Raw genomic sequence first — 54541 nt, 5'->3', positions numbered from 1 at the left:
CCAGGCGCCGCGGCCCGGAAGGTTACGGGCGAGATCCGGAACGATGGCCCCGTCGGGCGCCACCACGTAGCGGATCATTTCGGAGACCGGCGTCACCTCGCGCGTCGCGAGGCACAGACGCGCCAGCGGCGCACGCACGGACGTCAGCCCGCGCGGCCCCCCATCGGTCTCGTCCTCGTTCAGCTCTGTCAGCACGCCGGGTCATCTCCCAGCTCTCAGGTCTGGTCTTCGGAAGGCTCGTCCTCGTCGCCGGCTTCCGCCGCGGCGAGGTCGCCCTCCGAAATCCAGCCGGCGACAACACGCGCCTGCATCACGAGCTGCTCGGCCGTGTCGCGGTCGATCTCAAACCCGTCCAGCGCGCCGGGATAGCGCACCGTCTCGCCGTCCTTACGCTCGGTCCAGCCGATGAGATCGTCCGTGGCGCAGCCGGCGAGGTCCTCGACGCTCTTGATGTCGTTCTTGCCGAACGCCACCAGCATCTTGGAGGTGACGCCGGGCACGTCCTTCAGCGCGTCCTCGACGCCGAGCTCCTTGCGCTCGTTGTCCAGGGCCTCTTCCACGTCCGCGAGGTGCTTGAGGGCGCGGGCCTGGAGTTCGGCCGCGGTGTCCTCATCGAAGCCCTCGATGGTGGCGAGCTCGTTCAGCGGCACGTAGGCGATTTCCTCCACCGACGCGAAGCCTTCGGAGGTGAGGAGCTGGCCCATCATCTCGTCGAGATCGAGGGCCTCGGCGAACATCTTGGTGCGCTCGGCGAATTCCTTCTGGCGCCGCTCGCTCTCCTCCTGCTCGGTCATGATGTCGATGTCCCAGCCGGTGAGCTGGGAGGCAAGGCGCACATTCTGGCCGCGGCGGCCGATGGCCAGCGACAGCTGCGCGTCGGGCACCACAACCTCGATGCGCTCGCGGTCCTCGTCGAGCACCACCTTGACCACTTCGGCCGGGGCGAGCGCGTTGACGATGAAGGTGGCGATGTCGGGGTTCCAGGGGATGATGTCGATCTTCTCGCCCTGCAGCTCGTTCACCACCGCCTGCACGCGCGAGCCGCGCATGCCGACGCAGGCGCCCACCGGGTCCACCGAGGAATCCCGGGAGATGACCGCGATCTTGGCGCGCGAGCCGGGGTCGCGGGCGACCGCCTTGATCTCGACGATGCCGTCGTAGATCTCAGGCACTTCCTGGAGGAAGAGCTTCGCCATGAACTGGGGATGGGTGCGCGACAGGAAGATCTGCGGGCCGCGGGGCTCGCGGCGCACGTCGTAGATATAGGCGCGGATGCGGTCGCCGACCTTCACGGTCTCGCGGGGCAGCAGCTCGTCGCGGCGCAGGATGGCTTCGCCGCGGCCGAGATCGACCACCACGTTGCCGTATTCCACGCGCTTGACCGCGCCGTTGATGATCTCGCCGATCCGGTCCTTGTACTCGTCATACTGACGGTCGCGCTCGGCCTCGCGCACCTTCTGCACGATCACCTGCTTGGCGCTCTGCGCGGCGATGCGGCCGAAATCGAAGGGGGGCAGGGTGTCGGCGATGATGTCGCCCACCTGCGCCGCCGGATTGTGGCGCCGGGCGCCGTCCAGATTGATCTCGGTGGCGAAATTGTCCACCTCGTCCACCACCAGCAGGTGGCGGGCCAGCCTCAGCTCGCCGGTGCGCGGGTTGATCTCCGCGTGGATGTCCGTCTCCTGGCCGTAGCGCGAGCGCGCGGCCTTGGCGATGGCATCCTCCATGGCAGCGATGACGATGCTGCGGTCGATGGTCTTCTCCCGCGCGACCGCATCGGCGATCTGCAGCAGTTCCAGCCGGTTTGCGCTGACGGCAACCATCAGTGCGTCTCCTTCGCTTTGCCCGCCCGCGCAGCGCGGGTGGCGACGTTCGTGGTTTCGAGATCAGCTTCTTCACTGGCGGAGCGGCGGAATTTTCCGCCCGCGCCCTTGGCGGGTGCCGCCATCTTCTCGGCCTTCGCTGCCTTGCGGGCGGCCCTGTCGGCCTTGGCCTGCGTCTTCTCGGCCGCTTTCTTCTTGCCGGCGCGCTCCGCATTGGCCGCGTCGCGTGCCGTCTTGTCGTCTTCCGCGCCGTCCTCGTCTTCGAGGTCGTCGTCCGCATCCTCAAGGCCGCGCAGCGCGGCTTTCGCCCGGCGCAGCGCCTCGGTGATGAGGGCGTCGGTGAGCACCAGTTTCGCCTCGCCGATATCGCCGACCGGCAGCGCCACCACGGGCTCCTCGCCAGCGGGCGCATCGAGGCGCTTCAGCAGCGCATCCGCGCCCTCGGCGCCGATGAGCACGCCCCGGAAACGCTTGCGCCCATCCAGGGGCACCGCCATCTCCACCTTCAATTCATACCCGGCCCAGCGCAGGAAATCGGTGAAGCGCACCAGCGGCCGGTCGATGCCGGGAGAGGACAATTCCAGGCGATAGGCACCCGAGACCGGGTCCTCCACGTCGAGCACCGGCGAAAGGGCGCGGGACGCGGCCTCGCAATCGTCGATGGACATGGAGCCGTCCGGCCGCTCGGCCATGATCTGCACGGTGCCGCCGTCGCGGCTGGACACCTTCACGCGCACCAGACGATATCCGAGATCCGCCAGAACGGGCTCGGCGATCGCGGCAACGCGGGCCGACACCCCGGTCTCGGTGATGAGACGGGGCTCGTTGGGATCGCTGTCCAATGTCTGGACCACGACCTGCGGGGCCGGCAGGCCCGCTTCCTTGCTGCCCTTGGCCTTCTTGGCCTTGGTGCCCTTTGCCTGGGCGTCGAACGGATCGCTCATGTCCCTCCGGGACTGAATGGGGCGCGGGATTGGACCGGGCGCCTTTTTGAAGCTCGTTTAGAACCCCATGTCGCGCCAAGTGAGGGCGCGGCAACCGCAGGGGCAAGGGCCGCGTAAGCGGAAAAGGAGCGGGTCCCGGGCGGGCCCCACTCTCATCACCTTCGACTGCGATGGCTCTGAGGTATCCCCTTTGAGGGACGGCGCTAATATAGCGGGATTGGGCCGGGACGCAAGGGTGGAGGCGTTCGGAGGATGCCGCGGCCGATCAGGCGACGCCCGATAGGGGTGAGGCGCGGGGGCTATGTCGGCTGAGGCCCCTCGTAACCCTCGACGATCACGATGTCCAAATCCGCCTTTCCCACGCGAAGCGCCATCGCCTTCTTGTATTCCGGAGAGTGGTAGCACTCGACCGCAGCGGCGTAGGACGGGAATTCGATGACCACCGTCCGTGATCTGGCGCGGCCCTCGGCGGTCTGCGACTGTCCGCCTCTCACCAGAAATCTTGCCTGATACTTCCGAAAGGCGTTCGCATTCTCCGCGACATAGGCCTTGTAGCCTTCGGGGTCGGTAACCTCGCCCATCGCCACCCAGTAAGCCTTGGTCATGTCAGCGTCTCCCCTGGCGATCGTTCCGATCTCTCACCCGCAGCCGCAAGGAGGAGGCGCTGCGGAAGAGGACGCCGAGGATACGACGTCCGCCCCGGCTTGTCAGATCGCAGCGGCGGGATGGGGGAGGGCGAGCGGCGCTGTTGCCGGCGCGAGCGGAGTCCCGGCGCTGCCGAATGTGTCCCACGCACGCTCGTGAAAATAATAGACGAACGGCCCGAGCACGAAGCCGAACGATGTCAGGAGCAGCGCTGTCCCGAGATCCTGCACGATGACGTAACTTGCGCTGAACTCCGCAAGTGTTGCCACCGTGCGGTAGGTGATTGTCTTGGCGAGGGTCGTGTTCACGGGACGGCCGAGGAGGATGACCCGATCGCCGGCGCCGCCCGGAGCCCGCGCCCGGTCGCCGAAATAGGTCCAGCCTGTTTCGTGCAGGAAATAGAAGACCGGGCCGGTGACGAGGGTGAAGGCCGAAAGCCCGGCTGCGGTCGTCAATGTGCCCAGCGCGAGATAATTGGTGCTGAAGTCGAGCGTCGTGACGACAACGCGGAAGGTGACGGTCTTCATCAAGGCGCGGCTCGGGCGCACGCGGCCCATGGCCGACAGATAGGACGGCAGCTTCACGCCGGAGGCCGGCGGCCTCGAACCCTCTTCGGAACTTGCGGGCGCTGCGGCCGCGCGCTTCTTGTTCGATCCTGGCCCGGTCACCGCCCGCGCGAGCCCCGGCGCCAGCACGGCGGCGGCGCCGATGGCGAGCGCGGGGATAAGCGCCACCTCGACCAGCGCCGCGCCGGCGACGATGGCGACGGCGGTGGTCACAGCGCCCCGTGACGCGCCCAGGCCGAACAAGGTTCTTGCTGTAGCGATCATCACCGCACTCCGGTCTGTCGTGCCTCTCGACGGCGCATTTCACGCTCTCGCACAAATCTCACGCGGTTTGATGACTGCGATAATGCGGGCGCGGAGCCCTCAAGCACGTATACACCGGGATCTTGATGGGACGGCACGATTTATGGCCGCTTGCGCTAGGCAGGATGACCGGGAAGCGGCGCGCCGCGCAGGCCTTAGGCGTCGATGCTCGCAAGGCAATCTCAGCTCGTTCCCGGCGCCCGTAGCAGGGATGGGATCGCGTAAGCGGAAAGGAGCGGATTCCGGGCGTGCCCTACTCTCATCACCTCAACAGCGATGGCTCTGAGGTATCCCCTTTGAGGGACGGCGCTAATAGAGCGGGAATGCGGGGATGCAAGAGTGGTGGGCGTTTGGGTCGTGGGTTGTTCTGCTTCGGATAGAGCCCGGCCGTTCATTCGCTCCGGTTTGGACGGTGAGCGCGCGCTGAGTCGAAACTTAGCAATCCAATGCGTCGGCTCTGGTCGCTAGAGCGACTTAATTAAGGCAAGTAGATGCCAGCCATAGCTGCGGCGGGCTTGATGATATCGTATGCTGCTTTCAGGTCTGGAACGAACTTAATCGTCTCGGCGATGCCCTTGATCGCGCTCACAGCCTTGACCTTGTTCGGTTTAGATTTTTTGACCTCGGCGAGCGCATCCTCGACAAGTTCCTTGATCTCGGCGGAATTGATCGGCGTCTCGACGGGTAGTACGGTCAGATGGTCGAGTGTTGTCTTCAGTGCATCCGCAAGAGCCGCGGCGGCCTTGCTGTCGATGCTTGTCCCGGCGTTGATTTGATTTCCATCGCCTGTAACGACGACATTGCCGTCGCCGTTGATCTCGATGCGTGATTGGGGTGTCAGGGGTTTCATGTTTTCCGACGCCGCGACAAGGAGTTGGACCTCGGCTTTCATCCGTGCGACCTCATGGTGAAGCGCCTGCTGGATGATGTCCATTCCGGCTTGCTTTGCATTGTTCGGGAGCCCGGATCGGAAGACGGCGCAGCTCTCGATGATCGCCTGGACGGTGATCGATGAATTCGTCGCCTGTGTGCCGAGCTCTGATAGGAAGACTGGACCTGTCGCTCGATTGATTTCTATGCCGTATGCCTTCATCGCCTTAAATAGAAGGCTCCATGCCATGCGAGATCGAACGGAAAGCGAATTTGCTCCAGCCTCGCAAGCGAGAAATATTGTATTACCCGATGAAATTAATCCAGCTGCCGCTGCCTGCCGCTCAATAACTTGAATCTGCCTTCTCAATTGCTTATCTAAGCTTTCATATTCAACCCGCGTAAGGTCATAGAATGTGTTAATCATTTCTGTTGGTAATGTATCTGCCATTGGTTCAAACCTCTGATTCAATGCGACTGCGAGATTTCTTTGAAGGAGAGGCCATTAATGCCGATCGAATTCACAGAAAATGAGATGGTACGACTTCCCGTAAGCTTCGACCTTCCCGATGGTCTGAAGATTAAAATCGCCGAAGCGATTACCATCTTTTCCCGTATCGAGAACATGCTTATCGAGATCCTCTGGTCAATCAACAATGCTGACCTGAAGGCTAAAAAGAAGATAGCACGTATCAACGCCAAAGATGGTCTCATGGCGCTGCGAAAATTCTTTAAGCCACCACAAAATTCCGAGATCGTAGAAGCAAAGATCTGGGATCTCGCAAATGAACTCGCAGACGAGCGTAACCTCATTGGGCATGGGACCTGGTTTGTTGACGCCAATGGTGCAGCGACAGTGGTTTGGCATTCCAAATTTCTTGAGAGCGACGATTTCGTTGGTGCAGAGTACTTCCCCAATTGGCGATTCGAGCGCTACATGAAGCGGGCCAATTTTATTCTTGAACAGCTCTCCTATACTCGGGGAATCCTTGATCCTATCTGACGTTTTTGTGCCTCGGTCGAGCCGTCGAACGCGTTAGTCCGCCTAGTTTGCTATCGCCAACGAGTTACGCCGGTATGGCTAGTAAGGATGCAGGCAACACCCGAGATGGGCAAGGCTGTGCCGCTAAGGCAAAGGGCCGGGATGGAAATTCAAATCAATTCCATCACCGACCACCACCACCCCTCACCCGTCACTCCCCCGCAAAATACCGCGACATCCGCCGCCCCGCCTTCTCTTGCCAGCCATCCGACTTCGACAAAAACCCATCCCACCGCGCGCTCGCAGCACCAGTCTTGGGCTTGCCCTTCTCCGCCGACACCTCGGCCTCCACCGCGCGGAAGCGGTAATGGTCGTAGACATCAAGCACGTGCACCGCATAGGCCTGGGCGAGGGCCTGGTGGCCGCGGACGATGACGAGGTTCTCGTCGTTGGAGTAGGAAGCCTTGTAGCCCATGTTGTGGCTGCCGAAGGCCACCACGCACTTCTCCCGGTCGTGCGGGTCGATCACCAGCACCTTGTCGTGGATGATGGCCGTGCCCGTGGTAAGCACCTCCTTCAGCGCGAAATCCCCCAATTCGCCCACGATGTTCCTGTCGGTGAGCGCGGTGGCGCGCACCACGGAGATGTTGTCCTGCTGGAAGGTGCGGGGCGCCCAGGCGGGGACCTTCTTTCCGTCCGCGGTCTCCTTGGCGGCCTCGTAGCCCCACATGGCCTGCGCGTCGGAAATGGCGCCGATCACCTCCAGAGAGGTGTCCTTCAGCCCCAGATTGATCGCCTCCGCCACGATGGAATTGAGCCCGCCGCGCGAGGGCAGGAAGACGCAGAAGAAGATGGCCCGCTCTGCCTTGCGCATGAGCGAGAACAGCCGGTCCATGTCCGGCGGCGGGGCGGCCGGCGTCTTGGCGGTCTTGGAGGGCGGCTGAGCCTTGCCGGGCATGTTGGGGGAGAACCACGCCTCCAGGCTCACGCCATTGCCGAGCGTGGCCTCCACGGGGGCGCGGTTCGCCTCCTTCAGGGCATTGCCCTGGTTGGCACCGGTGGCCTTCGCGCCGGTCTTGGGCACCTTCTGCTTGTCCGCCTTCAGCCGGTGCCAATAGGCGAGGAAGGCTTCGGCGGCCGCCTCGTCGTCGATGCGGATGCAATTGTTGCTCTGGCCGGCGAGCCCGGACCAGGTCCAGTTGGTGGAGCCGGTGAGCACCGAGCGCGCCTTGCCGGCATCGTCCACATGGACCACGAACTTGTTGTGGCCGATATGGCCCGAGCCCGAGAACATGCGGTCCTGCATCTCGAAGCCCGGCGTCGTCTTCGCCAGCGCGTGCAGCGTCTTGCGGGCGGGGGCGTTGCGGGCGTCGTAGGTGGTCACGGTCTTGCCGGCGACCTTCTTCTCGCTGCTGCCGGCGTCGGAGAGGATGAGGTCGAGCCGGGCCGCATGCGCCTTCAGGAGGTCGATCAGCTCCTCGTCCTCCAGCTCGTAGAGCGCCGCATGGAAGCGGCCGCCCGGCTGGGCGAAGAAATCGTGCATGAGGGGGATGACGTCGGCGGCGAGATAGTTGCGCAGCCAGTCCTTGGGCGTCTTCAGATGGTTGACGAGTTCATTGTCCTCCACCTTCCCGTCCTCGTTCAGCACCCGCACCAGGAACTGGGTGGAGAGGATGCCGTTGGTGAAGGTGGAGACGAACGGCGGGCGGTTGGCTGTGACCTCGATGATGTTGGTGAAGGCCGGCGCGGTGAGATAGCCCAGCGGCAGGGGCTTGCCCTCATAGGTGTTGGGGACCGTCTTCTTGGCCACCTTGTCGAAATGCGTCTCTTCAGCCACCAAGACGGGCTCCATCCCGTCCTTCAGCTTGCCCACGGCGCGGATGCGGTAGCGCACCCGCTCATTGGCGGGACGGAGCTTGGCCTCGTTGCGCCGGCGCCTCAGGGTGAGGTCGCGCCAGTTGAATTTCTGGATGGGCCACACGCCGGTATTCTGCGGATACCAGTCGGGATTGCGCTGGCCCTTGAAGGCCACATAGGCGGCGAGCGCGCGCTCCTCGGTGATGGTGTCCGCATCGTCGAGATATTCCCGGACGATGTGGAAGCCGAGGCAGCCGGGGATTTTCTCGCCGTCGATATCCCAGGCGAGATAGGCGACTTCATTGTTCGCGAAGGCGCGGGCGCGGACGATTTCAGGCATGCTTCCATCTCCACCTCACGAGAGGGTGGGTAAGGCCCGTGAACCTGATGTGACGCATGGCGCAGCACTCCTGACCTACTGCGCATTTGCTTTTCGCCCGGCGCATCCGGTCTTGCGGACGTCACCGCGCTGCTGGCACAAACGCGGCCAGCGAATACGCGACCTGATCGGGGATCCCCATGCCGCTCCAGCACATCACCCTTCCCACCCAGGACGGAACCTGCCCGGCGGCCCTCGCGAGCCCGGCCCAGCCGCGCGCCGCCCATCCCGGGGTGATCCTCTACATGGACGCCTTCGGCCCGCGCCCGGCCCTCTACGACATGGCCAAGCGGCTGGCGGACAACGGCTATTTCGTGCTGGTGCCGGACCTCTATTACCGCGTCGGCGACTACGGCACGTTCGATGCGAAGACCGCCTTCGCCGACGAGGAGACCGGCAAGCGACTGCGCGGCATCATGGCCGAGACCAAGCAGGCGCTGACCGAGCGCGACGGCGCGGGCTTCATCGCCGCGCTCACCGAGGCCGGAGCGGCGGGCAAGATCGGCACGGTGGGCTATTGCATGGGCGGCGCGCGCGCCCTCATCGCGGCGGCGGCCTATCCCGAGCGCATCGCGGCGGCCGCGAGCTTCCATGGCGGCAACCTCGCCTCCGATGCGCCCGACAGCCCCCATCTGCATGCCGCCACCATCAAGGCGCGGGTCTATGCGGGCAGCGCCGGGGTCGATGGCTCCTTCCCGCCTGAGCAGTCCGCCCGCCTCGCCTTGGCGCTGCGGGAGGCGGAGGTGGACCACACCCTGGAGAATTACGTGGGCATGGGCCATGGCTGGGCGGTGTCCGACCACCGCGTCTACGACCCGGCCGGCGCCGAGCGGCACTGGACGCGCCTGCTGACGCTGTTCGACGAGACGCTGTAAAGCGGGTCGTCCCGGACCGGGACGGCGAAGCTTGCCCCCGGTCAAGATCAAGGCGGCGTTTCCCCTGCGGCCTGCCGCAACGCCGTCCTGGCCTTAACCCAACGCCATGAAACTTTTCGGCTAAACACCTTTTCCGCGCCGACGAAGCTTTAACGACGTGGCGCCGTCTGGTAAGCGTCTGGTTCTCCGTTGGGGTTGGGAGGACATCATGAAGGGCATTCGAATTCTGCTGGCGGCTGCGCTGCTCGCAGGCTCGGCCGCGGCGGCCGGTGCACAGACCATCAGCTACGGCCAGGCCGGCGCCCTTTTGGCGAAGAGCTGCGGCAAGGACATCACCAAGCTCTGCCCGACCGTCAATCTCGGCGGCGGCGCGCTCAAGGCGTGCATGGACGCGAAGATCTCGCAGGTCAGCGCGCAGTGCCAGAGCGACTATGCCATGGCCACCGCCTCCATCGCCAAGCGCGATGCGGCGCAGGACGCCATCGTGCAGGTCTGCGGCACCGATGCCGCCCGCCTCTGCCCGGGCATGATCCCCCAGGACGGCAACCTTCTGTCCTGCCTGCTTCAGGCAACCAACGTGGTGAGCGCCGCCTGCAATCAGGCCATCACCGACGCCGGCTACCGGTGATCTCCCGCCACATCCGAAACGCTAAAGGAAGGACGACCGACATGCCGTCGCCTCTGATCCGCTTCGCGCTGGCGGCTTCGCTCGCGCTCGCCGGCACCCCCGTGCTGGCCCAGACCGCTCTCAACAACGCGCAGATCCTCCAGGGCCTCCAGGGCCTCACGGACAGCGCGCCGGTCATCACCGCCCAGCAGATGCGCAACCTCGTGCAGCAGCACATGGCGCAGTATCCGGGCGAGGCGCTGACCCGCCCGTCGCTGGCGCTCCACCTTGATTCGCTGCCGCAGATCAACGTGCAGATCCAGTTCCGCCTGAACTCGGCGATCATCGATCCCTCGTCCTATGGCACGCTGGGCTCCATCGCGGACGCGCTGCACAACCCGGTCCTGCACGGCTACAAGTTCATCGTGACGGGCAATACGGACGTGACCGGCACCCGCGCCATCAACCTGAAGCTCAGCCAGGCCCGTGCGGACGCCGTGGTGAACGCCCTGGAAACGACATTCAACGTGAGCCCGAACCGCCTCGAAGCGGTGGGCCTCGGCGAAGAAGTGCTGCTGGACCCGAAGAACCCCACCTCGGCCATCAACCGCCGGGTGCAGATCTTCACCGTCGGCCGGGTCGGCCCGACGCCGGCTCCGGTGCGCTGATCGCGCCATCGCACGCCCTTATCGGGCGTCCTCCCCGGGCCTGGCCCGGGGGTTTCCCATCTTTTGCCTGAGATGGCCGGACCCGGTCCGGCCATACAGCAGCCAGCGTCAGTTCATGGTCGAGCTGGGCTCGCTGGCGCCCGCGGTCTTCACCGCCTCCTCGCGCAGCAGGCCGAGCAGTTCGTTGAGAAGCTGGTTCCACAGCTCCAGCGTCACCGTCACATAGTCCTTGTCGACGCCGGTTCCGAGGGTGACATCCATCTCTATGTTGAGGAGGCCATCACGGGAGTGGAGGCGCGCGAAGCGCCGGGCCCGGTTCCAGTTGCCGCAGATCTCCTCCACCGGCAGACCTTCCAGGCGGAAGCTCGCGAAATACGTGAAGTCGTGATAGGCGCCGTCCGCGCCATTGCCGAACACCACGTTGAAGCCGACGCCGCCCGAAGCGCTGCGCAGCGCCTCGCGGCCGCCGACCCATTCGATCTTCTCGGCGCGAAATCCCTTGTCCTTCAAAACGGCGGCGATGTCCTCGATCGTCACCCGCTTGACCAGTTCCGTCATCCCAAGTCTCCTGACGCCTTCCCGGCCGGTGAGGCCGCCCCCCGCGGGCGCCGTGCTCTGCGGCTGGCGCGGCGCAACCTACAAGTGGTCAGGAAGGGTGTAAACCGGAGCGGATAGGGCTGTTTTCCTGACGTAAATTAAGCCCTTCGCCGGGCTTGAAACCAAACCGCCTTCCCCGGTTTATGCCTGTCTCAGCGGCCGACCATGGAGTGCACTCATGCTGCCCGAACTTCGCGTCCTCTATTTCGAGGATCTCACGGTCGGCCTCGCCGAGGAGCTGCGCAAGACCATCGCCTCTTCCGACGTGGTGGGCTTTGCCGAAGTGACGGGCGACCGCAATCCCATCCATCTGTCCGAGCATTTCGCCGCGAAGACGCCGTTCGGCCACCGCATCGCCCATGGCCTATACACGGCGAGCCTGATCTCCGCCGTGCTGGGAACGCGCCTGCCCGGACCCGGCGCCATCTACATCTCCCAGACCCTGAATTTCCGCGCGCCGGTGAAGATCGGCGACGAGGTGGTGGTGCGCGTGGAAGTGGCGGAGCTCATTGCGGAGCGCCGCCGCGCCCGTCTCGCCTGCACCTGCTCGGTGGCAGGCGAGGTGGTGCTGGACGGGGAAGCCTGGATCAAGGTGCCGACCCGCGAGGAAACCGCGCACCCGCCGGTGAGGGCTGCAGGCTAAGGCCGGAGCCGACCGCCCGGCGGCTTTGAGACGGCGTCGTCAGCCCCAGAACTGCTGGATCTTGGGAGCCTCGGTCTTTGCCCTCTCATAGCCCGCCCGCAGCGCCGGCTCGATCTGCTTCGGGTCGAGGAGGTTCACGCCCGGCGGCGTGCCGGCAATGATGAGCATGGCCTTCGTGCCGGTGGCTTCCAGGGTGGCAATCTCTTTGTAGATGTCGTGGGGAATGCCGCTCAGCAGGCTGCCTTCGTAGCCATTGGTCAGGGTGATGACGAGGGCCCTCTTGGAGCCTGCGACAACGTCCGTATGGGCCCATGTGCTGGAAATGCCGCCATCCATGCAGAAGCGCTGGCCGAGCAGCGTCGGGCCGATGACGCCGGGCAGGGACGAGCTCGCCGCTGCCGCGTGCGCCAATGGGATGGCGTTCTTCCGCGCCAGAGCCTGCGAGACCACCAGCCGCTCGCCGGTGTAGCAGTCGTTTGCGGTGGTGAACATTTTCGCCACCGGCCAGTCGGTGCGGCTGTCGCCGGTCAGCAGCCATGCGAGGCGATCGACGCCGTTGCCGTTCACCCGGTTGTCGGCCGCCAGCGCCGCATGGCCGATGGCCCGGATGGACTCGGGGCTGCCGTCCTTGACGCGGAAATTGATCTCCTGCGCCCGCTTCTGGCTGGCATTTGCGCTGGAGACCGGCGCCAGCTTGGCGAACAGGCCGGGAAATAGCCGAAGAAGTTGAACTCGCTGCGCAGCCGCTGAAAGTGCCCCGAGGTCAGCGACGAGCCCAGATAGGCGCCGGCCGACGTTCCAACCACCATGTCCGCTTTGTTCGGATCGACCCCCAGTTCGAGAAGGCCGTGGAAGAAGCCGCAATACCAGGCGACGTAATATTCGCCGCCGCCGCCCAGCACCAAAGTGCGATCCAGCCCGGCGGCGAGGCTGGAGACGGTGGGCGTGGCCGGCACCGGCCGGGCGAGCCCGTCGCCGGAAAATAGGCTGTCTGAAATCGACGCCGCCATCGCATCGACGGCGGAAGGGGCGGAGCTAGACGTTTGCGCACCAGCCGGGGCGGCCAGCGCGGATGCTGCCGATAAGCCCGCGGTTATGCTCAGGAAATCACGACGGCTGGGTATCATCGGTGCAGGCTCCTCGTCCCCGATGAGCGGCAACCTAGCTGGAAGGAAGTTGAAATAACAGGCGCCGGTGGGGCGCTGTGGCGCGCTCACCCATGGCGCTCGGTCCCCTCCGTTCCGGCGACTCCTACCGACTGGCGCCGGGCACCCAGAGCACGTCGCCGGCGCCCTGCGCGTTCACGTAGCGGCTCGCCACGAACAGCAAGTCGGAGAGGCGGTTCATGTACTGGATCGCGGCCCTGCCGACGATCTCGCCCTCAACCTTCGACAGCGCCACCATCTGCCGTTCCGCCCGGCGCGCCACGGTGCGGGCCTGATGCAGGAAGGCGGCGGCAGGTTCGCCACCGGGCAGCACGAAGGAGCGCAGGGGAGCAAGATCGGCATTCAGCCGGTCGATGTCCGCCTCCAGCTTGTCCACCTGGGAGGCGATGATGCGCAGCGGTTCATAGGGCGGGGGCGGCGCGCCCACCCGCTCGGGGGTGGCGAGGTCGGCGCCGAGATCGAACAGATCATTCTGGACGCGGCCCATCAAGGCATCCACCTCCGGCAGGTGCGCGAGATGGAGCCGGGCGAGGCCGATGGCGGCATTGGCCTCGTCCACCGTGCCATAGGCCTCCACCCGCAGATCATGCTTGGCCACGCGCTCGCCGCTGCCGAGGCCCGTGGTGCCGTCATCCCCTGTGCGGGTATAGATCTTGTTCAGCTTGACCATGGGTCTCTTTCCAGAATTCGTCTGCCTCAGCGCCATGGCCGGACAGGCCCGGTCATCTTCTCCAGGAGCAGCCCACTAGGCATCCCGAGGGGGCCTCGGATCAAGTCCGGGATGACGGCCGGGAAGGGGGCATTTTGCGCAGAAATGGCCTCTCCGACTTTCCACTGGCTGCGGACGCGAATTTATGTATAGTGCGCGGCGCGGATCCTCCAGGGCCCGCACCGCTTCCGTTCGACTTCGACCGCGCTGGACGACATCCCGGCCCGGCTGCCGAACGGACTGGCGATCACACCGCTCACCGGGCCATGCCCCAAGGGCCGATCGCCTTCTTCCCCTCTACCCGAAAGGACAGTCCCGATGTCGATCACGACCGAGCGCAAGCAGGCGCTCATCACTGACTATGGTTTCAAGGCGGGCGACACGGGTTCGCCCGAGGTGCAGGTGGCCATCCTCTCAGAGCGCATCGCCAACCTGACCGAGCATTTCAAGTCCCACAACAAGGACAACCACTCCCGGCGCGGCCTGCTGAAGCTGGTCTCCACGCGTCGCAGCCTTCTCGACTATCTGAAGCGCAAGGACGAGGCCCGTTACAAGTCGCTGATCGAGCGGCTCGGCCTGCGTCGCTGATCGAGAGAGCAACGGGTGCGCCGCCACCACGGCGGCGCGGACGCGGCGGGCATGGGGCTCGCCGCGGGTACGCGAAGCTCAGGGAAAGTCATGGCAGGATCGCCGGACGCAACCGTCGCACGCCTCCTCACATAGAGGAGAGCGGGCGCGCGGCGCGTCCGGCCGTCTTGCTCATGGCTCTCCCTCTTCGCTGAACGAAGAGAGAGACATTCATGTTCGATATCCATCGCGAAGAGCTGGACTGGGGTGGCCGCACGCTGGTCCTGGAGACCGGCAAGATGGCCCGCCAGGCCGACGGCTCCGTGCTCGCCACCTATGGCGACACCACCGTGCTCGCCACGGTCGTCTCCGCCCGTGAGGCGAAGCCCGGCCAGGACTTCTTCCCCCTGACGGTCAACTATCAGGAGAAGACCTACGCCGCGGGCCGCATTCCCGGCGGCTATTTCAAGCGCGAGGGCCGTCCCTCCGAGAAGGAGACCCTGGTCTCCCGCCTCATCGACCGCCCCATCCGCCCGCTGTTCGCGGACGGCTACAAGAACGAAACCCAGGTGGTCGTCACCGTCCTCTCCCACGACCTTGAGAACGATCCCGACATCGTCTCCCTGGTCGCGGCTTCCGCCGCCTTGACGCTCTCCGGCGTGCCCTTCATGGGCCCTATCGGCGGCGCCCGCGTCGGCTTCATCGGCGACGAATACGTGCTGAACCCCACCGTGGACGAGGTGAAGGAAAGCAGCCTCGATCTCGTGGTCGCCGGCACCGCCGACGCTGTGCTCATGGTGGAATCGGAGGCCAAGGAGCTTCCCGAGGAGATCATGCTCGGGGCCGTCATGTTCGGCCACCGCCACTTCCAGCCGGTGATCCAGGCCATCATCCGCCTCGCCGAGAAGGCCGCCAAGGAGCCGCGCCCGTTCGAGCCGGCGGACCATTCCGAGCTGGAATCCAAGATCCGCGAGATCGCCGAGGCTGATCTGCGCGCCGCCTACAAGATCGTGCAGAAGCAGGCCCGCTACGAGGCGGTCGGCGCTGCCAAGGCGAAGGTGAAGAAGTATTTCGAGGGCCTCGCGGTGGAAGGCCAGTCGGCCCCGCCGGCGCAGGTGGTCTCCGAGGTGCTCAAGGGCCTCGAAGCCAAGATCGTCCGCTGGGCGATCCTGGACGACGGCATCCGCATCGACGGCCGCGACGTGCGCACCGTCCGCCCCATCGTCTCGGAAGTGGGCATTCTGCCCCGGGCCCACGGCTCGGCGCTGTTCACCCGCGGCGAGACCCAGGCGCTCGTAGTGGCGACGCTGGGCACCGGCGAGGACGAGCAGTTCATCGACAGCCTGGAAGGCACCTACAAGGAGCACTTCCTGCTGCACTACAACTTCCCCCCCTACTCGGTGGGCGAAACCGGCCGCATGGGCTCGCCCGGCCGCCGCGAGATCGGCCACGGCAAGCTTGCCTGGCGCGCCATCCACCCCATGCTGCCCGCCAAGCATGAGTTCCCCTACACCCTGCGCGTGGTGTCGGAGATCACGGAATCCAACGGCTCCTCCTCCATGGCCACCGTCTGCGGCACCTCGCTGGCGCTCATGGATGCGGGCGTGCCCCTGCGCCGCCCGGTTGCGGGCATCGCCATGGGCCTGATCCTGGAAGGCGAGAAGTTCGCCGTGCTCTCCGATATCCTCGGCGACGAGGATCATCTCGGCGACATGGACTTCAAGGTGGCCGGCACGGAGCAGGGTGTCACCTCGCTCCAGATGGACATCAAGATCGCCGGCATCACCGAGGAGATCATGAAGGTCGCCCTCGGCCAGGCCAAGGACGGCCGCGCCCATATCCTCGGCGAGATGGCGAAGGCGCTGACCTCCGCCCGCGCCGAGCTGGGCGAGCACGCCCCGCGCATCGAGGTGATGAAGATCGCCGTGGACAAGATCCGCGAAGTGATCGGCTCCGGCGGCAAGGTGATCCGCGAGATCGTCGAGAAGACCGGCGCCAAGATCAACATCGAGGACGACGGCACCATCAAGATCGCCTCGGCCAATGGCGAGGCCATCAAGGCCGCCATCAACTGGATCAAGTCCATCGCCTCGGAGCCCGAGGTCGGACAGGTCTATGACGGCACGGTCGTGAAGGTGGTGGATTTCGGCGCCTTCGTGAACTTCTTCGGTTCCAAGGACGGCCTCGTTCATATCTCCCAGCTCGCCAAGGATCGCGTCGCCAAGTCGTCCGACGTGGTCAAGGAAGGCGACAAGGTGAAGGTGAAGCTCATGGGCTTCGACGAGCGCGGCAAGACCCGCCTGTCCATGAAGGTGGTCGACCAGGAGACTGGCGAGGACCTTGAAGCCAAGCAGAAGGCCGAGCGCGACGGCGCCAGCGAGGCCGGCGCGGCGGAGTGATTTCCGCTCCCGCGTCCGAACACAAAAAAGGGCGGCCGAGAGGCCGCCCTTTCCTTTTGGGCCTGCGCTTTATTTACAGCGGCTCACTTTGATGAAGTCGAGCACCTGCTCCATGGGCTGGGGCTGGACCGCGATGATGCCCTCGAACGGCCCGCTCATTTCCATGATGAGGAACAGGGCGCCGGAAATGGAAGCGGCGCACAGGAAGAAAGAGACGATCACCACGGCATTGGGCGGTGCGAACAGGCCGAAGCTGATGAAGATGAGCGCGAGCCAGGCGACCAGCACCACCAGGAAGGCCGTGGGCACCGAGGCCACGGCCTCCTCGCTCACCGCCCAGCGGGTGGTGAGGATGGACCGCATGTCCGACATGGCGGCGGTGCGCGTCTCCTTCAGAAGGTCGGTCGTCGGCGTCCAGTTGCGGATGGTGTTGTCGAGGCTGAGCAAGAGTTGGTCGGAGCCGGGCTCTGGCTTCGTCTCCCCGTAATGGCCGAGGCCCCAGGTCTCGGTCAGCACCGAGTGGACGTATTGCGCCAGCAGATCCTGCGCCGGGCAGGCCTCGGGCCCGTAATGGCGGAGGTCGGTGGCGAGCGAGAGGACGTTCAGCGCGTAGGTGTGCACGTCCTTGTCGGTGGAATCGAAGTTCTCCTTCACCGAGGCGGTCATGAGGCCGAGGATGAGGGAGGACATGGCGGCCACCATGCCCACCCCGAGCTTCACCGTATCCTGCGTCTCCTTGGATACATGATGCTCGGCCAGACGGCGTGCGACGAAGATGGCGAAGAGACAGCCGCCGAACATGGCGACAAAGGATACGCCGGCCAGCACCCACGAATTCATGCGCTTTCCCCCCACGAGAGCGGCGCCACCGTACCGGCGCGCACGCGCGGAAAGCAAGGGCTCAAAGCCTGCAGCCGCACGGCGTCGTAAGGGATGACCATGGGTGATGATTGCGGTCGGGGGAACATCATGGTCTAGACCATCGCCGTCCCTGCCACTTCCGCCCTCAGGGCCACGGACCCCCCATGCCGGACCAGCCCGCCCCGCGCCCCAGCGCGACCCAGCTCTTCCTCATCTTCACCCGCATCGGCCTCACCAGCTTCGGCGGGGGCCTGTCCGGCTGGTTCCTTCGGGAGTTCGTGCAGGACCGCAAATGGATGACGGAGGAGGAATTCCTCAACGGCCTTGCGGTCTCCCAGGCCTTGCCCGGCGTCAACGTCTCGAACATGGCCATCTGGATCGGCTATCGCCTGTGCGGCGCATCCGGGGCGGCGGCGAGCTTCCTCGGCATCATCGTGCCCTCGGCCTTCGTGGTGGTGCTGATCGCCACCCTGCTCTCGGCGATCTCGGGCTTCAGCCTCACCCATGCAGCCATGAACGGCGCGGCGGCGGCCGCCGTGGGCCTGTCGCTCACCATGGGCCTCACCGCCGCCCGCCGGGTGCCGCGGCGCGCCTTCCCGCTCATGGTCATGGCCGCCGTCTTCATCGCCATCGGCGTGCTGCAATGGCCCCTGGTGTGGACCGTGCTGGTGGCGGGCGTGACCAGCGTCGCCATCTCCCTCTGGAAATCGTGAGGCCGGGCCCATGCCGTCGCTTCTCTGGGGCATCGTCCTCGTCTTCGCGCCGCTCTCCCTCGTCACGGTGGGCGGTGGGCAGAGTGTGGTCGCGGACATCCAGCGCCAGGTGGTGGATGTCCATCACTGGATGACCCAGGCGCAGTTCGTGGATGCCTTCGCCATCTCCCGCATGGCGCCGGGGCCGGGATCGCTCCTGGCGACGCTGATCGGCTGGCAGGTGGCGGGCTTCTGGGGCGCGGTGCTGGCCACCATCGCCATGTTCGGCCCCACCGCCTTCCTGATCTACGGCGTCGCCCATGTCTGGTCGCGCTATGAGGGCGCGCGCTGGCTCAAGGCCATGGAGGCGGGCCTGCGGCCGGTGGCGGCGGGCATGATCCTCGCCGCCGTCTACGTGCTGCTCCAGGCGCTGGAAGGCGGACTGGCGGCGCGCCTCGTGGCCGTCGGCGCCACGGCGGCTTTATTGCTGACGAAAGTGAACCCGCTGCTGCTGATCGCAGCGGGAATGGGCCTGTTCATGGCCCTGAGCGCGGCTGGGCTGATGTGAAGGCGATCGCCTTCGACCTTCACTCGGCGGCGTTGGCCGGCACGTCGTCGTGGGCGAGCTTCGCCTCGGCATCCTCTTGCGTCTTCAGCACGTCGGGATGGGGCATGGAGATGATGTTGTAGCCCGAATCCACGAAATGCACTTCGCCGGTGACGCCCTGCGAGAGGTCGGACAGGAGATAGAGCGCCGAGCCGCCCACCTCCTCGATGGTCACCGTGCGGCGGAGCGGGGCGTGGCGCTTCTGGTAGTTGAACATGAGCCGCGCATCGGCGATGCCGGCGCCCGCGAGCGTCCGCACCGGACCGGCGGAGATGGTGTTCACGCGGATGCCCACCGGGCCGTAATCCGCCGCCAGATAGCGCACGCTCGCCTCAAGCGCCGCCTTGGCCACGCCCATGACGTTGTAATTGGGCATGACGCGGGTGGAGCCGCCATAGGTGAGGGTGATCATGGAGCCGCCGCGCGGCATCAGGGCCGCGGCCCGCTTCGCCACTTCCGTGAAGGAGAAGCAGGAGATCACCATGGTGCGCGAGAAATTCTCACGGCTGGTGTCCGCATAGCGGCCCTTCAGCTCCGACTTGTCGGAGAAGGCCACCGCATGCACCAGGAAATCGATGGTGCCCCAGGCATCCTTAAGCCGGCGAAAAACCTCGTCCACGCTGGCGAGGTCTTCCACGTCGCAGGGCAGGACCAGGGAGGCGCCGAGACCTTCGGCGAGGGGGCGGACCCGCTTGGCCATGCCCTCGCCCTGATAGGTGAAGGCAAGCTCGGCACCCTGGCTCGCGAGAGCCTTGGCTATGCCCCAGGCGATGGAATGGTCGTTGGCCACGCCCATCACCAAGCCACGCTTGCCCTTCATGAGGTCCTGCATCGCCGACTATCCTTCGTCACGATCCTTACGCGGCGATAGCAGACCTGATTGGCCCGCGCCACCTCGCCGAACCGCCCTCCGCCTCAAGACTCGTTGCAACGGTGCAACACGGGTTTTCCGTGTCCGGGAGGGCTGCCCATGGAGACACCGGCGCGAGCTTACGCGCCGGCTGTTTCCTTTTCCTTAACCGTACCGCTCGCGCGGAAGGGCCGCGAACGGCCTCAGGCGTCCAGGTGCTTCAGGACAAGGCAGGCATTGGCGCCGCCGAAGCCGAAGCCGTTGGAGAGCACATGGCCGAGTGCCACATTATCGATGCGCTCGCGCACGATGGGCATGTCCGCGAACGCGGGATCGATCTCGTCGATATTGGCGCTCTTCGTGATGAAGCCGTTCTGCATCATCAGGATGGAATAGATCGCCTCATGCACGCCGGTCGCGCCCTGGGAGTGGCCCGTGAGCGACTTGGTGGCGGAGATGGGCGGGCAATTGGCGCCGAACACGGCGCGAATCGCCTCGATCTCCTTCAGGTCGCCGATGGGGGTCGAGGTGGCGTGCGGGTTGATATAGTCGATGGGCGCTTTGATGCCTGAAATGGCCAGCTTCATGGCGCGCTCGGCACCCTCGCCGGAAGGGGCGACCATGTCGGCGCCGTCGGAGGACACGCCGTAGCCGGCGATCTCCCCATAGATGCGCGCGCCGCGCGCCTTGGCGACTTCCAACTCCTCAAGAACCAGCACGCCGGCGCCGCCGGAGATGACGAAGCCGTCCCGGTCCTTGTCATAGGCGCGGGAGGCCACCGCCGGGCGGTCATTGTAGTTGGAGGACATGGCGCCCATGCCGTCGAACAGCACGGAGAGGGTCCAGTCCAGATCCTCGCAGCCGCCGGCGAAGACGCGGTCCTGCTTGCCGTAGAGGATCTGCTCGTAGGCGTTGCCGATGCAGATGTTGGTGGTCGCGCAGGCGGCCGAGATCGAATAGCTCAGCCCCTTGATCTTGAACCAGGTGGAGAGCGTTGCGGAGGCCGTCGAGGCCATGGCCTTCGGCACTGCGAAAGGCCCCACGCGCTTCGGCCCCTTGGTGCGGGCGATGTCGGCGGCTTCCACGATGGTCTTGGTGGACGAGCCGCCCGACCCCATCACCATGCCGGTGCGTTCGTTGGAGATTTCGTGCGGCTCGAGGCCTGCGTCGCGGATCGCCTGCTCCATGGCCACATGGTTCCAGGCGGTGCCGCCGCCGTGGAAGCGCATGGCGCGGCGGTCCACCACGTCCTCGGCCACGAGGCTCGGAGCCCCGTGCACCTGCGAACGGAAGCCGAGCTTCGCATAATCATCCGCGAAGGAAATGCCGCTCTTGGCCTCGCGCAGGCTGGCGAGCACCTCTTGCGTAGAATTGCCGATGGACGAGACGATGCCCATTCCGGTGACGACGACGCGCCGCATGTCACCTCCTCAGGTGAAAATCGCACCATGGCGGCCAATGATGGCACCGCCTTGTCCGCCCCCTCAGCCTCCGGCTGCGGGAGCCATGTCGGTCTGGAAGAGGCCGACTTTCAGGTCCTTGGCGCGATAGATAATCTCTCCGTCCGCGGACAGCCAGCCATCGGCGATGCCAAGCACCAATTTCGAGCGCATCACGCGCTTGAAATCCACGCCGTAGACGACCTTCTGGACGTTCGGCAGGACCTGGCCGGAAAATTTGAGTTCGCCAAGCCCGAGCGCGCGCCCGCGCCCCGGGGAGCCGAGCCAGCCGAGGAAGAAGCCCACCATCTGCCACATGGCATCAAGGCCCAGGCAGCCCGGCATCACCGGATCGCCCTTGAAATGGCAATCGAAGAACCAGAGGTCGGGTTTCACCTCGAGCTCGGCGCGCACCATGCCCTTGCCGTACTCGCCGCCGGTCTCCGATATCTCCGAGATGCGATCGAACATGAGCATGGGAGGCAGCGGCAACTGGGCATTGCCGGCGCCGAATAACTCCCCGCGCCCGCAGGCGAGGAGATCCTCATACTCAAAACTGGTCTGCCGGTCCGCCATGCGCGCTGGTGTCACCATACTGCCCGTGGGGCTGAAGTTTTGTTCCATCCGAAGGCCCGATCAAGCCAAGCCCAAGGTGCCGCCCGTTGCCGGACGGGGCACTCCCTAACATAGGCGTGGGCGTGCTCAAAGTCATGAAAGCGTCACGGCGTCGCCCGTGCTGTGAAAAAATCGGCCGCATGGCGGGATGCGCGCCCGCGTTCCTTCAGGCAACCTAAACCGTGTGCGGGCGTTGACGCGCGGGGCGTCGGACTTCGAAAGGAAAGCCATGCTGAAGCAGTTCCGCGAATTCGCCGTCAGGGGCAACGTTGTGGACCTCGCCGTGGGCGTCATCATCGGCGCGGCATTCGGCGGCATCGTCTCATCCCTGGTGGCCGACATCTTCATGCCGATGATCGGCGCCATTACCGGCGGGCTCGATTTCTCCAACTATTACGTCCCGCTCTCCTCGGCGGTGACGGCCGAGAATCTGGAGGATGCGAAGAAGCAGGGCGCGGTGATCGCCTACGGCCACTTCATCACGCTGGCGATCAATTTCCTGATCGTGGCGTGGATCCTGTTCTTCGTGGTGCGGGCCATTAACCTCCTGAAGAAGCAGGAAGCCGAGAAGCCTCCGGCCGCCCCGCCGCGCTCCGAAGTGCTGTTGGAAGAGATCCGCGACCTCCTGGCGAAGCGGGAGGGGACAAGCGCCCCATCTTCCGGCGTTTAGGCAGGCAGGGCATCGCTGTAGCACGTTGCAGACGTCATGCCCGGACTTGTCCCGGGCATCCACGCTCCGCCGTTGGCGGATACCAAGCGGAGCCCCGTGGATGGCCGGGACAAGCCCGGCCATGACGGTTCCTGGGAAGCGGCCGGCGCTTAGCGGAAATCGGCGCCCACGGCCTCGCCCACCGTCCGGAACCCGTCCGCCTTCAGCCGGGCCGCCAGATCCTGCTTGATGCGGGTCACGAGGCCCGGCCCGTGGAAGACGAGGGCGGAATAGAGCTGCACCAGGCTCGCCCCGGCCCGGATCTTCTTATAGGCGTCGGCGCCGGAACTGATGCCGCCGCAGCCGATCAGCGGCACCCGGCCACCCAGCATGCGGTAGAGCACGCCGAGCCGCTCTGTGGACAAGGCCATCAGCGGACGTCCCGAAAGGCCGCCGGATTCGGCTTTGTGGGCGCTGCGCAGGCTCGCGGGGCGCGAGAGGGTGGTGTTGCCGATGATGATGCCGTCGACCCCGGTGCTGAGCGCCACCGTGGCCACGTCCTCCAGGCCCGCATTGTCCAGATCGGGCGCGATCTTCACCAGGAGCGGCGGACGTTGCGCCGGTTCAGGAATCTCGCTGTCGCGGGTCCGCAGCGCGTGCGCCACCACGAGCTGCATGGCCGTGCGCGCCTGGAGCGCCCGCAGGCCCGGCGTGTTGGGCGAGGAGAGGTTGCACACGAGATAGTCGGCGAGCCGGCAGGTGGCTGTGATGCCGGCGGCATAATCCTCGGCCGCGTCCTCGGTTTCTTTGTTCTTGCCGAGATTGACCCCGACAATGCCTTTCGACCCCGCTGCGCGGCGCCGCTCAAGTCGCGCGACGAACGGGCCGAGCCCTTCCGAATTGAAGCCGAAACGGTTGATGACGCCTTCGTCCTCGTCCAGCCGGAACAGGCGCGGCTTGGGATTGCCTGGTTGCGGGCGCGGCGTCACCGAGCCGGCCTCGATGAAGCCGAAGCCGGTGGCGAGGAGGGCGCCCATCACCTCCGCATGCTTGTCGAATCCCGCCGCTAGGCCGACCGGATTGGCGAAATCGCGGCCCCACAGGCGGGTGGCGAGGACCGGATCGTCCGCGCCGCGCTCCGGCGGCACGAGGCCGGCTTTCAGCGCGTGGACGGCGAGGCCGTGGGCGGTCTCGGGCGAAATGAAGCGCAGTGCCGGCCGGGCGAGGGCGTAAAGGTCCATCGGCGCGGGCTACTCGGCCATGCTGGTGGCGCCGCCATGGGCCTTGGACCAGGAATGGGGATCGTTGAGGAAGGCTTCGATCTCGTCGAGCTGCTTCGCCGGGAAGCGATCCATGGTCTTGGCGGCGGCGAGGATGTCCCACCAGGTGCACAGTCGATGCAGGGTGAGGCCGGCATCCCTAAAGATCCCGGGCGCCTCCGAGAAGATGTCGTAATAGAAGAAGACGAAGCAGTGGCTGCATTCCGCTCCGGCATCGCGTAGCGCCTGGACGAAATTGACCTTGCTGCGCCCGTCGGTGGTGAGATCCTCCACCAGCAGCACCTTGGTGCCAGGCTCCAGGTGCCCCTCGATCTGGGCGTTGCGGCCGAAACCCTTGGGCTTCTTGCGGATATACTGCATGGGCAGCATGGTCCGGTCGGCGATCCAGGCGGCAAAGGGGATGCCCGCCGTCTCGCCGCCCGCCACCGTGTCGAACGCCTCGAAGCCAATCTCGCGATAGATGGTGGAGACGCCGAAATCCACCAGCGTCTGGCGCACGCGGGGAAACGAGATGAGGCGCCGGCAGTCGATATAGACCGGGCTCGCCCAGCCGGACGTGAAGATGAAGGGGTCGCCGTCGGAGAAGCGCACCGCCTCCACTTCCAGGAACATGCGGGCGCTCAATTCGGCGATGGTGGCCTTATCCGGAAAAGCAGTGATGTTGGACATGAGCGCTCCACCCCGTTCGAGTATGCGTCCGCGCATATATCAGAGCTGTCGCGCGGGGACACGGGAGATTGGCGCGCCAAAACGTGTCTCTCACAGTTCTTAAGGTGTTCCGGTGCAGGATGCGCCGGAATCGGGCCGGCCCTCGGGGGAATGCGTGTCGGGCGAAGTGTGGCAACTGGTGGATTCCGGCGGCGTCGGCGGCATCGAGACCCATGTGCGCGTGCTGGCGAAGGCGCTGGCCGAGGCGGGCTGGCCATGCCGCGTGCTACTCCTGGCCGACCATGGCGCCAATCCCTGGCTCGGCCAGCTCAAGGCGGCAGGCGTGCCGTTCGAGGTGCTGGACGGTCGCTTTTCAACAGTGCTCGCCCGCCTGAAGCGCGACCGGCCGGCCTTGCTGCACACCCACGGCTACAAGGCCGGCATCCTCGGGCGCCTCGCCGCCCGGCTCGCGGGCATACCCAGCGTCTCCACTTTCCACGCCGGCGAGCGCGGCCCGTTCCCGGTCTCGCTCTACCAGCGGCTCGACGAGGCGACCTCCCGGCTCGGCGCGCGGATCGCGGTCAGCACGCCCATCGCAAAGGCGCTGCCGGCGCCGGTCTCGGTGATCGGCAATTTCGTGCCGGTTCCCGACACGCCGCCGACGGCTCCCGCCTCTGATGTGGTGGGCTTTGTCGGCCGGTTCAGCCTGGAGAAGGGACCGGACCTGTTCTGCATCCTCGCCGAGCGGTTCGCCGGGAAGATCCCGTTCGAGATGTTCGGCGACGGCCCCATGCGGGCCGGACTGGAGGCCGAGCATGGCAAGCGGGTGCGGTTCCACGGCCTTGTGACGGACCCCGGCACCATCTGGCCGCGCATCGGCCTCCTCCTGATGCCCTCGCGGGCGGAAGGTCTGCCCATGGCCGCCATCGAGGCCATGGCCGCGGGCGTGCCGGTGGCGGCGAGCGCGGTGGGCGCGCTGCCCGATCTCATCCGCACCGGCGAGAATGGCTGGCTGTTCCCGCCCCTCGACCTCGATGCGGCCACGCAGGCGGTGGCGGCCTGGCAGGCCGGCGGCGCGGCGCAGCGCGCCGGCTGGTCGCAGGCGGCCTGGCGGACGGCGCGCGAGGGCTTCGGGACGCAGGCCCGCCTGCCTCAGATCATCGGCGTCTATGAGCAGGCCCTCGGGGGCAGGCATGGATGAAGTCGGGCATAGCGCGCGCCCGCGCATGATAAGATATAGTGCGTCTCACACCCTCCCGTCCGAGGCATCCCCTTGACCGAAACCAGCGGCGTCCAGCGGCCGCCGTCCGAGGAACCCCGCGAGAGCCACTGGCGCGACATCATCATCGCGCTCGTGGCGGTGGGCCTGATGTTCTATGCCTGGATCAGCGTGCCGGGCATCGAGGTGCCGCTGATGCTCGGCACCGGGGCCATCCTGGTGGTGGTGGCCTTCAAGCGTCCCGCCATCCCGTGCATGCTGTTCGTGATCTTCTCGTTCCTGCGGGTTCACGAGGCGTTCCCTTTCCTGGTGCCCTACCGCATCCCGCAGCTTCTCGCCCAGCTCTCCATCATCGTGATGTTCTGGCACCTCATCCTGGCGCGGAGCATCCAGCCGTTCTGGAACCGCGAACTGACCCTGTTCGCGGTCTTTTTCGGCTTGGTCACGGCGGGCATCGTCACATCGACCAGTTGGGCGCAGTCCTATGCCCAATGGTCGGACAGCTTCGTGAAGATCGGCATCATCGTGCTGATGCTCACATGGTCCACCCGCAGCGCCGCCGATTTCCAGCTCATCGCCCGCCTGCTCACGGTGGCGGGGTCCGCAGTGGCGGCGGTCGCCATCTACAACAAGCTGAACGGCATCGGCCTCGTGGAGGGCACCCGCGTCACCATCGGCCGCGCCGAAGGCTCGGTGCTGGGCGATCCCAACGATCTGTCCCTCGTGCTGCTGTTCCCCATGGGCTTCGCCGCCGCCTTGATGATGGGCCGGGTGAACTTCTTCGATCGCATGCTCGGTCTGTTGGGCTTCGCCACCATCTTTGCGGGCATCATGTGCACCCAGAGCCGCGGCGGGCTTCTGGGGGTTGCGGCGGTGTGCGCGGTTTTCGCCAGCCGCTTCATCAAGAGCAAGACGGTGCTGATCGGGGTCGGCGTCGCGGCGGCCTTCGCGCTGTTCGTGTTCGCCGGCATCTCGGCCCGCTCCTCCGGCGGCGCGGGCCAGGGCATCGACGAATCGTCCGAAGGCCGCCTCATTGCGTGGCAGACGGCCACCAACATGGCCCTGCGCCGTCCACTCACGGGCGTCGGCCTCAGCAATTTCGTGGACAATTACTGGGAGTACACGCCGGAATGGGACGGCCGCGCCCATGCGGTCCATTCAACCTGGTTCAACGTGCTGGCCGAAACCGGCTTTCCCGGCGTCGGGGTGTTCATCGCCCTGGTGGTGGCAACCGGCCTCACCAGCTGGCGCTGCCTGAAGCTGGTTGCACATCCGGAGATCGACCCGAGGCTCCACACGGCGGCCATCGCGCTGGCCGCGGGGCTCGCCGGCTTCTGCGTCTCCGGCACCTTCCTGACCCAGGGCTTCACCTGGCCCTTCTACATCATCTTCGCCCTGACCATGGCGCTCTCGCGGGTGCTGACCGAGCAGCAGGAACGCGAAGCCTTCTCACCCCAGGGCCTCGCGCCGCTGCCCCGCCGGGCGTTCCCGGCCGGCGGTCCCTGACGGAGCGGTCGTGGCGGATCTGGTCGTCTTCGGCGAGGATTGGGGCGGCCACCCCTCCTCCACCCAGCACCTTGCGGGGCATCTTCTCGCGCATCACCGGGTGGTGTGGGTGAACTCCATCGGCCTGCGCCGGCCGCGCCTCAGCGCCCATGACCTTGCCCGCGCGGCGCGCAAGCTGAAGGCGGCCTTCGCCCCGCCCGCCCCGAAGCGCGCAGCGCCCCTGCCGGACGGCCTCACACTCGTCTCGCCCATGGCCATCCCGTGGCCCGGAAATCCGCTCGCGGAGCGCCTCAATAGCCTTCTCCTGGGGCGCCGGCTGCGGGCCGTTATCGACGAGAAGGGCATCTCCCGGCCCATCCTCTGGGCATCGCTCCCGAGCGCGCTCTCAGCGGTGGGCACCTTGAACGAGCGGGCGGTGGTCTATTATTGCGGCGACGATTTCGGCGCCCTCAGCGGCGTCGATCATGCCCCCGTGCTGGACATGGAGCGGCGCCTCGTCAAGCGGGCGGACCTCGTGATCGCCGCGAGCGCGGAGCTGGCGCGGCGGTTTCCGGCGGAGAAGACCCACCTTGTTCCCCATGGCGTGGACGTGGACCTGTTCTCCCATCCGGCCCCGCGCGCCGGCGATCTGCCGGAGGGAAAGGTTGCGGGTTTCTACGGCAGCATTTCCGACTGGCTCGATCTGCCCATGATCGCCAATGCCGCCATTGCCCTGCCGGACTGGACCTTCGTCTTCGTCGGCCCGGTGCGCACGGACGTTTCGGGGCTCGCGGCCTTGCCCAATGTCCGGTTTCTGGGCGCGCGCCCGCACGCCGCCCTGCCATCCTACGTGCAGCACTGGACGGTCTCGCTGATCCCGTTCCGCGACACGCCGCAGATCCGCGCCTGCAATCCCTTGAAGCTGCGCGAATATCTGGCGAGCGGGACGCCGGTGGCGGCAACCCGCTTTCCCGCCCTCGTGCCCTATGAGCCGCTGGTGTCCGCCATCGATCCCGGCGGCGCGCTCGCGCCCGCGATTCTCGCGGCGCACGCGATGCCCGACGGCACCGCGCGCCGGGCATCCGTGGCGCAGGAGGGGTGGGACCGCCGCGCCGAAGCCGTCGAGGCGCTGCTGGCGAAGCTCTGAGGCCTACTGCCCCCGCCCATGGACCATGGTGGAGAAGGTGCGCAGGATGATCCAGAGGTCGGTCTTGATCCAGTCCACCGGGTCCAGCAGCCGCATGGCATAGGCGTGGTCGTAGGAGACCTTGGAGCGCACGTCCTCGATGGAGGCGTCATAGCCCTGGTTCACCTGGGCGAGCCCGGTGATGCCCGGCTTCAGGCCGAAGGTGCGCTCCACATAGAAGGGGATCTCTGTCTCCAGCTTCTGGAAGAAGACCGGCCGCTCCGGCCGGGGACCGACGATGGACATCTCGCCCTTCAGCACGTTGATGGCCTGGGGCAGCTCGTCGATGCGGGTCTTGCGCATGAAGCGGCCGACGGCGGTCACGCGCGGGTCGTTGGCGCTGGCCCATACCGCGCCGCGCTTCTCCGCATCGATATACATGGAGCGGAATTTGTAGAGGTAGAACAGGCGGGTGCAGGTGGGGTCCGCCTCGCCCACGCGCAATTGGCGGTAGAGGACCGGGCCGCGCGAAGTGAGCTTGATGGCGAGCGCCACGGGGATGAACATCACTCCCAGCACCAGGAGGGCGCCGGCGCCCAACACGATGTCGAAGGCGCGCTTGCCGGTTCGCACCAGAGGATGGATGAAGTCGTCTTCCGCGCGCGTGCTCACCTTGGTCTGTCCTGCCCGTCCCCAGCGGCCCTTGTCCTGCCCCGACAGCTGCCGCACCCCGCCGATCAGGCCGGCGGCGTGGCCTTCGACGAAATAGGCGGCGAAGCGGGCCACGCGCGGCATGCCCGCCGGCTGTAGCATGGTGATGACAGCCAGCGCATAGAAACCGGCCTGGCCAGCCAGCAGAAACTGGTAAAAACTCGCGCCGGATGCCGCGAGGGCCAGGTTGGACACAAAGGCCAGCACCATCAGGAACGGCACGAAGGCGCGCAGCGCCTTGCCCGACAGGAAGATGAAGGCGAGGCCCGGCCGGTGGCGCGAGGCCAAGGGCCACAGCCGCAGCACCTGCTGCACATTGCCCGATGAGATGCGGATGCGGCGCCGGAACTCCTGCGCGCGCACCGTGCGCTCCTCCTCGGTCGCCACCATTTCGACGTCGTAGACCGCCCGCGCCCCGGCGCCGATGATGCGGGTAGGCAGGATCACGTCGTCATTGATGGTGTCCGCTTCCAGGGGCGTCCACAAATCGCGCCGGAACAGGTAGAAGGCGCCGTGCGCGCCGATGGGACCGCCGAGGGCCGTCTCGTCGGCCTTGATGCCGGTCTGGTAGCGCCAATAGCCGGCCTCGCCCGTGCTGCCAGCGCTCCGCAGCGCATAGGTGGCGGCCACCACCCCCACGGCGGGGTCCGAGAAATGCGCCGCCGCGCGCATGAGGCTATCAGGCGAGAGGCTGGCGGAGACGTCGGACAGCCCGACAATGCCCGGCCCGAGCCCGCCAATCAGCTCGTTGAGCACCGCGACCTTCCCGCGATTGACGGGGAAGGCGCGGATTTCCGCATCGAGCCCGGCGCAATCCGGCAGCGCCAAAGCGGCGCGCGCGGCCTCCTCCGTGCCGTCGGTGCAGCCATCGCAGGCGACGATGACCTTCAGGCAGTCCGCGGGATAGGCGAGGCGCGCGCAGTCCAGGAGCTTCGCGCCGATGAAGGCCGCCTCCTGGTACGCCGGGATGATCAGCGTGACGGGCGGCAAATCGGCGGGAACGGGCGGCATGGCCGGCGCGCGGCGGCCCCGCGCCAGACGGCGCAGAAGCGGCGGGTACAAAGCGTGATGATAGATGATGGCGGCGACGCTCGCCCAGAACAGGAGGACGAGGAGGAGCATCATTTGCCGGCCGGCCCCAGGAGGTTCTCATAGGCGGCGAGCATGCCCGCCCAGGAGAAGTGCTGGAGCACGAACGCGCGGGTGTCCGCCGTGCGGGGCGCCGCCAGCATGTCTCGGATGGCCGCTGCCAGCGCCTGCGGGTCCTCGGGCGGCACCAGAGCGCCGCTGCCGGGGCAGATGCCCGTGCGCACCGAGCCGACATCGCTCGCCACCACCGGGATGCCGCACGCCTGCGCCTCCAGCACCGACAAAGGCAGGCCCTCATTGCGCGAGGGGAGGCAGGCAATGTCGAAGGCGGGATAGACTTGCGGCATGTCGCTCCGGCTGCCGAGGAAGCGCACCCGCCCGGCGACCCCGAGCGCCTCGGCCTGCGCCTTGAAGGTGTCCGCCGCGCTGCCGTCGCCCGCCAGGACCAGGAGCGCGTCCGGCAGCTCCACCATGGCGGCGATCAGCACGTCCTGCCCCTTCACATGTTCGAGCCGCCCGGCGGAGCCGATGATTCGCGCATCGAGGGGCAGATCGAGCCGGCGCCTGGCCTCCGCGGCGTCCCGGGGGACGAAGCTGTCCGTATCCACGGCATTGGGAATGACGCTGATTTCACACGACGGCATGATGCCGCGCACCGCTCGCGCCACGTTCTGCGAGACCGCGACCACGTGCGGGCGCACCAGGATGGAGGCGAGGTTGGCGAGCCGCCGATGGTTGGCGGCCTCATAGTGCCAGACGTCGTGCTCCACATAGACGAAGCGGGGCACCCCGGCGAGGCGGGCGGCAAAGCCCGCATAGAGCAGCGGGCCGATATGGTGCGCCATCACAGCGCGCGGACGCAGCGCCTTGAAGCGCCGGGCGAGGGAGAACACGAAAGAGGGGCGCAGGCCGGGCGGCTTTTCCAGGCCGTCGAACGGGCAGGGCGGGTTCGCCATGGCGGGCCAGTTGGCGATGATCTGGGCGTTCGACCATTCCAGGCTCAGGACGCAATTCTCGCCTGACAGGCGGGCCGACAGGTTGAGCGCCAGGGTCTCGATGCCGCCCGGAATGATGCGCTGGACGACCTGCACGACACCGCCTGCCACTCCGGTCCCCCCGCCTTGCGCCTCCTGTCGGAAGCCCCCCATTTACTGCCTATTAAGGTAAATCGTCTGTTGTTGCGAGGGGCGCGAGGCGGGGTGATCCGCCGACTCGCGGGGGGCTTGTGGGATGCGGCGGGCGTCCTTGGCCCGTCCGGCGCGGCGAGGACATGATGGCGAGGCTGGTTCAGATCACCGACGACATGGACGCCGCAGCCATGACGCGCCTGAAGCCCGTCTTCGAGGAGCTGGCGGCCGGCACCGAGGACGTGACCCTCGACCTCACGGACGTGGAGTTCGTGGATTCCTCGGGCATCGGCGGCCTCGTCTTCCTCTACAAGCGCCTGCGCGTGTCCGGCCGCAAGCTGCGCCTGCGCGGTGCCGGCGGGCAGCCGCTCCAGCTCATCACCCATCTGCGCCTGGCGGATCTCATCGAGGATGGGCGGAAGGCATGACGCGCGCGCTCCATCTCACCCTCCTTCCCGCCCTGGCACTCCTGCTGTCGGGCTGCGAGAGCAGCAATTTCACCCCTTGGCCGCCCCAGGGCACCGGCGGGCTCGCGGAACGACGGCCCTCCACGGACGCGCGCATCGATGCGCTCCAGCAGCGCCTGTTCCGCCTCGCCGAGCGTAATGCGCGCTATTATGCCGCCGCCGACTTCCAGGACGCCGAAATCACCATGATCCGCGTGCGGCGCCTGTCGGAGGGCGGCTTCCCAGAGGATTGCGAGATCGAGATCGCGCGGCTGAAGGTCCAGATGGACCGCATCGACCGCACCATCGCCATGAAGACCGGCGCACGGGCGGGTGCCTGACATGGCACTCCCGTCCCGCCTGCCGAAACGACCATCGCCTGGAGCGGCGCCGATCCTGGCTGCCCTCTTCGTCTTTCTCGGCATGCTCGCGCTGGCCTGGCCGGCGGCCGCCCAACAGGTGGCGCCGAACGAGGAGGTGCGCCTGCGCATCGGCGATATCCTCAACCTTTCGCTCCCCGGCGAGCCCGCACTCAACGGCGACTTCGCCGTGGACCGGCGCGGCCGCGTCGTGCTGCCGGAAGTGGGGCCGGTGGAGGTGGCGGGGCGCACCCTTGCCGAAGCCAACAACATCGTCCGTAACACCTTGAGCCGCGCCTACCGCAATGTGGGGACCCTGCAGGTCTCCCTGAAGGAGCGCCGTCTGTTCATCACCGTGCTCGGCTATGTGGGCAAGCCCGGCGAGGTGGACCTGCCCGCCGACGCCACCATCCAGGAAGCGATCGGGGCGGCCGGCGGCCTGATCCAGGGCGCCCAGCTCGACAAGCTCCAGATCCGGCGCGGCAACCGGGTCACCGTGTTCGACTATAAGAAATACCTCGATACCGGCGATACCCGCATCCTGCCGACGCTCCAGCCGCTGGACGTGATCTTCGTCCCGTCCTCCCCGGCTACCGGCAACGTCCAGATCAATTTCGACAGCCGCACCCTCGCCGACCAGGGCGACGCCGCCGACGCCTCCTCCGCCGTGAAGGTGTTCGGCGAGGTGAACCGGGCCGGCTCCTTCGGCTACAAGGATGGCCTGACCATCGTCGACATGATCATGCGCGCGGGCGGCGTGACGCGATACGCCTCCATCGACCGCGTGCGCGTCATCGATGGCGGCGAGCCGAAAGTGTTCAACCTGCGTGCCTTCCTCGACACCGGCAACCCCGCGCTCATGCCGCCGCTCAAGCCGGGCGCGACCATATTCGTGCCGAAGGAAGAAGAGGAGATCCGCCGTTCGGTCCGCACGGTCTATGCGATCGGCGAGGTCAATCGCGGCGGCGCCTTCGATGCGGCGCCCGATTCCAGCCTTGTGGAAATCCTCGCCAATGCCGGCGGTCCGACGCGCTATGCTGACACCACCCGCATCCGCATCCTGAAGGCGGACGGTGGCGTGGAGAGCTTCAACCTGGCCGCCTTTACCGAGGGCGGCAAGGGCAAGCTGCCCGAGATCGCACCGGGCGATGCGGTCTATGTGCCGGAAAAGATCGAAGCCGCCGACCGTCCCTCCTGGCTGAAGATCCCGCCCCAGCGCGCAGTGGAAGTGATCGGCGCCGTGACGCGGCCCGCCCGCTACGAATGGTCCGACGAGATGAGCCTGCTCGACCTTCTGGGCGAGGCCGGCGGCCCCACCCAGCGCGGCGATCTCGCCCATCTCCAGATCGTCCGCGCCCGCGGCGACGGCAAGGCCATCACCTTCGATCTCGCCACTTTCCTTGCCGAGGGCGGGCCCATCGGCAAGCTGCCGAAGATCCAGGCGGGCGACGTGATCCGCGTGCCGGAGCTGCCGTCCTCGCCCATCGACAACAAGGGCAACTGGGTGACGCTGCCCAAGGAAGACGTCATCTACATCATGGGGCAGGTGGCCATTCCTGGCCGATACGCCTTCAACAAGAACATGACGTTCCTCGACATTCTCACCGCCGCCAACGGGCCGACCCAGACCGCCGACCTGCGCAATGTGCGCATCTCCCATCGCGGGCTGAAGGGTTCGAAGGTGACGCAGGTGAATCTTGCGCAATATTTCGCCACCGGCGACGAAACCCTGCTGCCGAAGGTGCGCACCGGCGACGTGATCTTCATTCCGGACCGGGCCAACAAGGACTGGTTCGAGGATCCCAAGGAGAACACGATCCGCGTGCTCGGCGCCGTCGCCAAGCCCGGCCGCTACCGCTTCGCCAACGACATGACGCTGCTCGACCTCCTGGCCGAGGCCGGCGGGCCCACTAACGAGGCCTACCAGCAGAAGATCGTGGTGGTGAATCTCGGCTGCTGCCGCGAGCAGGCCCGCGTGTTCAACCTCGTGGAGTTCGCCCGCACCGGCGACATTACCAAGCTCCCAGTGGTGCAATCGGGCGATACGGTCTATGTACCGAACATCAACCAGAGCGACCTGAAGATCTTTACGGACGCAATGCAGAACATCCTGCCGATCATCGCCCTCATCGCCGCCTTCGGCGGCTGACCGCAGCCGCCGGGAGATCGCGCACCATGTGGGGCAGGGGGCTGCGAGAGGTTGAGTCGGTCTATCTCGCCACTTTCGGCCAAGGGGCGCGGGTGGTGGGCATTACCAGCGTGCGGGGCGGCAGCGGCGTGTCGGTGCTTGCGGCGGCCCTCGCAGAGCGGTCCCAGCGCCAGACCCGCACCCTGTTCGTCGGCCTCTCCGATCCCACAGCGGCCGTGCCGGCCCAGGCCACCGCATGGCTGCCCACGGACGAAGATGTGGTGGAATATGCCGTCACGGATTCACGCGGTTTCGACGCGTTGGTGGCGCTTCCCAATCCCGAGCAGAGCTTCGCCTTCCGTAACGCGATCGCCATGCGCGGCATGTTCGACAGGCTGCTGGACACGTATGGCGCCATCGTCGTGGACCTTGCCGCCGTGGAGCCGCGCGAGCGCGTGGCGGTGCCCGTGACGACCATCGCCTCCGCCTGCGAGAGCGTGGTGGTGGTGTGCCTCGCCGGCCGCGATACACGCTCGGCGCTGGGCCGGGCGGCCACCGCCTTGCGTCAGGCCAATGCGCCGCTGCAGGGCGTGGTCATCAATGACCGCTACAACCAGACCATCGCCGACGAGATGATCGACGGCGCCAGCCGGTACCAGAAGTTCGCGCCCGGCCTCGTGGAGCGCCTCATCGCCTTCATCCAGCGCGCCCGGCTGCTGAACACGAAGCTTTAAGGCCACGCAACCTCTGTCCGGACAAGGGCTCCCTACGCCGCCCTTGCCACTGGATCGATGCGCGGAATGCGGGCGATGACCGGCACGCCGAGGACGCGGGCGAAGTCCTGCGGGCGCCGCAGGCGGTTGTCGAGCAGCTCGGCTGCACCCGCCAGCGCGCCGCCCAGCGCGAAGCCTGCCATGATGCCGGCGAGGATGTAGAGGAAATAGCCCGGCGTCACCTTCGTGGCGGGGCTGGCCGGCGGCTCCAGGGTCTTTACGCGCTCAGGCGCCTCGAACTGGCCGAGCGCCCCGGTGACCCGGGCCATCTCGTAGCGCTTGGCGAGGGAATCGTAGTTCTCCCGCGCGTTGGTGACCGCGCGCTCCAGCCGCTGCTGCTGCTGCTCGATGGGGCCGAAGGCGGAGATGTCGCGCTGGAGCATGACGGACGCGGCTTTCAGCTGCTCCACCTCCTTCTCCAGGCCCACGCGCTTGGCCTGCGCCTCCTGCAGTTTCTGCAGCTGGGAGACCAGGAGGGGGGCGGTGCGCGGCTCATTGCTGCCGTCATTGGACTGGGTGACGCCGGCGGCGAGATTCCATAGCCGGTCGAGGTCCACGGATTCGATGTCGCGGGAGGAGGCGAGGAGGTGCTGACGCTCCTGCTCCAGCCGCTCCAGCTTGCGCTCGGCCGCCTGCACCTCGGAATGCTGGTCGGTATAGCGGGCGCGGAGCGAGGCAAGCTCGGAGGACACCTGGACGATGGATTCCTCGATGCGCCCGATCAAAGGGTTGGTTGTGGCAAGGCGCTTCCTGAGGTCCTGGAGCGTGGCATTGGCGGTGCCGAGGTCCATCTCCTTGGTCTCGATCTGCTGCTCGAGCTGGGCAAGGCGCGTAACCGTGGAATTGTAGAGTGCGGGAAGCTTGTCCGCGTTGGCGATCTTGAAGTCGCTGAAGGCCTTCTCGGCAGCATCCAGCGACGCCCGGCGTTCGTTCATCTGGCCTTTGAGGAAGCGCTCGCTGTCCTCCACCGCCGTGCGCTCCGGCGAGACGAGCCGCTCGATGAAGCGCTTGGACAGGGCTTCGAGGATGATGGCGGGAGAGGTGGGGTCGAGCGCCCTGAGGCGCATCTCGATCACGTCGGTGCCCACCAGCTGGATGTTCACGGCCGCCGAGATGCTGCGCACCATATTCTCGCGCTCGCGGGGGTCGGTGGAGGGCCCGATGCGGCCGAGATCCTCCAGCACCCGTCCCAGCACCACCTCGGAATGGGCGAGCGCGATGAGGGCCGACATGCGCTCCTTGATGTTCGGGTTGACCGCGATGTCGTTGAGGATGGGGTTGAGCTTGGCGGGCTCCTGCACCAGCAGCGTCATGCGCGCCTCGTAGCGCTGCGGCGCGAGGGTGGCGGCGATGAAGGCGAGGGGCGGCAGGAGAAGAATCGGGATGAAGGCGAGGAAGCGCCGCCGCCATGCCACCTGCGCGAGATAGGCGAACGTGTCGGATGTGTTCTCGAACATCGCCATCAGCTGCTGGGGCCCACCATGATCCTGACCGTGTCCGGCGGGAAGGTTGGATCATAGATCTGGCTGATCTTCCACCCCTCCGGCAGCAGCGACCTTACATTGCGTGCCCTGCGGTTCGCCAGAAGCGCCTGATCAAATGCCGTTGTGCCGGGGCCGGGACCCGTAAGTATCGTTACCTCGGTCTTAGCGGGCATGCGGGCGGACTTCAGCTTCTTCGCCAGTGCCTCGGCGGCGACCGCTGGCGGCTGGTCCTCGTTGCCGTCGAACGTCACCTCGAAGAATGGCTTGGGCTCGGCCGGCTCCGGCGCCGTCCGGGTTCCGCTCTGCTGAGCGGTCTGCGCCTGTCCGGAGGGTGACGGCTGAGTCGGCTGCGGCGAGGCGGCGGGTGCGCCGGTGGCGGGCTCGGCAGTGGCGGCCTGGGCCTGGCCGGGCGATCCGTCGGCCTTTGCGGCGCGGGCGCGGGCCAGCATGTCGTCCACCGACACGCTGCCGCCCCCGTTCGGATTGCCGAGCAGCCGGTCCTCCGCCATCACGGAGGCCTGAACCTGGGTCGGGATGAGCGAGGAGGGATCGGAGGTGCTGGCGCAGCCGCCCAGCGCGAGGCAGGCGAGCGCCCCCATCACCGATCCGGAAAACCGCGCCTTCGACATGTCGGTCTCCAACCGGCGTGAAGACTGGAGTGCGGAGAATGCGCGAATCACCGGATCAGCTTAGTGCCGGCGCGCGAAGGAGGGAAATGACGTAGCGAGAGTTCCCGGCCGCGTGCCGCTGTACGGCGCTTCCTTGCCGGCGGCTGTGGTCTTAAGACAGACGGGCGCCGATGGCAGCCGGGGGGAGGCAACATGAGCGAGGTGGAAACGCGCCGGTGGAATGGGGTGGCCGAGCCGCTTCCCTCTTCCATGAAGCTGCTCCTCCTGGCCTTCCTCGTCTCCTCCTTTGCGGTGAAGGTGTTCGTCTTCTGGTGGCAGCCGAACACCAGCTATACCGACGTCATCATGCAATATCTGGAGCAGGCGCACCGCCTGCTCACGGGCCAGGGCCTCGTGCCCTGGGAATATGCGGTGGGTGCCCGCTCCTGGCTGACGGCGGGGCTGATCGCGCCGGGCATGAAGCTCGCGGCCGTGTTCGGCGGTGGGCCGGAGGCGCAGATCCTCGGCGCGGTGGTGGTGTGCAGCCTGTTCTCGCTGACGCTGGTGGTGCCCGCCTTCCTGTGGGGCTGGCGCTTTGGCGGCCCGGTGGGCGCCGCCATCTGCGGAGCGTTCGGGGCCTTCTGGTTCGAGACCGTCTATTATGCCGGACATCCGCTCCAGGATTCCTTCGGCACCTATTGCCTCGTGCCGGCGCTCTATCTTGCCTATCCCAACGGCCCGGCGACCAGTTTGCGCCGCCTGTTCGCCGCCGGCCTGCTGCTCGGCCTCGCCGTCGCCTTCCGCATGCAGCTGGGGCCCGTGGCTGCGTTTGCCGCCATCTGGGTGGCGCGCACCCATCCCTCGCGCTACGTGGCGCTGGGTCTCGGCGGGGTGCTGGGCCTCGGCATCCTCGGGCCGTTGGATTGGGCCACCTTCGGCGTGCCGTTCAATTCCATCATTGAGTACGTCAAACACCAGGGCTCCACCATCGGCGAGACCAGCGGCGTAAAATGGGGCTATGGCCCCTGGTATCTCTACCCGGCCTGGATCGTGGGCTTCTATTCCGGCGCCTTGCCTTTGCTTCTGCTCACCGGCCTCATGGGCGCGCGCCGCCTGCCGATGCTGCTGGCTATCTTCATCTTCAACGTCATGGTCCTGGAGACCGTGGCCATGAAGCATCCGCGCTACATGTATCCCGGCGTGCCGCTGGTGCTCACCTTGTGCGGCATCGGCATGGCCGAGATGGTCCTGCGCCTGTGGGCGGGGCGCGTGCGAACAAGCGTGATCGCCGCCGGGGGGATCGCGTTCGTGGTGGTGATGTCCGGGCTGCTCGCGGCCTTCAGCCACTTCTCCTCCCACTGGGTGCTCGGGCGCGGCACCATCCTCGCCACGCGGATGGTGAATGGCGACCCCGCCGCCTGCGGCCTCGCCATCGCGCCCGCGAGCGCGTGGTGGCTCAGCGGCGGCTACGTCTCCACGGACCCGCGCATTCCGCTCTACGGCGTCGATGCCGCGAGCCCCGAGGCGAACGCCCAGAGCAGCGCCTTCAATTATGTTCTCGCCACCTCGGAGACGCCGGAGATGCCGCTCCAGGACCTGTCCCCGCTCGGCTTCACCAAGGTGACCTGCCTCTCAAACGGCACGCGCGGCCCGGCCTGCCTGTGGCACCGGCCCGGCACCTGCTCGGGCGTTGTGCCGCCCCTGAAGTCTCAGCTGAGCCCCGAAATAGGGCAGCGGGCGCAATGACACGGGGATTGCGCACGCCATGCTAATCGTCACCAACTACAACGCCTTTCCCGCGCGCTGGCGGACGGCGTCCGGGGTGGAGGGCGCGACCGTCATCGCCCGCTCGCTGGGGGAATTCCGAGCGCACGCAAAAAGGCCCGACGCGGTGTTCGTGATCAACGGCGATGCGCACACGGTGATGCAGCTGGTGCTGGCGCGCATGCTGCTGCCGGGCTTCAACCGGCCCATCGTGGCCATGGACCTGATCTTCCGCCGGCCCTCCACCCTCAAAAGCCGGCTGTCGCATCTGGTGAAGCGGCCGCTGCTCGCGCGCGCGGACCTCTACATCAACTTCTTCGCCGACGCGCGCGGTGTCACGGACGTCTACGGCATCCCGCCGGAGCGCTGCGCCTATGTGCCGTTCAAGGTGAATCTCGATCTCGAGGCGGCGGACAGGGCCGAGCTGACCGAGGAGTTCGTGCTCACCTTCGGCCGGTCCATGCGGGATTTCGACACCTTCTTCTCCGCCGTGGAGCGGCTGCCCTATCCTGCCGCCATCGCCAAGGTGAACCCGGCCCACCTCGCCGGCCATGGCGCGCGCTTCACACGGCCGCTGGATGCCTTGCCCGCGAACGTGGTGCAGCTGGAGGATGACGGCGGCACCAACGCCCAGCTCGATATGCTGCGCCGGGCGAAACTGGTGGTGATCCCGGTGATCAAGGCGAGCTTCGTCGCCTCGGGCATCTCCACGGCGCTGAATGCCATGCGGCTCGGCAAGTGCGTCATCGGCTCCGCCGGGCCGGGCATGACGGACATCTTCACCGACGAGATCCTGGCCGTGCCGCCGGAGGACCCGCAAGCGCTCGCCGCCATGATCGACCGCGCCTGGCGCGACGACGATCTGCGCCGGCGCACGGCGGAGGCCGGCCGCCGCTGCGCCGAACGCCTGGGCGGGGAGGCGGAGCTGGTGCAGCGCCTCATCGACCGGATCGCGCAAGCCTACGCCTGAGGAAAGACCGCCATGCCGCCCCGCCTCAGCGTCGTCATCCCGTCCCGCGACTGCCTCGCCTATCTGCCGGATGCCATCGTCAGCATCCGCGCGCAGGATGTGGGGGCGGTGGAGATCGTGGTGGTGGACGACGGCTCCAGCGACGGCACTGGCGCGTGGCTCGAGGCGACGGCGAAGGCCGACCCCTTGCTGCGGCCGGTGGCGGGCCCGTCCAAAGGGGTGGCGGCCGCCCGGAATCTCGGAATTGCAGCGGCTTCGGCCGAGATCATCGCCTTCCTCGACGCCGACGACCAGTATCTGCCCGGCGCCCTGGCCGACCGGCTGTCCCTGATGGAGGGGGACCCGTCCATCGTGCTCACCTTCGCCGACGTCATGTCGGTGACGCCGGACGGGACGCTGGTGGGCTACCAGTTCGACTATTGGCCCCTGTTCCGCGCCTTCCTTGCCGGCCGCTCCGGCCTGCTGCCGCTCGGCGAGAACGCCTTCGCCATGCTGCTGGCGGAGATGGTGTGCGGCACATCCGCAGTCATCACCCGCAAGAGCGCGCTCGCGGCGGTGGGCGGGTTCGACGAGCGATACCGCATCAGCGAGGACTGGGACCTGTGGCTGAAGCTGGCGAAGCTCGGCCCGGTCTGGTGCTCCACCCGCCGGGCCACGCGCTATCTGGTGCGCCCCGGCTCCACCAGCCGGAACATGGCCGAGCTGGCCCGCACCATGCGCGAGGTGTTCGCGGCCAATGTGCCGGACCCCTCCGCCGTGCCCCAGCCCTGGCGCGGGGTGGCGCAGGCGCGGGTGCTGATCGCCGATGCGGAGACGGCCATGGTGCAGGCGCGCCATTTCGACGCCATGCGCACCCACCTTTCGGCCTTCCTGTGCGCGCCCTCTTTCGTGGTGGGGAAGAAGGCGGCGGCGGATTTCCTGCGCCTGCTGCGGCTGAAATGATCAGTCCTTGTCGCCGCCCAGCACCACCAGCTGGCCCGCCTTCACCGGTGCCGTCTCCTTGAAGGCACCGAAGCCGGTGAGCCCGAGGGGCATGCCGCCGCGCGGGAAGAACAGGGCCCCGCGCAACAGGACGCCCGCCTGGAGGTCGTTGGTGTAGAGCACCACCGCCCCACAACCGCGCCCGGCGCCGAGCGCCACCAGCGCCTTCATCGCCGCAAGCCGGTGCTTGGCGCTCACGGCCAGCCATTCCTGGACGAGGAGGATGGGGGCGCCGCCCTCGCGGAGTTCGGTGAAGATGATGAGGGCGTCGGGCGCGTCGGGATCGCCGAGGATGAACTGCTCATAGTTGCCGCCCGGCTCTGCGGCATAGCGCCAGGCGAACCAGGCGGCGGACTTGTCCACGGCGCAGCGCGCTGGAGCGGGCGGGACATGGGGCAGGATGAACCGGGTGGCGCCGGTGACGGGGGAGACCGTCGCGCCACCGTCGCGGCCCTGGCGGGCATGGAGGCTTATGAGGGCATTGAGCGGCGCGGCCAGCATTCCGGGAAGGCGCGCCGGCGCCATGAGGGGCCGCACCCAGCGCACCACCTCGTCCGCATGCACCCAGTCCAGCTTCTTCATGAACATGGGGTAGGAATTCTCGTTCGGCATGCCGTAGACCAGCCGGAAGCCGCGCCGCTCCGCCTCGGCGTAGCAGAACCGCGCCAGGGTCACGGACATGTTTTGCCGCCGGTAGTCCGGGTGGGTCATGGTGTCCACCGACTGGCAGCCCATGACCTTTTCCGTGTCCAGCACCAGCGGCGTCGAGACCACCGCATAGACGCCGACGCAGCGGTCCCCGTCCATGGCCACCGCCGGCGGGATGGGGTCGAACGGGGCATCGAACAGCTTCCAGCCGAGATAGTCCTGCGGGCGCCCGGGACCCCAGATTTCATCGTAGAGCGCATTGATGGCAGGCAGATGCTCCCGCGCCGCCAGCTCCGGCGTCCAGCGGGGCGTCGTGACCGGCTCTTCCTGCGACATGTGCGATTTCCCTTAACGCCGAGGAGCGCCGGCGGCGGGATATTGGTGAGGGCGGAATCCGCCTGTCAACGGGTACCGCCGGAAGGCGGATATTGCCATCACGCCAACAAAGCTTTGATCTTGTGCCCCACCAAGGTTACAGGAACGGCCCGGTTTCCGTGATCGAAATGACAAAGAACGCACCTATCCCCGACCTCGCCGAGCTGCGCGCCGAGATCGACCGCATCGATGAGAGCATGCACCGCCTCCTCATGGAGCGCGGCGAGATCATCGACCGCCTCGTGGCGGTGAAGCGCCACCAGGGCGGCGAGGGCGGCTCCGCCTTCCGGCCCGCCCGCGAGGCCGCCATGATGCGCCGCCTCGTGGACCGCCATGGCGGCCTGCTCCCGCTGGACACGGTGGAGAGCATCTGGCGCGTCATCATCTCCACCTTCACCTATGTCCAGGCGCCGTATTCGGTGCATGCGGACCTCTCGGTGGGCGAGCCCACCATGCGCGACAGCGCCCGCTTCCATTTCGGCTTCACCACGCCCTTCATTCCCCATATGGGGCCGCGCGGCGTGATCGAGGCGGTGGCCGCCTCCACCGGCGATCTCGGCCTTCTGCCGGCCGTGGCGCTGCCCGGCGGCGATCCCTGGTGGAGCCTGCTGGAAGGCGAGGCCGCGCCGAAGATCATCGCCCGCCTGCCCTTCGTCGAGCGCGCCGACCATCCGGCGGGCCTGCCCGCCTTCGTGGTGAGCCATCCCATTGCGGATGCGGCAGTGACCGAGATCGAGGTGTGGAGCGTGCATGCGGCGGCCTGGAAGCCGGCCGCCGCCGCGGCCGCGGCCGGCCATGCGGAGCTTCTGGCCGCGTCCGACGGCAGTGCTGCCGAGGCGGCGCTGCTGATCTCGGTCCCCGCCGGAAAGCGCGATGATGCGCTCGGCGCCCTGATGGCGGCGGGCGTCGAGGTGCTCGCTTCGATCTTCGTGGGCGGCCACGCCGCCCCTTACCGTCTCGGCACGGACGGCCGCCCCCGTCCGTAGCCCTGGAGTTCCCGAATGTCCGCGCTCGCGCACAATCACGTCATCCATGCCGCCCCCACCCCGCGCGCCGGGGTGCTGGCCATCGACGCCTATGTGCCCGGCCGCAGCGAGGCGCCGGGCGTCGCGAAGGTGTTCAAGCTCTCCTCCAACGAGACATCCCTCGGGCCGAGCCCGCACGCCCGCGCGGCCTACCTTGAGGCGGCGCCCTATCTTGCCGATTATCCCGACGGCAGCGCCCGCGTGCTGCGCGAGGCCATCGGCGCGGTGCACGGCATCGACCCGGAGCGCATCATCTGCGGCGCCGGCTCCGACGAGCTTCTGGCGCTCGCCGCCAAGGCCTATCTCGGGCCCGGCGACGAATGCGTGTTCACCCAATACGGCTTCCTGGTCTACCGCATCGCCACCCTCGCGGCCGGGGCGACGCCGGTGGTGGCGGCCGAGCGCGGCTATACCGCCGACGTGGACGCCATTCTCGCCTGCGTGACCCCGCGCACCCGCGTCATTTTCCTGGCGAACCCCAACAACCCTACCGGCACCTACATTCCCTATTCGGAGGTGCTGCGCCTGCACCGCGCCTTGCCGGGAAACGTGCTGCTGGTGTTGGACGGCGCCTATTCGGAATATCTGCGCCTGCCGGACTACGATCCCGGCCTCGATCTGTCGCTCGAAGTGCCCAACGTGCTGATGACGCGGACTTTCTCCAAGATCCACGGGCTCGCGGCGCTGCGGCTGGGCTGGGCGGTGGGGCCGGCGCATGTGATCGACGCCCTCAACCGGGTGCGCGGCCCCTTCAACGTGAGCGGCCCGGCCATTGCCGCCGGCGCGGCCGCGGTGGCCGACCTTGCCCATGTGGAGCACTCCGTCGCGCACAATGACCACTGGCTGCCCAAGATCACCGAGAAGGTCCGGGCACTGGGGCTGGAAGTGACGCCGTCGGTGGCGAACTTCGTGCTGATCCATTTCGAGGATGCCGCGCGCCGCGCCGCCGCCGATGCCTTCCTCGTCTCGCGCGGGCTGATCCTGCGCCAGGTGGGAGCCTATGGACTGCCGAACGCGCTGCGCATGACGGTGGGCTCGGAGGAGGCCAACGTCCTCACCATCCAGGCGCTTTCGGACTTCCTGAGCGGAGCCAAAGCGTGAGCGTGGAGACCATCGGCCGCCTTGCCATCATCGGCGCCGGCCTCATCGGCTCCTCCATCGCCCGCGCGGCAAAGGAGAAGGGGCTGGCGCGCACCGTCGTGGTCAGCGATGCCGACGCGACCGTGCGGGCGCGGGTGTGTGAACTTGGATTTGCCGATGTGGTGCCGGAGACGGCGGCGGAGGCGGCACGGGATGCCGACATCGTCATCGCCTGCGTGCCCGTGGGTGCCTCAGGCGCGGTGGCGGCGGAGATCGGCCCGGTCCTGAAGCCGGGCGCCATCGTCTCGGACGTGGGCTCGGTGAAGGGCGCGGTGGTGGAAGCCATGGCGCCCCATATTCCGGCCCATGCCCATCTCATTCCCGCCCACCCGGTGGCGGGCACGGAATTCTCCGGCCCCGATGCGGGCTTTGCCAGCCTGTTCGAGAACCGCTGGTGCATCATCACCCCGCCGGAAGAGGCCGACGCGGCGGCGGTGGAGCGGCTCGCCGCGCTCTGGCGCGGCATGGGCGCGAACGTGGAGGCCATGACGGCGAAGCACCACGATCTGGTGCTCGCCATCACCAGCCACGTGCCGCACCTCATCGCCTACAACATCGTCGGCACGGCGGACCATCTGGAGCAGACGCTGACCTCCGAGGTGATCAAGTTCTCCGCCGGCGGCTTCCGCGACTTCACCCGCATCGCCGCCTCCGACCCCACCATGTGGCGCGACGTGTTCCTCTATAACCGCGAGGCGGTGCTGGAGATGCTGGGCCGGTTCAACGAGGACCTGTCCTCACTCCAGCGGGCCATCCGCTACGGGGACGGGCAGGCGCTGTTCGATCATTTTGCCCGCACCCGCGCCATCCGCCGCTCCATCATCGAGCAGGGCCAGGAGACGGCGGCGCCGGACTTCGGCCGCCGTTCCGTTCCGGGGGCGGCCGAATAGGTCAGTCCTTGCGCGCGCCTCGGCGGGAGAGGCGCAGCTCGCTGACGATCACACCCAGCACGATGAGCCCGGCGCCCACCAGCGCCAGGGCCGGCAGGCGTTCGCCGGCAAGGCGGCCCACGAGCCCGGCCCAGACCGGCTCGCCGGCATAGATGAGGGTGGCGCGGGTAGGCGACACGCGCTTCTGCGCCCAGTTCATGGTGACCTGGATGACACCCGAGGCGAGGCCGAGGCCTACCGTCACCGCCACCAGGAACCAGGAGAAGTGCGGCATCTCTTCCCCCGTCACCGGCATCAGGGCGAAGGCGAGGAGGGAGGCGACCATGAGCTGCACCACACTCACCCGCCGCACATTCACCTGCCCCGCGAACAGGCCGACCAGGATGATCTCGACCGCGATGGCGAGGGTGGCGATCATGGTCAGCAGCTCGCCCCGGCCGAGGCCGAGGGAAGTGCCGTCCGGCCCTGCCAGAAGCACGAGGCCGGCAAAGGCGAGCCCGACGCCCACCCAGGCCATGGCATGCGGCGGCTTGCGCATCACCGCCCATTGCAGCAGGGGCACCAGCGGCACGTAGAGCGCGGTGATGAAGGCTGACTTGCTGGAGGGGATGGTCTGCATCCCATAGGCCTGGAGCGTGTAGCCGAGGAAGATGCCGATGCCCACGAGCGTACCGGCGAACACTTCCCGCCGCGTCAGGCCCCGCATCGCCGGTGCGAAGATGACGGCGAGCACCAGCGCCGCTACGCCGAAGCGCAGGCCGATGAGCATGAGAGGGCCGGTCACCGTCAGGGCCTGATGCACCACGAGGAAGGTGGTGCCCCAGATCATGGTGATGCCGACCAGCGCGGCCTCGCTGCCGCGCGTGCCGCCCATCTTCGCCGCCAGTTGCGTCCAGGCGGCGCGCGGCGCAGACATAGGGGCGCGGTCTCTGAGGGGTTCCGCTTGGTCGGGAATGTTGGTGTGCAACATAGTGCGCATCACATATGAGCAATATAATGCGCAGTCAAGAGCAGGAGTCGTCCCCGGAGCGTCCCGATGTCCTCGCCTGCGTCGGCGACAATGTCCGCCGGCTGCGGCAGGCGGCCGGAATGAGCCAGGCGGCGCTGGCCGCCGCCTCCGGCCTTAGCCGGCGCATGATCGTCGGCATCGAATCCGGGGAGGCGAACATCAGCCTCTCCAACCTGGACCGTCTGGCGGCGGCCTTGGGCACCAGCTTCTCCCATGTGGTGCGCCCCGCGGAGGCGTCGGACGGCTCGCGCATCCGTAGCCTTCTGTGGCAGGGCGAGACACCCGAAAGCCGCGCCGTACTGCTCGGTACCGCACCGGCGACGCGGGAGACGGAGATGTGGACCTGGGCGCTGGGCGCCGGGGAGCGCTATGAGGGGGAGGCCGGCTCGGGCGCGTGGAGCGAGATGGTCTTCGTCATAGAAGGCACGCTCGACATGGAGATGAGCGACGGCCTGCGCCGGGTGGAAGCCGGCGACTTCCTCATCTTCTCCAGCGCGGAGCCCTATGCCTTCGTGAACGGCGGAAAGGGCGTCCTGCGCTTCCTCCGCAACGTGGTGCTGTGAGGGCTTTGGACGCTGTCATGGCCGGGCTTGTCCCAAAGTCGGATACTTCCGACTTCGGTCTTTAAGGTTGGAAGTCGGCAACAGCCGACTTCCATGCCATCCACGGGGCTCCGCTAGGCGCGGCTTAAGGGAGAGGCGTGGATGCCCGGGACAAGCCCGGGCATGACGTAAGAGAAGAGGCGCAGATTGAGTCCTGAGTTCCGGACGCGCTCAGAACAGCGGCGGGATGATGCCCACCGGGTACTTGCCGAGCTGGACCGTGCCGTCCTTCAGCGTGATGGCGAAGGTGGCGCCCTTGCGGCCGGCGACGTCGCCCGGCTTGCCCGCCATGGCCACGGCTCCGATGATGCTGGCCATCTCCGGCGCGATGACGCCGCTGCGGGCAAGGTTCTTCACCAGCTCGTCTACACCGGCAAAGCCGATATTGACCGCGCCGAAGAGCCGCCCCTGGGGGTCCACCCCCAGCGCCCCGTTGGCCGAGACCGCGGCCTTGGGGGTCGTCACCTGGAACGCGTCCACCTTGAGCGTGCCGTTGGCGGCCGCCCAGGCCTTGATGCGCTCGGCCACCGACATGGGCTTCAGATTGTCCACCGCCGAGACGCTGCCCTGGAGCATCAGGTTCACGGGGCCGGCGGTGCCCGCGTTTGCCAGCGCGGGGTTTTGGCCATCCACGAGGCCGAACGCATAGTCGACGCCGTCCGGGCCGGCATTGCTGGCGGCGGGGCTGCGGCGGGCATGGGCCTCGAAATGCTTGGCGGTGAAGAGGGGTGCGGCCGCGGTGTCGCCGGGGGTGAGCTGCACGGCCGGATTGTCCACCGACAGAGAGATGCGTTGGGGGGTGCCGCTCATGTCGCCGATGCCGCTCATCTGGAGCAGCGACCAGGTGGCGCCATAGACCTGCCCGGTGGCGGTGTCCTCAACCTTCGCGGGGGAGGCGAACTCGGCGACGATGTGATTCGGCGCCCACACCTGCGCCACCACATGGGCGTTGGCAGTGGTGATGCGGAACGGATCGCCGGAGCCGCGCGTCACGAGGCTCGGCTCGCGGCAGAGGATCTCGAAGCGGAAGGGGAAGCCGCCGAGGCTGCGCTCCGCGCAGCTCCAGACACGTCCGAGAAGGTTCTCCCGGGCGATCCAGGCGTCGATCTCGCGTTCCGCGCGCGAGGCGGCATAGAACCAAACGCCGCACCAGCATGCCCCGAGAGCGAGGACGAGAATCAGCGGGACGGCGACGATCCAGGGCTTGCCCCGGCGGCGCGGCGCGGCTTGCGTGTCGGTCATGCGCCTTCCTGGTCCATCTTGGCTTGCAGGGGAGGGAAGGCGCTGTTAGGCGACGGGATCGGCCTTTTTGTCAATGCATCCCCCTGTGAACGATCCCTCACATCCCGCGCACGACCATTGGGTGTTCGGCTACGGCTCCCTCATGTGGAACCCCGGTTTCCCGTTCGCGGAGCGGGTGGAGGCGCGCCTCATCGGCGCGCACCGGGCGCTGTGCGTCTATTCCTTCCACCACCGGGGCACCCAGCAACAGCCGGGCCTCGTGCTCGGCCTCGATCTCGGCGGCTCATGCCGGGGCGTCGCCTACCGCGTCGCCGGGGCGGACTGGCACGAGACCCACGCCTATCTCACGGCGCGGGAACAGATTTCCGGCGTCTACCGGGAGAGCGCGCGGCGCATCCATCTCCTCGACGGTTCGCAGCGGGAGGCGGCGGCGGTGGTCTATCTCGTGGACCGTGCCCATCCCCAATATGCCAAGGGCCTCGACCTGGAAGCCCAGTTCCGTCTGGTGCGCGCTGCCCACGGCAAATCCGGCGCGAACCGGGATTATGTGCTCTCCACCGTGGGCGAGCTGAAAGCCATGGGGATCATCGATCCCGGCCTCGGTTGGATCGCGCATAAACTGCGGGAAGGGCACGAATAGCTGCGCCGTCTTGGTTCTCACCCTCTCCCGCTTGCGGGGGAGGGCAGGGAGGGGGAAACGGCGGGATATTCAGACCTTGGCGGTGGCAGCTCTGCTTGAGAGCCCCCTCCCCAACCCTCCCCCGCAAGCGGGAGAGGGAGTTCTGTGGCCTTCAGGGTTTAGGCCGCGTGCCGGCGGTCGCGCACCATCGGAAGCGCCACGGTTCGTTCTCTCTGCCGCGGAAGCGGCGGGGTGAGGAGGGCGCGGAGCGTGGCGGGCGGGTCCTCGCCGAAGACGTGAATGTGGATTTCTTCCGCAAGGAACCGTGCGGCCGCCTTGCGTGCGGGTTCACCGGTCGGGCCCGCCCAGATGGCGATGGGACCGGCAGGGGTGCGCCGCGTCACCACGGCCAAAGCGTCGGGATAGTCCGGCGCCGCCTCGGTCTCATAGACCGAGAACACATGCCTCCGGCCCTCCTGGTCGCGCCAGAAGCGGAAGCGTGGGCCGAGGGGACCGCCTTTCAAACCAGAGAGACGACCCGCGTCGACCAGGGGAACGAGGAACGAATCAGTCGCATTCATGAGAACGAAACTAGAACACGACTTATCCCCAGATCAAGACTTTTCCACAGGGGGGGATAGTGGGGATAAATCCGTAACCTTACCGTTCTCTTCCGGCCCTTCTCCCAGCTCGGCCCAACCCTGGGCGATGAGGCGGTCGCTGGAGGCCTCGATCTCGCGCTCGATGCGCGCCGCGAACACCCCGCGCGGCAGGCCGGCGGGGATGGCGGGCAGGATCTCGGCGCGGATGGTGCCGGCGCGCAGTGGCTTGCGGCGCGGCCAGAACACGCCCGAATTGAGCCCGACGGGCAGGCATGGCACGCGCAGGCTGGCATAGAGGTGGGCCACGCCGAACTTGTACTGGGGCGGCGCCCCTGGCGGGCGGCGCGTGCCCTCGGGGAAGATCAGGATCTGCCGGCCCTTGGCGAGCTCGGCCACGGCGCGCTCGGTCATGGTCTTCAGCGCCACGGCCTTGGCGCCCCGGTCCACCGGGATCATGCCGGCGCGGGCGAGGTACCAGCCGAAAATGGGGATCCAGGTCAATTCCCGCTTCAAGATGAAGGTGGGGTCCTTGAACAGCAGCAGCAGCGCCAGGGTCTCCCAGGCGGACTGGTGCTTCGCCGCCACCAGCAGCGGGCCGTCGGGAATATTCTCTTTGCCGGTGATCTCGGTGCGGATGCCGCCCACATAGCGCACCACCAAAAGGCAGGAGCGGATCCAGGTGAGGACGCCCTGCCACAGCCAGCGGCGCGGCATGAGCAGGAAGGGCAGCAGCACGATGCCGTAGAAGATGGTCACGGCGTAGAACGCGGCCTGGAACAGGATCGATCGCAGCAGGATCAAGGAGGGTCCCCGGAATGGCGCAAAGGCGGCCGCGCGGGCGGCGGGCGGTCCATAGCGCGAATTCGGCGGCGCGACTATGTCAGTGCGCGGCGGCCTGGGGGCCGGGGGCGCGCGGCGCCGCGGCGGGCTCCTCGGCCGGCGTGGCCGGCGGGGTGGCGGGCGCCACCGCCTGCAGCGGGCGGATCTTGGCGTGGGCCATCAGGTATTTGATGTATTCCTTCAGCAGCAGCTTGGCGGTCTGGGGCTCGGTCCACCAGTCGGCGTCCAGCATGCGGTCCGTCACCACGGGATAGGTGATGAGCTCCACGTCCGGCAGCGCCCGGCCGAGCTCGAAGAGCGCGCGCGGCATGTGCCAGGCGGAGGTCACCACCACCAGCGACCGGAATTTCCGGGTGCGCGCCCATTCCGCCGCCTCGATGGCATTGCCCCAGGTGTTGAGCGCCTTCTTGCCAAGGTCGATGCAGCAATCCAGCAGGGTCTCGCCATTGGGCAAGGTGCGGCGCAGCTCCTCGGCGGAGGTGGCGCGGTTCACGCCGGAGATGAGAAGGCGCTGGCCCCGGCCCTCGGCGAGGAGCTGCACCCCGTCCGCCACCCGCGAGGCGCCGCCGGTGAGCACCACGATGGCGTCGGCCGGCTTGAGCGCGGCAGGCTCGTGATTCGCGATGCGGGCCGTGAAGAAGGCGAAGCCGCCGAGGAAGGCGGCGGTGCAAACGCCCAAGAGGGCAGCAAGGATGAGCACCATGCTGCGCACGGCTGAACGCCTTTGCGGGGCCGCCCCGCCGAGACCCGCCCCCTGCGGTCCGACTGCTCCGTTGACCGGTGTCATGTTGCTAAAATGCCGGGCGAATGAGGCGCTGGCGAGGAAAAACCTACATTGCCGGACCAGGTGCCGGATTTGGTTACCGAAAAGCGCACGCCCAGAGCCCTATTTGATGGTGCGCAGCGTGCGGTAGACGGTGACCCGCGAGGTAAGGGCGGTCACGCACGCCACCACGATGACCGCCGCCGCAATGCCGGCAAAGCCCCAGATGCCGGGATGCAGCCAGGTGAGGACGGACGGGTTTTCCGGGTCCCCGCCGAAGCCGAGCCGCGGCAGCATGGCGATGGAGACGAACAGCAGGCAGGCCGCCACGCCGCCGATGAGCCCACCTTCCGCGCCGATCTTCAGGAAGTGGCGCTGGAACTGGGAGGCGATGAAGCCGTCGCGGGCGCCGACGAAATGCAGCACCTCCACCACGGTCCGGTTGGTGGCCACGGCCGCGCGGGTGGCGAACACCACCGAGAGAACGGTGGCGGTGGTCACCAGCACCAGCAGGCCGAGGCCGGTCACCATCACGCCTTCCGCCATGGCGCCGAGGCGTCGCGACCAGGAGCGGTGGTCGTCCAGCGTCGCGGTCGGGATGCGGTCGGTGAGGGTGCGGCGCAGCCGCACGAGGTCCGGCGGCGTGTCCGCATCGAGCCGCAGAACGATGATTCGCGGCACAGGCAGGTCCGCAAGGTCGAGGCCGGTGCCGAGCCAGGGCTCCAGCAGCCGCGAGGTTTCATCGCCCGTGAGCACATGGGCGCCGGCGACGCCGGGTGTCTGAGTGGCGATATCGGTCGCCATCTTCACCTGCGCGTCCACGGAGGCCACATCGCCGGCGCGGATCTGGATGGTGACTTCGCGCGCGATGTCGCTGCGCCAGTTCTGCGCGGTGCTGCGCACCGCCATCACCGTGCCCACGGTGAGGCTGGCGAGGAAGGTCATGATGGCCACCACCGCCACCAGCGCACGCCCCGCCACGGTCGCGCGCGGCACGATGGGCGTGAGCCCCCGGCCCCGCCCGCTGGCGCGGCGGCCTTCCGCCTGGAGGTCCGGTTCTGTGCGGGCGGTCTCAGTCGTAGACATAGAGGCGTCCGTCCGAGATCACGAGGCGGCGGGCGTCGAACTGGTCCATGAGCGCGATGTCGTGGGTCGCCAGCAGCACCGAGGTACCGGACTTGTTCAGCTCCACGAACAGCCTGAGCAGGCGGCGCGCCAAGGTGGGGTCCACGTTTCCGGTGGGTTCGTCCGCCAGGAGGAATTCGGGGCGCCCGATGAGCGCGCGGGCGATGGCGGCGCGCTGCTTCTCGCCGCCGGAGAGCACGGGGGGGAGCACGTGCATGCGGTCGCCGAGGCCGACCCAATGGAGGATCTCTGAGACTTCCGCCCGGTAGCTTGTCTCCTCCTTGCCCAGGATCCGCAAGGGCAGCGCCACGTTCTCATAGGTGGTGAGGTGGTCCAGCAGGCGGAAATCCTGGAACACGATGCCGATGCGCCGGCGGATCACCGCCACCTCGTCCGGGTCCAGCGAGGACACGTCGCGGCCGAACAGGGTGATGAGCCCGCGCGTCGGCTTCAGCGAGAGGAAGAGCAGGCGCATGAGCGTGGTCTTGCCCGCGCCCGACGGGCCGGTCAGGAACTGGAACGAATTGGGCTCGATGCCGAAGGTCACGTCCTTCAGCACCTCCGGCCCCATCCCGTATCTCAACCCGACATTTTCGAAGCGGACCAAAATCCCCACCTTGAAGCGAATCGCCGGCGCGGCCTCTTGTCACCATAGACCGACCCGGCCCGCTTTGGGACCGCTGCGCACGTCGCGTGCGCTGGACGGCGGCGGGCCGCCGGTCCATGCTCGTCCCGCAACGCGAGAGGAATGATGTCTTTACCGCCGGTCAAGGTCCTGTTCGACGAGAACCGCATCGCCGCCCGCAACCGCGAGCTGGCCGACGAGATCGCCGCCGCGAAGCCGGACCGGCTGCTGGTGCTGGCCGTGCTGAAAGGCTCGTTCGTGTTCGCCGCGGACCTCATCCGCGCGCTGCATGCCTCCGGGCAGACGCCGGAGGTGGAGTTCCTGCATCTGTCGTCCTATCGCGAGGCTACCGTCTCTTCCGGCCAGGTGGAGATCCTGCGCGACGTGGAAAGCGACGTGCGCGACCGCGACGTGCTGCTGGTGGACGACATCCTGGAATCCGGCCGCACCCTGGCCTTCGCCAAGGATTTGCTGGCGGCGCGCGGCGCGCGGCGCGTCCTGGTGTGCGTGCTGCTGGAGAAGCCCGGCAAGCGGGCGGTGCAGGTGAACCCCGACTTCGTCGGCTTCGACTGCCCGGACCTGTTCGTGGTGGGCTACGGCATGGACGTGGCCCACGCCTTCCGGCAATTGCCGTATATCGGCGTGGTCGAAGGGCTCGACTGAGGCCTTCCGCGCCCTATGCGCCGACGGCCTGCGCGGCTTCTTCCACCGGTGGCCTGTAGGGCGCGAGTAGCCCCAACGCATAGGCCGTGGCCGCCGTGGCCGGCACGGCGATGGCGCCGCCGATGAACACCCAGAAATCAGGCAGGAGCGCGAAGGACGCGGCGGTGGTGACGGCGGCCACCGCCAGCACCATGCCCAGCCGGCCGAAATCATAGGGCAGGCGCATGTAGTATTGCGACACCACATGCACCACCACGCAGCGCGCGCACTGGGCGATGAGGGTCGCGGCGATGGCGCCGGCGACGCCATAGCGGGGGATCAGCAGCGTATAGAGCGCCACCACCACGACGGCAGCGAAGGCGTTCGTGGCAAGCGGCACGAAGCCGTCGCGCCGCAGGAAGCTGCCCAGTTCCAGCAGGCTGGTGGTCTCCTGCACCGCATAGATGAGGGCGATCCAGGGAATGAGATAGATGGCGGGATGGTAGGCGGCCGGCGTCATCACCTGGATCACCAGGGGGCCGCCGAGGGAGACCGCCACCGCGCCGAGGATGGTGATGACGATGCCGAGCCCCACCACATGGGCGCTGCGCGGCACGCCGTGGGGCTCGTAGAGCACGATGAAGCGCTTCGGAAACCACCACATGTGGAACGGCTGGAGCAGCACCGCCGTCATGGCGCCGATGCGTACGGCGACGCCGTAGATGCCCAGTTCCGCGGTGCCCACCGTGTCCGCCAGGAACCAGCGGTCGAGGCTGCCGAGCGCGAACATGGCGAGGGCCGAGAGCAAAAGCGGGCCGGAGAAGATGGTGAGCGGCCACCATTCGATGCCCCGCACCCGCACCCCCGTCTCGCGCAGCACGATGATGCCCACGGCGATGCCCTGGGCCACCGTCGCGATGGAGCCCGCCGCCAGCACGCCCACGAGGCCGAAGCCGGACACGAGGAAGGTGGCCGAAAGGCTGGCGAAGAGAAGGGCGCGCGCAATGCTGACGGTGAAGAAGGTGCCCGCCGCGCCCCGGATGCGCAGCCAGGTGAGGCCGACCCCGAGCAGGCCTTCCATGGAGAGCGTCACCACCAGCAGGCGCACCTCGGTGACGTTGGGATCGCCGGGCAGCAGCCGCGCGATCTCGCCGGCCGCCGCAAACCCCGCCGCCGCCAGGACCGCCGAGGTGAGGATGGCGACGGCGAAGATGTGGGCGCACACCTCGCGCCTTTTCTCCCAGTCCTGCGCGGTGCCCACGAAGCGGCTGAGGGTGGTGGGAAGTGCGAGGCCGAACACCACGGCACCCACGTCGGCCAGCGCCATCAGCACTTCCAGGCGCCCATATTCGCTGAGGTCGAGGAAGTGCGTGTTGACCGGCAGCATGAGAAGGCTGATGGCGCGGGTCGCGATCAGGCCGGTGGCATAGAACAGGCTTTCGCGCAGCGGGCCGGGCTTCCACAGGAGGCTGGCGCGGGACGTCAGGCGGGACAGCATGGCGCGGGCTCAGCCTCGGATCGGCGGGTGCGGGGGATAGGGCGCCGGGCAGGCTTCGCCGCGCCATGCGACAGCACGCTTTGCGCCGTCGGAATTTCCTTAAGGTCGGACATGAGCGATGACGCGCCTCGGCATGAGGCAGGCGTAGGCGGGGCGTCGCGAAGCGTCAAGGCGGGAGGGGGCAAACGACAATGCCTTGCCGCTCTCCCCTTGGGCAGAATCGTTGCGGGATTCCCTCTCCCGCTTGCGGGGGAGGGTTAGGGTCGGGACTCAATCGCACCAGAATGCAATGACGGCGGCAATGTAGGCACCTGCGAGGTAGTTGGCGGCAAGCTTGTCGTATCGGGTAGCAATGCGTCGCCAGTCCTTGAGCCGACACCAGAGG

General features: G+C 67.4%; 56 protein-coding genes and 1 pseudogene (1 of these 57 cut by a window edge). 26 read left to right on the top strand and 31 right to left on the bottom strand.

Features of this window, described 5'->3' with window-relative positions; translation table 11 throughout:
* The 6 genes from ABLE91_RS09970 to ABLE91_RS09945 form a co-directional block, all read right to left on the bottom strand.
* Positions 1-195, bottom strand: partial view of an RNA-binding protein gene (locus tag ABLE91_RS09970; protein ID WP_348930665.1) — the 5' end (the start) only. It extends 546 nt beyond the left edge of the window; 195 of the gene's 741 nt are visible here — the first part of the coding sequence; its start codon is at positions 193-195; the stop codon falls past the left edge of the window.
* 20 nt (positions 196-215) lie between these two features.
* Complete coding sequence (gene nusA / locus ABLE91_RS09965) at positions 216-1823, bottom strand: transcription termination factor NusA (RefSeq protein ID WP_348930664.1); 1608 nt, start codon at positions 1821-1823, stop codon at positions 216-218.
* A complete protein-coding gene (gene rimP, locus ABLE91_RS09960; protein ID WP_348930663.1) occupies positions 1823-2767 on the bottom strand; it encodes a ribosome maturation factor RimP in 945 nt (314 codons plus the stop codon). Before rimP ends, nusA begins: the two co-directional genes overlap by 1 nt.
* A gap of 299 nt (positions 2768-3066) precedes the next feature.
* The gene (locus ABLE91_RS09955) at positions 3067-3372 is read right to left on the bottom strand and encodes a DUF1330 domain-containing protein (protein ID WP_348930662.1); all 306 of its coding nucleotides are present in this window, start codon (positions 3370-3372) and stop codon (positions 3067-3069) included.
* A 102-nt stretch (positions 3373-3474) separates the two neighbouring features.
* Positions 3475-4242: a DUF2061 domain-containing protein gene (locus ABLE91_RS09950; protein WP_348930661.1), complete on the bottom strand. Its 768-nt coding sequence runs from the start codon at positions 4240-4242 to the stop codon at positions 3475-3477.
* 517 nt (positions 4243-4759) lie between these two features.
* The gene (locus tag ABLE91_RS09945) at positions 4760-5602 is read right to left on the bottom strand and encodes a hypothetical protein (protein WP_348930660.1); all 843 of its coding nucleotides are present in this window, start codon (positions 5600-5602) and stop codon (positions 4760-4762) included.
* A 57-nt stretch (positions 5603-5659) separates the two neighbouring features.
* On the opposite strand from ABLE91_RS09945, the gene ABLE91_RS09940 reads away from it, so the two are divergent.
* Positions 5660-6154, top strand: a complete 495-nt coding sequence (locus tag ABLE91_RS09940; RefSeq protein WP_348930659.1) for a hypothetical protein — start codon at positions 5660-5662, stop codon at positions 6152-6154.
* A 190-nt stretch (positions 6155-6344) separates the two neighbouring features.
* Here ABLE91_RS09940 and ABLE91_RS09935 read toward each other — a convergent pair whose 3' ends face one another.
* Positions 6345-8330 (bottom strand): phospholipase D-like domain-containing protein, encoded by a 1986-nt coding sequence (locus ABLE91_RS09935; RefSeq protein ID WP_348930658.1) that lies wholly within the window; start codon positions 8328-8330, stop codon positions 6345-6347.
* A 179-nt stretch (positions 8331-8509) separates the two neighbouring features.
* On the opposite strand from ABLE91_RS09935, the gene ABLE91_RS09930 reads away from it, so the two are divergent.
* The 3 genes from ABLE91_RS09930 (at position 8510) to ABLE91_RS09920 (ending at position 10519) form a co-directional block, all read left to right on the top strand.
* Positions 8510-9244, top strand: coding sequence for a dienelactone hydrolase family protein (locus ABLE91_RS09930; RefSeq protein WP_348930657.1), 735 nt, complete (start codon positions 8510-8512; stop codon positions 9242-9244).
* Between the two features lie 208 nt (positions 9245-9452).
* Positions 9453-9872, top strand: coding sequence for a hypothetical protein (locus ABLE91_RS09925; protein WP_348930656.1), 420 nt, complete (start codon positions 9453-9455; stop codon positions 9870-9872).
* A gap of 41 nt (positions 9873-9913) precedes the next feature.
* Positions 9914-10519: an OmpA family protein gene (locus ABLE91_RS09920; protein ID WP_348930655.1), complete on the top strand. Its 606-nt coding sequence runs from the start codon at positions 9914-9916 to the stop codon at positions 10517-10519.
* A gap of 108 nt (positions 10520-10627) precedes the next feature.
* Here the strand turns inward: ABLE91_RS09920 and ABLE91_RS09915 are convergent, their stop codons facing one another.
* Positions 10628-11077 (bottom strand): YbjN domain-containing protein, encoded by a 450-nt coding sequence (locus ABLE91_RS09915; RefSeq protein ID WP_348930654.1) that lies wholly within the window; start codon positions 11075-11077, stop codon positions 10628-10630.
* A gap of 217 nt (positions 11078-11294) precedes the next feature.
* Between ABLE91_RS09915 and croR the strand changes: the two genes are divergently transcribed.
* Positions 11295-11759 carry a 3-hydroxybutyryl-CoA dehydratase gene (croR, locus tag ABLE91_RS09910; protein ID WP_348930653.1) on the top strand — a complete coding sequence of 155 codons (465 nt, stop codon included), beginning with the start codon at positions 11295-11297 and terminating at the stop codon, positions 11757-11759.
* A 39-nt stretch (positions 11760-11798) separates the two neighbouring features.
* Here croR and ABLE91_RS09905 read toward each other — a convergent pair whose 3' ends face one another.
* The 3 genes from ABLE91_RS09905 to ABLE91_RS09895 all read right to left on the bottom strand — a co-directional run bounded on the left by ABLE91_RS09905 (position 11799) and on the right by ABLE91_RS09895 (position 13595).
* The gene (locus ABLE91_RS09905) at positions 11799-12326 is read right to left on the bottom strand and encodes a hypothetical protein (protein ID WP_348930652.1); all 528 of its coding nucleotides are present in this window, start codon (positions 12324-12326) and stop codon (positions 11799-11801) included.
* Entirely contained in the window at positions 12323-12769 is a 447-nt protein-coding gene (locus ABLE91_RS09900; RefSeq protein WP_348930651.1) for a patatin-like phospholipase family protein, read from the bottom strand. Before ABLE91_RS09900 ends, ABLE91_RS09905 begins: the two co-directional genes overlap by 4 nt.
* Positions 12770-13010: 241 nt before the next feature.
* Complete coding sequence (locus ABLE91_RS09895) at positions 13011-13595, bottom strand: cob(I)yrinic acid a,c-diamide adenosyltransferase (RefSeq protein ID WP_348930650.1); 585 nt, start codon at positions 13593-13595, stop codon at positions 13011-13013.
* 357 nt (positions 13596-13952) lie between these two features.
* On the opposite strand from ABLE91_RS09895, the gene rpsO reads away from it, so the two are divergent.
* Together rpsO and pnp are read left to right on the top strand one after the other, a co-directional pair.
* The gene (rpsO, locus tag ABLE91_RS09890; protein WP_348930649.1) at positions 13953-14222 is read left to right on the top strand and encodes a 30S ribosomal protein S15; all 270 of its coding nucleotides are present in this window, start codon (positions 13953-13955) and stop codon (positions 14220-14222) included.
* A gap of 212 nt (positions 14223-14434) precedes the next feature.
* The gene (pnp, locus tag ABLE91_RS09885; RefSeq protein WP_348930648.1) at positions 14435-16600 is read left to right on the top strand and encodes a polyribonucleotide nucleotidyltransferase; all 2166 of its coding nucleotides are present in this window, start codon (positions 14435-14437) and stop codon (positions 16598-16600) included.
* Between the two features lie 69 nt (positions 16601-16669).
* Here the strand turns inward: pnp and ABLE91_RS09880 are convergent, their stop codons facing one another.
* Positions 16670-17440, bottom strand: a complete 771-nt coding sequence (locus tag ABLE91_RS09880; protein WP_348930647.1) for a bestrophin-like domain — start codon at positions 17438-17440, stop codon at positions 16670-16672.
* Positions 17441-17625: 185 nt separating this feature from the next.
* Between ABLE91_RS09880 and ABLE91_RS09875 the strand changes: the two genes are divergently transcribed.
* Positions 17626-18174: a chromate transporter gene (locus ABLE91_RS09875; protein WP_348930646.1), complete on the top strand. Its 549-nt coding sequence runs from the start codon at positions 17626-17628 to the stop codon at positions 18172-18174.
* 10 nt (positions 18175-18184) lie between these two features.
* Entirely contained in the window at positions 18185-18721 is a 537-nt protein-coding gene (locus ABLE91_RS09870) for a chromate transporter (protein WP_348930645.1), read from the top strand.
* A 19-nt stretch (positions 18722-18740) separates the two neighbouring features.
* On the opposite strand, the gene fabI is transcribed toward ABLE91_RS09870, so the two are convergent.
* The 3 genes from fabI to fabA all read right to left on the bottom strand — a co-directional run bounded on the left by fabI (position 18741) and on the right by fabA (position 21625).
* Entirely contained in the window at positions 18741-19592 is an 852-nt protein-coding gene (gene fabI / locus ABLE91_RS09865; protein ID WP_348930644.1) for an enoyl-ACP reductase FabI, read from the bottom strand.
* Positions 19593-19813: 221 nt separating this feature from the next.
* Positions 19814-21031, bottom strand: coding sequence for a beta-ketoacyl-ACP synthase I (gene fabB, locus ABLE91_RS09860; RefSeq protein WP_348930643.1), 1218 nt, complete (start codon positions 21029-21031; stop codon positions 19814-19816).
* A gap of 63 nt (positions 21032-21094) precedes the next feature.
* The gene (fabA, locus tag ABLE91_RS09855; protein ID WP_348931190.1) at positions 21095-21625 is read right to left on the bottom strand and encodes a 3-hydroxyacyl-[acyl-carrier-protein] dehydratase FabA; all 531 of its coding nucleotides are present in this window, start codon (positions 21623-21625) and stop codon (positions 21095-21097) included.
* Positions 21626-21893: 268 nt separating this feature from the next.
* Between fabA and mscL the strand changes: the two genes are divergently transcribed.
* Positions 21894-22334, top strand: a complete 441-nt coding sequence (gene mscL / locus ABLE91_RS09850; RefSeq protein ID WP_348930642.1) for a large conductance mechanosensitive channel protein MscL — start codon at positions 21894-21896, stop codon at positions 22332-22334.
* 149 nt (positions 22335-22483) lie between these two features.
* On the opposite strand, the gene ABLE91_RS09845 is transcribed toward mscL, so the two are convergent.
* Positions 22484-23554, bottom strand: a complete 1071-nt coding sequence (locus ABLE91_RS09845; protein WP_348930641.1) for a quinone-dependent dihydroorotate dehydrogenase — start codon at positions 23552-23554, stop codon at positions 22484-22486.
* Between the two features lie 9 nt (positions 23555-23563).
* The gene (locus ABLE91_RS09840) at positions 23564-24262 is read right to left on the bottom strand and encodes an orotate phosphoribosyltransferase (RefSeq protein WP_348930640.1); all 699 of its coding nucleotides are present in this window, start codon (positions 24260-24262) and stop codon (positions 23564-23566) included.
* A 154-nt stretch (positions 24263-24416) separates the two neighbouring features.
* Here ABLE91_RS09840 and ABLE91_RS09835 point away from each other — a divergent pair, with 154 nt between their 5' ends.
* The 3 genes from ABLE91_RS09835 to ABLE91_RS09825 all read left to right on the top strand — a co-directional run bounded on the left by ABLE91_RS09835 (position 24417) and on the right by ABLE91_RS09825 (position 28092).
* Positions 24417-25442, top strand: a complete 1026-nt coding sequence (locus ABLE91_RS09835) for a glycosyltransferase family 4 protein (RefSeq protein WP_348930639.1) — start codon at positions 24417-24419, stop codon at positions 25440-25442.
* A gap of 72 nt (positions 25443-25514) precedes the next feature.
* Positions 25515-26966 carry an O-antigen ligase family protein gene (locus ABLE91_RS09830; protein WP_348930638.1) on the top strand — a complete coding sequence of 484 codons (1452 nt, stop codon included), beginning with the start codon at positions 25515-25517 and terminating at the stop codon, positions 26964-26966.
* Positions 26967-26976: 10 nt separating this feature from the next.
* Complete coding sequence (locus ABLE91_RS09825) at positions 26977-28092, top strand: glycosyltransferase (protein WP_348930637.1); 1116 nt, start codon at positions 26977-26979, stop codon at positions 28090-28092.
* Positions 28093-28095: 3 nt separating this feature from the next.
* Here the strand turns inward: ABLE91_RS09825 and ABLE91_RS09820 are convergent, their stop codons facing one another.
* Together ABLE91_RS09820 and ABLE91_RS09815 are read right to left on the bottom strand one after the other, a co-directional pair.
* The gene (locus ABLE91_RS09820) at positions 28096-29904 is read right to left on the bottom strand and encodes a sugar transferase (RefSeq protein WP_348930636.1); all 1809 of its coding nucleotides are present in this window, start codon (positions 29902-29904) and stop codon (positions 28096-28098) included.
* The gene (locus tag ABLE91_RS09815; protein ID WP_348930635.1) at positions 29904-30977 is read right to left on the bottom strand and encodes a glycosyltransferase; all 1074 of its coding nucleotides are present in this window, start codon (positions 30975-30977) and stop codon (positions 29904-29906) included. Before ABLE91_RS09815 ends, ABLE91_RS09820 begins: the two co-directional genes overlap by 1 nt.
* Before the next feature lie 167 nt (positions 30978-31144).
* Here ABLE91_RS09815 and ABLE91_RS09810 point away from each other — a divergent pair, with 167 nt between their 5' ends.
* Genes ABLE91_RS09810 through ABLE91_RS09795 form a run of 4 tightly spaced genes read left to right on the top strand, consistent with a single transcriptional unit; the run spans position 31145 to position 34665 of the window.
* Positions 31145-31426, top strand: a complete 282-nt coding sequence (locus tag ABLE91_RS09810) for an STAS domain-containing protein (protein ID WP_348930634.1) — start codon at positions 31145-31147, stop codon at positions 31424-31426.
* A complete protein-coding gene (locus ABLE91_RS09805; protein ID WP_348930633.1) occupies positions 31423-31785 on the top strand; it encodes a hypothetical protein in 363 nt (120 codons plus the stop codon). Before ABLE91_RS09810 ends, ABLE91_RS09805 begins: the two co-directional genes overlap by 4 nt.
* 1 nt (position 31786) lies before the next feature.
* The gene (locus tag ABLE91_RS09800; RefSeq protein WP_348930632.1) at positions 31787-33952 is read left to right on the top strand and encodes an SLBB domain-containing protein; all 2166 of its coding nucleotides are present in this window, start codon (positions 31787-31789) and stop codon (positions 33950-33952) included.
* 26 nt (positions 33953-33978) lie between these two features.
* The gene (locus tag ABLE91_RS09795) at positions 33979-34665 is read left to right on the top strand and encodes a P-loop NTPase family protein (protein ID WP_348930631.1); all 687 of its coding nucleotides are present in this window, start codon (positions 33979-33981) and stop codon (positions 34663-34665) included.
* A 32-nt stretch (positions 34666-34697) separates the two neighbouring features.
* Here ABLE91_RS09795 and ABLE91_RS09790 read toward each other — a convergent pair whose 3' ends face one another.
* Together ABLE91_RS09790 and ABLE91_RS09785 are read right to left on the bottom strand one after the other, a co-directional pair.
* Positions 34698-36161 (bottom strand): GumC family protein, encoded by a 1464-nt coding sequence (locus tag ABLE91_RS09790; protein WP_348930630.1) that lies wholly within the window; start codon positions 36159-36161, stop codon positions 34698-34700.
* A gap of 5 nt (positions 36162-36166) precedes the next feature.
* Positions 36167-36817, bottom strand: a complete 651-nt coding sequence (locus ABLE91_RS09785; protein WP_348930629.1) for a hypothetical protein — start codon at positions 36815-36817, stop codon at positions 36167-36169.
* 192 nt (positions 36818-37009) lie between these two features.
* Between ABLE91_RS09785 and ABLE91_RS09780 the strand changes: the two genes are divergently transcribed.
* From ABLE91_RS09780 to ABLE91_RS09770, 3 genes are read left to right on the top strand one after another with little or no spacing between them, the layout of a single operon-like run.
* Positions 37010-38542 (top strand): glycosyltransferase family protein, encoded by a 1533-nt coding sequence (locus tag ABLE91_RS09780; protein WP_348930628.1) that lies wholly within the window; start codon positions 37010-37012, stop codon positions 38540-38542.
* 19 nt (positions 38543-38561) lie between these two features.
* On the top strand, positions 38562-39530 hold the full coding sequence (locus tag ABLE91_RS09775; RefSeq protein WP_348930627.1) for a glycosyltransferase: 969 nt from the start codon (positions 38562-38564) through the stop codon (positions 39528-39530).
* A gap of 12 nt (positions 39531-39542) precedes the next feature.
* Positions 39543-40472 (top strand): glycosyltransferase, encoded by a 930-nt coding sequence (locus ABLE91_RS09770; protein WP_348930626.1) that lies wholly within the window; start codon positions 39543-39545, stop codon positions 40470-40472.
* Here ABLE91_RS09770 and ABLE91_RS09765 read toward each other — a convergent pair whose 3' ends face one another.
* A complete protein-coding gene (locus tag ABLE91_RS09765) occupies positions 40473-41495 on the bottom strand; it encodes a GNAT family N-acetyltransferase (RefSeq protein ID WP_348930625.1) in 1023 nt (340 codons plus the stop codon).
* A 167-nt stretch (positions 41496-41662) separates the two neighbouring features.
* Between ABLE91_RS09765 and ABLE91_RS09760 the strand changes: the two genes are divergently transcribed.
* Genes ABLE91_RS09760 through ABLE91_RS09750 form a run of 3 tightly spaced genes read left to right on the top strand, consistent with a single transcriptional unit; the run spans position 41663 to position 44589 of the window.
* Positions 41663-42520, top strand: coding sequence for a chorismate mutase (locus ABLE91_RS09760; protein ID WP_348930624.1), 858 nt, complete (start codon positions 41663-41665; stop codon positions 42518-42520).
* A gap of 15 nt (positions 42521-42535) precedes the next feature.
* Complete coding sequence (locus tag ABLE91_RS09755) at positions 42536-43660, top strand: pyridoxal phosphate-dependent aminotransferase (RefSeq protein ID WP_348930623.1); 1125 nt, start codon at positions 42536-42538, stop codon at positions 43658-43660.
* Positions 43657-44589, top strand: a complete 933-nt coding sequence (locus ABLE91_RS09750) for a prephenate/arogenate dehydrogenase family protein (RefSeq protein ID WP_348930622.1) — start codon at positions 43657-43659, stop codon at positions 44587-44589. The genes ABLE91_RS09755 and ABLE91_RS09750 overlap by 4 nt, the downstream gene beginning before the upstream one ends.
* 1 nt (position 44590) lies before the next feature.
* Here ABLE91_RS09750 and ABLE91_RS09745 read toward each other — a convergent pair whose 3' ends face one another.
* Positions 44591-45505: a DMT family transporter gene (locus tag ABLE91_RS09745; protein ID WP_348930621.1), complete on the bottom strand. Its 915-nt coding sequence runs from the start codon at positions 45503-45505 to the stop codon at positions 44591-44593.
* A gap of 80 nt (positions 45506-45585) precedes the next feature.
* Here ABLE91_RS09745 and ABLE91_RS09740 point away from each other — a divergent pair, with 80 nt between their 5' ends.
* Positions 45586-46161, top strand: a complete 576-nt coding sequence (locus tag ABLE91_RS09740) for a helix-turn-helix domain-containing protein (protein ID WP_348930620.1) — start codon at positions 45586-45588, stop codon at positions 46159-46161.
* Positions 46162-46371: 210 nt separating this feature from the next.
* Here the strand turns inward: ABLE91_RS09740 and ABLE91_RS09735 are convergent, their stop codons facing one another.
* On the bottom strand, positions 46372-47442 hold the full coding sequence (locus tag ABLE91_RS09735; protein ID WP_348930619.1) for a DUF2125 domain-containing protein: 1071 nt from the start codon (positions 47440-47442) through the stop codon (positions 46372-46374).
* Between the two features lie 85 nt (positions 47443-47527).
* Here ABLE91_RS09735 and ABLE91_RS09730 point away from each other — a divergent pair, with 85 nt between their 5' ends.
* A complete protein-coding gene (locus tag ABLE91_RS09730; RefSeq protein ID WP_348930618.1) occupies positions 47528-48082 on the top strand; it encodes a gamma-glutamylcyclotransferase in 555 nt (184 codons plus the stop codon).
* 158 nt (positions 48083-48240) lie between these two features.
* Here ABLE91_RS09730 and ABLE91_RS09725 read toward each other — a convergent pair whose 3' ends face one another.
* The 5 genes from ABLE91_RS09725 to ftsE all read right to left on the bottom strand — a co-directional run bounded on the left by ABLE91_RS09725 (position 48241) and on the right by ftsE (position 51998).
* On the bottom strand, positions 48241-48642 hold the full coding sequence (locus ABLE91_RS09725) for a hypothetical protein (RefSeq protein ID WP_348930617.1): 402 nt from the start codon (positions 48640-48642) through the stop codon (positions 48241-48243).
* Positions 48643-48675: 33 nt separating this feature from the next.
* Positions 48676-49464, bottom strand: coding sequence for a lysophospholipid acyltransferase family protein (locus ABLE91_RS09720; protein ID WP_348930616.1), 789 nt, complete (start codon positions 49462-49464; stop codon positions 48676-48678).
* Between the two features lie 79 nt (positions 49465-49543).
* On the bottom strand, positions 49544-50206 hold the full coding sequence (locus tag ABLE91_RS09715; RefSeq protein ID WP_348931189.1) for a YdcF family protein: 663 nt from the start codon (positions 50204-50206) through the stop codon (positions 49544-49546).
* Between the two features lie 183 nt (positions 50207-50389).
* On the bottom strand, positions 50390-51352 hold the full coding sequence (locus tag ABLE91_RS09710; RefSeq protein ID WP_348930615.1) for a cell division protein FtsX: 963 nt from the start codon (positions 51350-51352) through the stop codon (positions 50390-50392).
* Entirely contained in the window at positions 51339-51998 is a 660-nt protein-coding gene (ftsE, locus tag ABLE91_RS09705) for a cell division ATP-binding protein FtsE (protein ID WP_348930614.1), read from the bottom strand. The genes ABLE91_RS09710 and ftsE overlap by 14 nt, the downstream gene beginning before the upstream one ends.
* Before the next feature lie 144 nt (positions 51999-52142).
* Here ftsE and hpt point away from each other — a divergent pair, with 144 nt between their 5' ends.
* Positions 52143-52679, top strand: coding sequence for a hypoxanthine phosphoribosyltransferase (hpt, locus tag ABLE91_RS09700; protein WP_510181928.1), 537 nt, complete (start codon positions 52143-52145; stop codon positions 52677-52679).
* A 13-nt stretch (positions 52680-52692) separates the two neighbouring features.
* On the opposite strand, the gene ABLE91_RS09695 is transcribed toward hpt, so the two are convergent.
* Both ABLE91_RS09695 and ABLE91_RS09690 read right to left on the bottom strand, forming a co-directional pair.
* Entirely contained in the window at positions 52693-54156 is a 1464-nt protein-coding gene (locus tag ABLE91_RS09695) for a lipopolysaccharide biosynthesis protein (protein ID WP_348930612.1), read from the bottom strand.
* A gap of 270 nt (positions 54157-54426) precedes the next feature.
* Positions 54427-54541, bottom strand: a pseudogene (locus tag ABLE91_RS09690) (IS5/IS1182 family transposase); the annotation flags it as partial.

This window comes from Aquabacter albus, assembly GCF_040049275.1.
In the GTDB taxonomy this organism is placed as follows: Bacteria; Pseudomonadota; Alphaproteobacteria; order Rhizobiales; family Xanthobacteraceae; genus Aquabacter.
The sequence above is the reverse complement of the archived record's forward strand: the minus strand, read 5'-3'. Positions and strand labels throughout refer to the sequence as shown.

Excerpts from the sequence above, each read along its gene's own strand:
- ABLE91_RS09805 (WP_348930633.1), top strand. The coding sequence starts at position 31,423 with ATGACGCGCGCGCTCCATCTCACCCTCCTTCCCGCCCTGGCACTCCTG.
- hpt (WP_510181928.1), top strand. The coding sequence starts at position 52,143 with ATGTCTTTACCGCCGGTCAAGGTCCTGTTCGACGAGAACCGCATCGCC.
- ABLE91_RS09760 (WP_348930624.1), top strand. The coding sequence starts at position 41,663 with ATGACAAAGAACGCACCTATCCCCGACCTCGCCGAGCTGCGCGCCGAG.
- ABLE91_RS09925 (WP_348930656.1), top strand. The coding sequence starts at position 9,453 with ATGAAGGGCATTCGAATTCTGCTGGCGGCTGCGCTGCTCGCAGGCTCG.
- pnp (WP_348930648.1), top strand. The coding sequence starts at position 14,435 with ATGTTCGATATCCATCGCGAAGAGCTGGACTGGGGTGGCCGCACGCTG.
- ABLE91_RS09875 (WP_348930646.1), top strand. The coding sequence starts at position 17,626 with ATGCCGGACCAGCCCGCCCCGCGCCCCAGCGCGACCCAGCTCTTCCTC.
- ABLE91_RS09930 (WP_348930657.1), top strand. The coding sequence starts at position 8,510 with ATGCCGCTCCAGCACATCACCCTTCCCACCCAGGACGGAACCTGCCCG.
- ABLE91_RS09880 (WP_348930647.1), bottom strand. The coding sequence starts at position 17,440 with ATGAATTCGTGGGTGCTGGCCGGCGTATCCTTTGTCGCCATGTTCGGC.
- ABLE91_RS09915 (WP_348930654.1), bottom strand. The coding sequence starts at position 11,077 with ATGACGGAACTGGTCAAGCGGGTGACGATCGAGGACATCGCCGCCGTT.
- ABLE91_RS09945 (WP_348930660.1), bottom strand. The coding sequence starts at position 5,602 with ATGGCAGATACATTACCAACAGAAATGATTAACACATTCTATGACCTT.
- fabI (WP_348930644.1), bottom strand. The coding sequence starts at position 19,592 with ATGCAGGACCTCATGAAGGGCAAGCGTGGCTTGGTGATGGGCGTGGCC.
- ABLE91_RS09695 (WP_348930612.1), bottom strand. The coding sequence starts at position 54,156 with ATGCTGTCCCGCCTGACGTCCCGCGCCAGCCTCCTGTGGAAGCCCGGC.
- ABLE91_RS09715 (WP_348931189.1), bottom strand. The coding sequence starts at position 50,206 with ATGGTGCTCATCCTTGCTGCCCTCTTGGGCGTTTGCACCGCCGCCTTC.
- ABLE91_RS09775 (WP_348930627.1), top strand. The coding sequence starts at position 38,562 with ATGCTAATCGTCACCAACTACAACGCCTTTCCCGCGCGCTGGCGGACG.
- rpsO (WP_348930649.1), top strand. The coding sequence starts at position 13,953 with ATGTCGATCACGACCGAGCGCAAGCAGGCGCTCATCACTGACTATGGT.
- ABLE91_RS09765 (WP_348930625.1), bottom strand. The coding sequence starts at position 41,495 with ATGTCGCAGGAAGAGCCGGTCACGACGCCCCGCTGGACGCCGGAGCTG.
- ABLE91_RS09820 (WP_348930636.1), bottom strand. The coding sequence starts at position 29,904 with ATGCTCCTCCTCGTCCTCCTGTTCTGGGCGAGCGTCGCCGCCATCATC.
- ABLE91_RS09725 (WP_348930617.1), bottom strand. The coding sequence starts at position 48,642 with ATGAATGCGACTGATTCGTTCCTCGTTCCCCTGGTCGACGCGGGTCGT.
- fabB (WP_348930643.1), bottom strand. The coding sequence starts at position 21,031 with ATGCGGCGCGTCGTCGTCACCGGAATGGGCATCGTCTCGTCCATCGGC.
- nusA (WP_348930664.1), bottom strand. The coding sequence starts at position 1,823 with ATGGTTGCCGTCAGCGCAAACCGGCTGGAACTGCTGCAGATCGCCGAT.
- rimP (WP_348930663.1), bottom strand. The coding sequence starts at position 2,767 with ATGAGCGATCCGTTCGACGCCCAGGCAAAGGGCACCAAGGCCAAGAAG.
- fabA (WP_348931190.1), bottom strand. The coding sequence starts at position 21,625 with ATGGCGGACCGGCAGACCAGTTTTGAGTATGAGGATCTCCTCGCCTGC.
- ABLE91_RS09745 (WP_348930621.1), bottom strand. The coding sequence starts at position 45,505 with ATGTCTGCGCCGCGCGCCGCCTGGACGCAACTGGCGGCGAAGATGGGC.
- ABLE91_RS09755 (WP_348930623.1), top strand. The coding sequence starts at position 42,536 with ATGTCCGCGCTCGCGCACAATCACGTCATCCATGCCGCCCCCACCCCG.
- ABLE91_RS09800 (WP_348930632.1), top strand. The coding sequence starts at position 31,787 with ATGGCACTCCCGTCCCGCCTGCCGAAACGACCATCGCCTGGAGCGGCG.
- ABLE91_RS09710 (WP_348930615.1), bottom strand. The coding sequence starts at position 51,352 with ATGTCTACGACTGAGACCGCCCGCACAGAACCGGACCTCCAGGCGGAA.
- ABLE91_RS09780 (WP_348930628.1), top strand. The coding sequence starts at position 37,010 with ATGAGCGAGGTGGAAACGCGCCGGTGGAATGGGGTGGCCGAGCCGCTT.
- croR (WP_348930653.1), top strand. The coding sequence starts at position 11,295 with ATGCTGCCCGAACTTCGCGTCCTCTATTTCGAGGATCTCACGGTCGGC.
- ABLE91_RS09935 (WP_348930658.1), bottom strand. The coding sequence starts at position 8,330 with ATGCCTGAAATCGTCCGCGCCCGCGCCTTCGCGAACAATGAAGTCGCC.
- ABLE91_RS09840 (WP_348930640.1), bottom strand. The coding sequence starts at position 24,262 with ATGTCCAACATCACTGCTTTTCCGGATAAGGCCACCATCGCCGAATTG.
- ABLE91_RS09770 (WP_348930626.1), top strand. The coding sequence starts at position 39,543 with ATGCCGCCCCGCCTCAGCGTCGTCATCCCGTCCCGCGACTGCCTCGCC.
- ABLE91_RS09955 (WP_348930662.1), bottom strand. The coding sequence starts at position 3,372 with ATGACCAAGGCTTACTGGGTGGCGATGGGCGAGGTTACCGACCCCGAA.
- ABLE91_RS09900 (WP_348930651.1), bottom strand. The coding sequence starts at position 12,769 with ATGGCGGCGTCGATTTCAGACAGCCTATTTTCCGGCGACGGGCTCGCC.
- ABLE91_RS09735 (WP_348930619.1), bottom strand. The coding sequence starts at position 47,442 with ATGACCGACACGCAAGCCGCGCCGCGCCGCCGGGGCAAGCCCTGGATC.
- ABLE91_RS09845 (WP_348930641.1), bottom strand. The coding sequence starts at position 23,554 with ATGGACCTTTACGCCCTCGCCCGGCCGGCACTGCGCTTCATTTCGCCC.
- ABLE91_RS09950 (WP_348930661.1), bottom strand. The coding sequence starts at position 4,242 with ATGATCGCTACAGCAAGAACCTTGTTCGGCCTGGGCGCGTCACGGGGC.
- ABLE91_RS09795 (WP_348930631.1), top strand. The coding sequence starts at position 33,979 with ATGTGGGGCAGGGGGCTGCGAGAGGTTGAGTCGGTCTATCTCGCCACT.
- ABLE91_RS09790 (WP_348930630.1), bottom strand. The coding sequence starts at position 36,161 with ATGTTCGAGAACACATCCGACACGTTCGCCTATCTCGCGCAGGTGGCA.
- ABLE91_RS09785 (WP_348930629.1), bottom strand. The coding sequence starts at position 36,817 with ATGTCGAAGGCGCGGTTTTCCGGATCGGTGATGGGGGCGCTCGCCTGC.
- ABLE91_RS09740 (WP_348930620.1), top strand. The coding sequence starts at position 45,586 with ATGCGCAGTCAAGAGCAGGAGTCGTCCCCGGAGCGTCCCGATGTCCTC.
- ABLE91_RS09940 (WP_348930659.1), top strand. The coding sequence starts at position 5,660 with ATGCCGATCGAATTCACAGAAAATGAGATGGTACGACTTCCCGTAAGC.
- ABLE91_RS09870 (WP_348930645.1), top strand. The coding sequence starts at position 18,185 with ATGCCGTCGCTTCTCTGGGGCATCGTCCTCGTCTTCGCGCCGCTCTCC.
- ABLE91_RS09810 (WP_348930634.1), top strand. The coding sequence starts at position 31,145 with ATGGCGAGGCTGGTTCAGATCACCGACGACATGGACGCCGCAGCCATG.
- mscL (WP_348930642.1), top strand. The coding sequence starts at position 21,894 with ATGCTGAAGCAGTTCCGCGAATTCGCCGTCAGGGGCAACGTTGTGGAC.
- ABLE91_RS09920 (WP_348930655.1), top strand. The coding sequence starts at position 9,914 with ATGCCGTCGCCTCTGATCCGCTTCGCGCTGGCGGCTTCGCTCGCGCTC.
- ABLE91_RS09895 (WP_348930650.1), bottom strand. The coding sequence starts at position 13,595 with ATGGTCAAGCTGAACAAGATCTATACCCGCACAGGGGATGACGGCACC.